The sequence below is a fragment of the Acidiphilium iwatense genome, assembly GCF_021556475.1.
Classification (GTDB): Bacteria; Pseudomonadota; Alphaproteobacteria; order Acetobacterales; family Acetobacteraceae; genus Acidiphilium; species Acidiphilium iwatense.
Window position 1 is genome coordinate 1 of the sequence record NZ_JAKGBZ010000009.1, and the last position, 56,157, is coordinate 56,157.

Genomic DNA, 56,157 nt, shown 5'->3' on the forward strand with positions numbered 1-56,157 from the left:
CGTCTATTCGACCGGCGGCCGTCGCCCCCCGCGCGGGGGCGTGGATCGAAACACTTTGTGGCTTTCAAAGCATCCCATGATCGCCAAGTCGCCCCCCCGCGCGGGGGCGTGGATCGAAACACTTTGTGGCTTTCAAAGCATCCCATGATCGCCAAGTCGCCCCCCCGCGCGGGGGCGTGGATCGAAACTCCGCCGCGAGCGACACCCATGCACCGGAGGCCGCGTCGCCCCCCGCGCGGGGGCGTGGATCGAAACTTGCGGATGATGACGACGGCACGCGGACCATAGGTCGCCCCCCGCGCGGGGGCGTGGATCGAAACCGCGTGGGTAATTGATTCGGCGCGGATAAGCGGTGTCGCCCCCCGCGCGGGGGCGTGGATCGAAACATGACATGGCTCGGCGCCATCATCATCATCGGGTGTCGCCCCCCGCGCGGGGGCGTGGATCGAAACGAGAGCTCGCCGCCGTATTGCGCGGCACCCGCGAGTCGCCCCCCGCGCGGGGGCGTGGATCGAAACAGCGCATCCTGATAGGCGAGTGACTGATACGAACGTCGCCCCCCGCGCGGGGGCGTGGATCGAAACCGATCGACGCGGCGCGTTCGAGGTAGGGCGCGGGTCGCCCCCCGCGCGGGGGCGTGGATCGAAACATCGTGGCATCATTGATATGCGGCGCGAAATCGAGTCGCCCCCCGCGCGGGGGCGTGGATCGAAACAGTCTATCGAGGTCAGAAACGTCCATCACGCCAGTCGCCCCCCGCGCGGGGGCGTGGATCGAAACGCCTATAACATCTATACGCAGCCGGCCGACACGAGTCGCCCCCCGCGCGGGGGCGTGGATCGAAACTTGTGATGATCGGAATCCTGTTCTCCGCTAACAAGTCGCCCCCCGCGCGGGGGCGTGGATCGAAACTGATACATGATAACCTTGAGTTCGGCCAGCTGACGTCGCCCCCCGCGCGGGGGCGTGGATCGAAACCAGAACTAGGAGCGCATGACATGTCCAGCACGAACGTCGCCCCCCGCGCGGGGGCGTGGATCGAAACCAGAGCGCCGACTTGTCGCGATAGCTGCCCAGAGTCGCCCCCCGCGCGGGGGCGTGGATCGAAACCATGGACGCGGCGAGATTCGATGGGACCAGTGACGTCGCCCCCCGCGCGGGGGCGTGGATCGAAACATCGAGTTCGTCATTATCGCGCAATTTCGGCTGGTCGCCCCCCGCGCGGGGGCGTGGATCGAAACCTCCTCATAATGCCAGTCCTTTGGCACGGTCGCGTCGCCCCCCGCGCGGGGGCGTGGATCGAAACAACATAACAAAAGCGGCCGCGCGCGGCCGTAAAAAGAAGAAGAGCGGGCCTTCAGGCCCGAAAAGGCCGCGCCGTCGTCGCGCTTCAGCGCGACTCTGAAGGGACGGCGGCGGCAGGTTCCCACCCCGGCAGCCCCTGAAGAATACGATCGGCATTTTTGACCGGGTTCACATGGCCGTAGTGCTTTTCAATCATCTGTACGGAAGTGCCCATCTGCTTTGCCAAGAAATAAACGTCCACGCCCTCGGTAAGGCGGAACGTCGCATAGGTATGCCGGAAGCAATACGTGCTTCTACGACTGCCCGACGAACTCATGAGCAATCCCGAATCGGTCAGCAAACCCTCCACGAGCGAGTGGTAGAGCGTGGCGGCAGGGCCCCCGGCCTCGTTAGTAAAGACGCAATCGGTAGGCTCTTTGGCCTTGGTGATCGCCCGGATGCGGTCCAGGTATGTCGCGACATTGGACGCCGCGACAAGATGCCGGTGCTTGCCCTTCCCCCGGACGTTCAGCCGCACAAACGGACGACCCTGCTTGTCGGTCTGCACTGAAACATCGCGCCATTGAAGATTCTTTGCCTCGGACGGCCGCATGCCGGTATTCGCCATGATGAGTACAAAATTATAGGCGACCGTGCGATACCAGCTATTCAAGCTGTTTCGCGCCTCCTTGACCCATCCTCGCGCAAACATATGGAGCTTGCGGTACTCGGCCGGCGCGAACTCCTCGCGTCGAGCCTTGCTCATGGGCAGCCTGTCTTGCGGAATTTGGCTCTCGCGGATGTAATGCTTGCGGGCGGCATACCCAAGGATGGAGCGAAAAGTCGCCATCTCATCCCGTATCGTGCCTTCGCTGACCATGCCCCCCGAACGGCCTTTGCCATTTTTCTGCCGCCAGATGGGGTAGGATGTCCAACGGTCCTTGCCGATCTGGCTGATCTGGACGGTGCCGACGTAGCGGTTGAGCTGCGAGCGGATATGGGAGTCCAGCACCCGCCAGCGGTGGCGGCTGATCTGCCTGGCCTCCGCACGTTCCTTCTGAAAGGCGGAAAACTCCTGCGCCACCTGGCTGAACAGCTTATTGAAAACCGGGATGTCATGCTTGACCGAGAATCGCACCTCGGCGTCCTGGTCAAAGGCCTTATCCCGTGCCGCGTTTATATCTGAGGTCTTCAGCGAGAACGTCTTATAGCGGTCCGCGTTCGGCAGCTTGATGCGGCAGTACCAGTTCCGATGCTTCACGTCCGCACGGCGGAAAATGATCAGCCCGGTTTTTAGCGTCTGAGTATCGACCAGAAAGGACATGATGTCTCCTTTTCTGTGCAGATTCTGTGCAGATGGGGCGCGTAACCCCTTGATCTTCGATACCTGTGTAGGCCCTGTGCAGACGTTTTTAAAGTGAAAAAACGTTAAAAATCAATATCTTATTTTAGTATAGTCATCACGTAGACGTATTGATAGCTGGGCATTAAAAAATATCCTGTCGGGCGATTGGGCTGGCCGGACGTATAGGAACACCGCCGCGCCGGAGCAACCGAGCGGGAATCCTCGCATCCATGCTTGGATCGGGGAATCGTCCTGGCTGGTTGGAAGCGAACCATGGACGACGGCAAGCCCGCCGGGGCAAAAACGCCATCCGCGAATGCGGCAGGAACCGGAGGCGCGGGCGCGTCAGGCCGAAATCGGCCGCGCCCTCGAAGCGATCAGGGCGTTGCGCCGCCGCGCCGGAACCATGACGACCGACGAACCGCTCGCCGCCAAACACGAGGGACGTTCAGGCTGATTTCGATCAGCTCCGATCCGTCTCGCGCGAGCACGGCTCTGGCCGATGGCATCTTGGCCTGCCCCGAAGCCGTCATCGCGCGGAGCAAAGCGACAAAGCGATCCATCCATGAACTCCATGGCATGAACTCCATAGATGGCTATCGTTGGCTAAATCACCCCGAGCAGCCACAGAATCAGCAGAATGATGATGATCGTGCCTAAACCGCCACCCCAATACATTGGGTCTCTCCAAATTGTGGGATCACGGATATGGGAGCGGCGCACGGCATAAGCAGGACCGGGTTCATTGAAACCGCGTCACCGGCCGGTAACACCCCGCAACCGGCCGCACACTCACATCACATTCACGTGATAGATCTCGAAACAAAGACATAATAGCTGCCATTTACTTCGGCACCGCACAACGGCTTTGCGCAATTTTATTTCGCGTCGACCCGCTCGCCGCCATCACCATAACACCATGCGCGGCTCTGTCCTGAAGCATTGGAAAATCCAGCCCGGATCGATCCAATCTCCGGCCAGATTGTTGATTTTACTCGCAAATCCTCATCCATCGGCACATACTTGAGTCCAACGGAACACGCCGCCGGGCGTTGGAACAGGACGAACGCGCCGGGGCTCCGGCGCAGGGGAACGTAACTGAATGAAGACCGCCGAACTCGCTCGCGACGCGCGCTATACCGCAACCGGGGGGCGCATGATCCTCACCGGCACCCAGGCGCTGATCCGCCTGCTGCTCACCCAGCGCCGGCGCGACCGCAATTCCGGCTTCAACACCGCCGGCTTTCTCTCGGGCTATCGCGGCTCGCCGCTCGGCGGGCTCGACATCCAGGCGTTCGCCGCCGCCAAAGCTCTCGAAGCCGAAAATATCGTCTTCAAACCCGGCCTCAACGAAGACCTCGCGATGACCGCCATCTGGGGCAGCCAGATGACCCCGCTGTTCCCCGGCGCGAAAAACGACGGCGTCTTCGCCATGTGGTACGGCAAGGGCCCCGGCGTCGATCGCTCGGGCGACGCGATGAAACACGCCAACTACGCCGGCACCACGCGCCTTGGAGGCGTTCTCGTCGTCACCGGCGACGATCATGCGGCGAAATCCTCCTCCATCGCCAACCAGAGCGAGCAGGCGCTGATCGCCGCCGGGGTTCCGGTGTTCGCCCCCAGCTCGATCGCCGACATTCTCGAACTCGGCCTTTACGGCTGGGCCGCCTCGCGCCATTCCGGCCTCTATATCGGCTTCAAGACGGTCGAGGAGATCATCGACTGCACCGCCTCGATCGCCACCGACCCCGAAGCCCTGTCCATCGTCATGCCGGATATCGATTCATCCCTCGTCGCCATGCGGCTGCACGAAAAAATCCTCGACCAGGAAGCCCGCGTGCTGCGCGTCCGTTATCCGGCCCTGCTCGATTTCGTGCGCGCCAATCCGATCAACAGGATCATCGACGCCGCACCCGGTGCGCGGATCGGCATCGTCACCGCCGGCAAATCCTTCCTCGATGTCGAACAGGCGCGCGCCGACCTCGCGCTGGACGGCGCGCGCCTGCTCAAGCTCGGCATGACCTGGCCGCTCGAGCCCGAGATCATCCGCGACTTCGCGAACGGTCTCGATGAAATCGTCGTCGTCGAGGAAAAGCAGCCAATCGTCGAAAACCAGATCAAATCCATCCTCTACGGTACCGCCAACGCGCCGCGCGTTCTCGGCAAAACCGATGAGGCCGGCGCCACCCTGCTGAAACCGGAATCCGACCTCTCGGCCGCCGAAGTCACCCTGGCGCTCGGCGACCGCGTCGAGCGGATCATGCCGAGCGAAGCGCGAAGCAAGCTCCTCGCCAATCTGCGCGCCAACATTGCCGGCGCGAACACGCTCGATTTCGGCGCCCACCGCGTGCCGCATTTCTGCTCCGGCTGCCCGCACAGCACGTCCACCAAAGTGCCGGACGGCTCGCGCGCCATGGCCGGCATCGGCTGCCACTACATGGTCACCTGGATGGACCGCTCGACCGACGTGTTTTCCCACATGGGGGCCGAGGGTGTGGCCTGGATCGGCCAGTCGCCGTTCACCGAGGAAACCCATGTCTTCGCCAATCTCGGTGACGGCACCTACCACCATTCCGGCATCCTCGCGATCCGCGCCGCCGTCGCCGCCGGCGTCAACATCACCTACCGCATCCTGTTCAACGACGCCGTGGCAATGACCGGCGGCCAGCATATCGACGGCCCGCTCACGGTGCCGCAGATCACCCGCCAGCTCGCCGCCGAGGGCGTCGTCCGCATCGACATCGTCACCGACGAGCCGGAAAAATATCACGGCGTGACCGATCTCGCGCCGGGGGTGACGATCCATCACCGCCGCGACCTCGACGCGGTGCAGCGCAGTGTGCGCGAAACCCCAGGCGTCACCGCGCTGGTCTACGACCAGACCTGTGCGACCGAAAAACGCCGCCGCCGCAAACGCGGCACCATGGCCGACCCGGCGAAGCGCGCCTTCATCAACCAGCGCGTCTGCGAAGGCTGCGGCGATTGCTCGAAAACCTCGAACTGCGTCTCCGTCGTGCCGGTCGAAACCGAATTCGGCCGCAAGCGCTCGATCGACCAGTCCTCCTGCAACAAGGATTTCTCCTGCGTCGAGGGCTTCTGCCCCAGCTTCGTCACCGTCCATGGCGGCGGCCTGAAAAAACCCGAGGCCACGCTGCACGCCGCCCCCGCCAACCTGCCTGAACCCACACTCCCCGCGCTCGACCGCCCGTGGAACGTCGTCATCGCCGGCATCGGCGGCACCGGCGTCGTCACCATCGGCGCGCTGCTCGGCATGGCCGCGCATCTCGACGGCGTGGCCGTCTCGGTGCTCGACGTTCTCGGCCTCGCCCAGAAGGGCGGCGCGGTGGTCTCGCATGTCCGCTTCGGCGGCGCCGCCGGCACCGGCCAGGCGCTGCGGGTTCCGCAAGGCCGCGCCGATCTCCTGCTCGGCTGCGACGCGCTGGTCTCCGGCGAGCACGAAACCCTCGACTGCCTGGGCGAGGCCACAACCAGCGTGGTCAATCTGCACGAAACCATCACCGGCGAATTCACCCGCGACCCCGATTTCTCGCTGCCGATGCGCCGCCTGCGCCAGACCATCGCCAAACGGGTCGGCGAGCCCAACCTCGCCAGCATCGACGCCACCGGCCTCGCCACCGCGCTGATGGGCGACGCGATCGCAACCAATCTGTTCGTTCTTGGCTATGCCTGGCAACTCGGCAAAGTGCCGGTCGCCCGCCAATCCATCGAGGAGGGCATTCGCCTCAACAATCAGGCGGTCGCGCTCAACCTCGCCGCCTTCGCCTGGGGCCGCGCCGCCGCGATCGATACCGATCAGGTCATCGCCAAACTCCCCGCCCGCGCCAACACGCGGAAACCGGAAACCCCCGATCTTGACACCATGATCGCCAAATTCCGCGACGAACTGGTGGCCTATCAGAACGCCGCCTATGCCGGGCGCTACATGACCCTGCTCGCCGAGGTCCGCGCCGCCGAACAGAAACTTCGCACCGGCTCGGCCGCACTCACCGAAGCCGCCGCCCGCAATTTCTACAAGCTGATGGCCTATAAGGACGAATACGAGGTCGCCAGGCTCTATTCGGCACCCGAATTCCGCGACGGCCTCGCCGCCCAGTTCGCCGGCGACACCAAACTGCGTCTGCACCTCGCCCCGCCGCTGCTCGCCAAGCGCGATGCCCGCACCGGCCATCTGCAAAAGCGCGAATTCGGCCCCTGGATTCTCACCGCCTTCCGCGCGCTTGAAAAATTCAAGTTCCTGCGCGGCACCGCCCTCGATCCGTTCGGCTATACCGAGGAACGCCGCACCGAACGCGCGCTGATCGCCCGCTACGAGGCGTCGATCCGCGCCGCCCTCGCCGGTCTCGACGCAACCAACCTCGCCAAAGCCGTCGAACTCGCCGGCCTGCCCGCCCAGATCCGCGGCTTCGGCCATGTGAAGGAGGCCAATCTGCGCGCGGTGGCACCGCTCTGGCAGGCGCTCGACGATCTCTTCGCCGCGCCGCCCACCCAGGCGACCTCCGACCCTGACCATTTCGGAATCGCAGCGGAATAGGAGCGAATCCCCGTCATCGCGAACCGCGAAGCGGTGAAGCGATCCATCTCCGGGCGCCTTGTCGCCATCGGAGCCCGGAAACGCCACTTCCCCCTCGCAAAACCCTGGACTACCCTCCCCAAAAAGGGAGCGACACATGCCAGCGAGCTACGTCCAGGGCCTCAGCACTACCCCGCGCCTCGGCCTGACCATCGGCGCCGCCCTCGACCGCGCCGCGCGCGACCACGCCGGTCGCGACGCCCTGATCGTCCGCGCCCAGAACCTCCGCCTCACCTACGCCGAACTCAAAACCCGCGTCGATGCCTGCGCGGCCGGCCTGATCGCGCTCGGCCTCGAACCCGGCGACCGCATCGGCATCTTCTCGCCCAACAACGCCGAATGGGCGATATTGCAATTCGCCTCCGCCAAGGCCGGGCTGATCCTGGTCACCATCAACCCCGCCTACCGCATCTCGGAACTCGAATTCGTCCTGAACGAAGTCCAGTGCAAGGCCCTGGTGCTCGCCCGGCGCTTCAAATCCAGCGACTACATCGCGATGCTCGATCAACTGACACCGGAACAACTCCCGCATCTCGAACTGCGCGTCGCGATCGGCAACGATCCCGCACCCGCCGGCATGATCCGCTTCGCCGACATCGCCGAAGCGGCAACCCCCGACTCCCGCGCCCGGCTCGAAACCCTCAGCAGCACCCTGCAATTCGACGACCCGATCAACATCCAGTTCACCTCCGGCACCACCGGCGCGCCCAAGGGCGCGACGCTCTCGCACAACAACATCCTCAACAACGGCTATTTCGTCGGCGAGGCCTGCAAACTTCGCGTCGGCGACCGCATCGGCATCCCGGTGCCGCTGTATCACTGCTTCGGCATGGTGATGGGCAATCTCGCCGCGATCACCCATGGCGCCGCCATGATCTATCCCGCCGAGGGCTTCGACCCGCGCGCGACCCTCGAAGCCGTCGCCGCGGAGCGCTGCACCCATCTCTACGGTGTGCCCACCATGTTCATCGCCGAACTCGACCACCCCGATTTCGCATCCTTCGACCTCTCATCGCTGCGCGGCGGCATCATGGCCGGCACCACCTGCCCGATCGAGGTGATGCGCAAGGTCATCGAGCGGATGCACATGAATCAACTGACCATCTGTTATGGCATGACCGAAACCTCGCCGGTCAGCTTCCAGTCCGCCACCGACGACACGCCCGAACGCCGGGTCGCCACCGTGGGCCGCATCCATCCGCATCTCGAAGTCAAACTCATCGATACCGACGGTCGAATCGTCGAACGCGGCGAACGCGGCGAGATCTGCACGCGCGGCTATTCGGTCATGCTCGGCTATTGGGGCCAGGAGGCGAAAACCCGCGAGGCGATCGACGAAGCCGGCTGGATGCACACCGGCGATCTCGGCGTGATCGACAATGATGGCTATTGCACCATCGTCGGGCGCAGCAAGGACATCGTGATCCGCGGCGGCGAAAACATCTATCCGCGCGAGGTGGAAGAGTTCCTGTTCCGCCATCCGAAAATCGCCTCCGCCTCGGTCTTCGCCGTCCCCGATGCGAAATACGGCGAAGTCCCCTGCGCCTGGATCAAGCCCGCCGCCGGCGAAACCCTCACCGAAGCCGAAATCCTGCTGTTCTGCGACGGCCAGATCGCCCACTACAAAATCCCCCGCTACATCAAAATCGTCGATGAGTTCCCGATGACGGTGACCGGCAAGATCCAGAAATTCATCATGCGCGACACCATGATCGCGGAATTGGGCTTGAACAAGGGAGAAGTCGGATGAGCGATCTGGCGACCGCGCTGGAAACCGAGGTCATGGCCGCGCGCAAATCGGGCGATATTCCGGCCCTTCTCGCGGTGGCGCGCGCCGGATTTCGCCGCCCTGCGCGCCTATATGCAGCTCAAGCGGAAATCCCGCCCCTGCCCCCTCAGCAATGATCGCCGCGCAGCGCGACCGATCGAACCACCCGATCCCTCACGGCGAAACCGATCCTGCACGTATCGTAATAGGTCCGGCCCGGAACGTTCGGAGTAATCCCGCCGAGAGACGGTCGCTGATCCACGAAAAGCGGCCCGCCGGTATATCCCGGCACATAGGTTCGCCAGATCCGGTCATAAATGAAATAGGTGGTGTCCCCGGCTTCGATCTTTTGCTTCGGCGGACCGAGACCGGCGATCAGGGCCGATTCCGGCCGTCCGACATAGGCAGACATTTGTTTGGACAGATTCGGCCCAATCGCGCACCCCGCCAGCGCGAGAATCACCGGAAGCACCAGAACAGCCCGTTTATCGGCCCACGCCATAGCCGCCATACGTTGCATCGCTCCGCGATTCAACGTCAAGCCATATTGATAGCCATATTGATCTGGCCCCGCCCGGCGGGCAGTCAAGCGCGGAACGCCGATTCCCGCTCCTGGCGCTGCGACCAGTGCAGCCCGCCTTCGTTATAGGAACCGCCGCGAATCTCGAACAGATGGTCCCATACCGATTGATGGTCGAGCATCCGGTACTTGCCGCGATCGGGCACCGCCCCGATCGCCTCCATCAGCACCGGAGACCCGGTGACGTAGAAGATCGAACCCGCCATCCGCCGGCGAACATTGCGGACGGCGCCGTCGAGTGCTGCGCTGATGCAGGGATGATACGGACGCGCGCCGATGAAGCTGTTGATCAGAAATCCGTTCGGCTCCTGCAGGTTGTCCTTCGGAAAATGCTCGGTGACGACGAGATCGTCGAAAATCAGCCGGTCCAGGAACGGCATCAGCGGATGCAGCTTGAGGTCGACCCAGAAGCCGCCATCCATTTCGAGCAGGAACAGGCGGGCGATATCGGCCTGCATCGCCGGAAACCGGCAGGCGGTGATGGCGGCGCACACATCGGCGCGATCCTGCAGGCGAGCCAGCCTCGCGACCTCGCCGAGCCGCCAGAGCTTGTAACCGAAATTCGGATGCAGCAGCCGCCACGCCAGGCAATTCGCCGCGACATCGGCCGGGAGTGCCGCCGGTTCCCGGTCGCCCAAATCCTTCCCGGCACGCGCATTCGGGTCGATCCAGAGCTGATGGATCGACGGTGGGATCATCCAAAAAAATCCCAGAAATCGAGATTTTTCAATCTCATTTTCTGGAATTTAGATTTTACATCTATGTTTTCAACGTAAATGATTCAATTTTAATGCAACTCTAAATTTAGAGCGTGATCGGTTCAAGCCGATCACGCTCTACTCATATTTTGGCGAGCAAATTGGCCGGTTTTGATCGAACCCTATGGTTCAATCAAAACCTACCTTGCTCTAGAGATACGCGCTGCCGCTCAGTGCTGGGTGGTGACCAACTCCGACAGCGTGCTCACATCGCGCCCGGTGGCCGCGCGAATGCGGCGCATCAGCGCGTCGTAACGCGTCGGCGGCGCGATGCCGAGGCGGCGCCGCGCTTCGATCAGATCTTCGGTGAGCAAGGCTTCGAGATCCTCGCCGGGCAGCCAGGCGGCGGATTTGCCATGGCGATAGGCTTCGCGCACCGCCGCGATCGCACCCTCGCGCGGCAGCCCGGCGCGGCGCAGCATCTGCGTCGTGCGCAGCGCGCCGAGTGCCGCGATCACCGCGAAACTCCTGATCTTCTGCTGCGGATAGGAAAAGGCGAGAACGCACACCTCGCCGAGTTCGTCACGCCCATAGCCGGTAATGATGTGGCAAAGATCGTGCATGTCGCGCAGCCTGCGGGCGAACAGCTTGGCGCCGTCCTCGCGGTTGTTCAGACTATCCAGCGCGTCGCCGGAAATCGTTACCAGCCCTTCCGCGCTCAGCCCCTGCTCCTGCATGAAAGCGAGATATTCCCGCCCGACGCTGCCCTCCGGCAGGCGGGACAGTGCCGCATGATCGGACAAGGCGGTGAGCAGATGGCGCTGCTCGGCGATCGCCCGCGCCCCCACCGGGGAGGCGCGGAACCGCTGATAGGGTGCCACGCCGGATTTGCCGCGCAGCGCATCGGTCAGGCGGAACACCTGCCGCGTGTCCTGCGGATCGCGCAGCAGCCGGTACAGCGCGAGCGCCGCGTCGAACGGGCGGATTCGCGGCGATTTCGGTCTGACGGATGCGGTGATGTCGGACATTGCCGGTCCCCTGATTTCCTGATTAATTGTTGACAGAAATGTTCGTTAAAGTCAATCTCAAAACCATGGGCGCGCGGCGCCGCCCCTGACGTCCAGGCACCAAAAACGGAGAAACCATGTCCGAATCCCTGTTTTCCCAAGCCGAAACCGCGCTGCTGAACACCGTGGTCGGCGCCGGAACCGCCCTGTCCGATGCGTTCGCCTTGCCGCCGGGCACGCTGCCCTTCCTGCCGACCGGAACCTTCGCCGCGATCTCCTCCGGCATCGACACGCTGGACAATCTCGCCAATGCGACCGGCCTTACCACCCTCGCCAGCGACCTGCTCGGCGCGCCGGAGAGCCTGATTAATGGCACGGCAATCGGGGGCACCACTCTCGGGATTCCGCAATCGATGGGCTTCGTCGCCGGCGCGGAACCAGCCATCGTGCCCATCGAACCCTCCGCGGCCACGCCGACGGTCGCGCAATTTCTCGATGCCGCCAACGCGGAATACACGCTCGGCGGCACGCCGCCCGGCATGCGCCCGTTCCTGGTCGATGGACGGCAGCTCGGCATCACCAACGAAATCACCGGCCTGTCCGCGAAAGTCTGGGTGACCGACCAGAATCAGATCATCATCGCCTATCAGGGCACCACCGGCGGCGACAATCTCCTGGTCAACCCGCTGATCGCCCTCACCCAGGTCGCTACCGACGTGCAAATCTACGCGAAAACCACGCCGCAGGCCGAAACCGGCGCGCTGGCCTTCGCCAGGGAGGTGATCGGCTATGCCGCGCAGCAGGGGATTTCGCCGGGCAGCGTGTTCGTCACCGGCCATTCGCTGGGCGGAATCGAGGCGGAATACGTCGCCCAGCAGACCGGGCTGGGCGGCATCGGCTTCGAGCCGACCGGAATCCCGAAATCGGCGACCGCGGCAGGCACCGGCGCCAATTTCGTCGATGTGGTGACCTATGGCGACCCGGTGGGCAATTACGCGTCGGACATCAAGGGCGAGCAGCCCTTCGCCCCCGCCTACGCGCCGGGACAATCGGGCAGTTTGCCGCATTACGGCCAGGTGGTGATGATCGGCACGCCGTCCGATCAGACGCAACTGACCCAGGCAGTCGCGAGCTGGAACAATCCGGGACTCAATCAGCTCACGGTGCCGGCAACGCTGGCCGTGCTGATGGCCGAATATCATTTGCCCGGCACCCAGGCGCACGATCTCGGTATCGCCCTGTCGCCGCTCGGCGTCTCCGATACGCTGGGCAGCATGAATGGCACCGTGTTCCCGGCCGGCGGCTACACCATCCCGCAATTCATCAAGGCGTATGATGCGGCGCACGGCATCGCCGCGAGCGCGCTGGCAGCCTGACCGGAGAGCGGCGGCCGTCCGATCAGGCGACCGCCGCCAATACCGAGCGATCGGTGAACGCATCGTAGCGGATATCGGCACGGCCGATCCCGGCTCCGTTCAGCACCGGAATCGCCGCGTCGATCATCGCCGGCGGCCCGCACAGATAGGCGTGGGACGATGCGAGCGCCACCGGCTCCATCGCGCCGAGATGAGCGTGAATGAAGCCCCGCGCCCCGGCCCAGCCGGAACCGTCCGGCTCGGCCGACAGGACCGGGACGAAGCGGAACTGCGCGATCCAGCCGCGCGCGAGCGCCGCGATCGCATCCAGCGCATACAGATCCGCCTCGCTGCGCACGCCGAACATCAAGGTCGCGTCGCGCGACACCCGGTCCCGCCGCGCCTGTTCGAGCAGCGCGAGCACCGGGCCGAGCCCCGAGCCGCCGGCGATGGCGAGGATCGGTGCGGTCGAGGGGCGCAGGAAGAAATCCCCGAACGGCGCGCGCAGCGCAAGCCTATCGCCCGGCCGCGCCGCATCGAACAGCCACGAGGTGAGCTCCCCGCCCGGCACGCGGCGGATGAAGAAGCGCGCGCGGCGCGTCCCGCCCTCGTCGGGCGCGTCGATGAAGGAGAATTGCCGCGCCGGCTCGCTCCCGCGCGCGAGTTCGGCATATTGCCCGGCGGTGTAGGCGACCGGCTCTGCGAGATCGAGGGTGAGCCGCATGATATCGCCGGTCTGCCGGTCGAGTGCGGCGATGCGCGCTTCGGTCGCGACCACGTCGTGGCGCGGCCCGCCGGCGATCAGCCCGAAATTCTCGAGCACCAGATCGCCCTTGGGCACCGACTGGCAGGCGAGAATCACCCCTGCAGCCATTTCCTCATCGCTCAGCAGGTAGGATTTGTCGGTCAGTTCGCGCACCTGGCCGGAGACCAGCCTGGTTTTGCAGGTCCCGCAGGAGCCGACCCGGCAATTATGCGGATAGGCGTAACCCTGGTCGAGTGCGGCCTGCAGCACGGTCTGCTTCGGGCCGACCGCGAACCCGATATCGGCGGGCAGCACGCGGACCTGGGAAGGCGCTTGTGCTCCGCCGCCGAACAGCCGGGAGAACAGCGCCATTATTCCGCCGCAACCAGCGGCGCGCCGCCGAGATGCGCGCGCGAGCCGATGAAATTGGCATCCCGACTCGCCGCGTTCGCCGCCTCGATCAGGGGATATTCGGCGGGTGCGGCATAGCGGCGGTCCCAGTCGAGCACGGCGGGATCGACCACGCGGCGAAACCAGGACGGGATCAGCGCGATATAGATCATGGTGAGGTAGCCATAGGGCATCATCGGCGCGTCTGGGTAGGAGCGGAGTTCCCAATAGGGCTTGTCGCCCATCGCGTGGTGGTGGGAATGGCGCGTCAGGTTGAACAGCATCCAGGACGAGATCCGGTGGTTGCAGTTCCAGGAATGGCGCGGCTCGACCGCCGCCCCCGGCACCCGGACGATCCCGTAATGCTCGATGAAGTTCACCGCTTCGAGATAGCATTTGCCGAACAGCGAGGTGACGAAGAACACCGCGACCCCGGCCCAGCCGGCGAAGGCGTAGAAAATCGCCGCATAGACGAGCGACATCGCCCAGCCGGTGAACATCCGGTTGCGCAGGGACAGCACGCCGTGCCCGGTCCGCGCGAGCCGGCGCGCCTCGATATGCCACGCCCCTCTGATCTGGCCGAGCGTGGAGCGGACGATGAAATGATAGACGGTCTCGCCGCGATACGCGGTCGCCGGGTCGGACGGCGTGCCGAGATTGAGGTGGTGACCGTAGACATGCTCGATCGCGAAGCTCGCGTCGCAGGTCAGCGCGAGCAGCCAGCGCCCGACGATCATCGCTGTCTTGCTCCAGGTCCGGTGGGTCAGCTCATGGCCGACCACGGTGCCGAACCCGGCCCAGATCGTGCCGAGGCAATAGGCGCCGACGATCAGTTCCGGCAGGTTGGTATGCGTCCGCACCGCCAGAAGATCGATGCCGGTGACATGCTGGAACGCCGCGCCGAGGCCGAGCGGATCGCCCGCCACCCCGAGATAGCCGCCGAGGAACCACGCATAGAACACCAGATAGACCACCATCAGCGGCAGAACCAGGTAGAGCTGAAGGTTCATCTGCCCCGGATGGCGATATTCCGGGTCTTCGGTCTCCATCCCGCTGACCAGATCGAGCCCGACGAAAACGCCGGTGATGATGATCGCGGCAAGATAATAGCGCCAGCCGCCCAGCGTCATCAGGACGGTGAAGGTGACGGCGATCGCGGTGATCGAAAGACTGCGTGCTGTAGCCTGCATGGTACGGACGTCCCTTATTGCCTCGGGTGATTTCCGCCACACTAATGACAAAATAGTCAATAGCGCAAGCGAAAAATGCAGCCGCCGGCTTTTCGTCGCCCGTCCCGATGTTATCCGGGGGTGATGGCCGGCGAGAAACCCGCGGCGCGGATGACGGACCTGCACACCTGCCCGGAGAGCGACGGGCCGGTGCCGCATGTCGGCGGGCCGATCGTCACGGGGTCTCCGACCGTGCTGATCGGCGGTCTGCCGGCGGCAAGGGTGAGCGATCTGGTCACCTGCGTCGGACCGCCCGATACGATCGTGATGGGCTCGCCCACCGTGCTGATCAACGGGATGCCGGCGGCGCGGATGGGCGATCAGACCGCCCATGGCGGGGTGATCGTCGGCGGCCTGCCCACCGTGCTGATCGGGATGGGCGGAGCGCCGGCGCCAGCGGTCGTTCTGGCGGCGAATACGACCACGCCCCAGCATGCCCTCTTGACCCGTGAGCAGGTTTTCCGGCGCCTCCAGGATCACACGGCCAATTCAGCGCGAAAAATCGATGAAATGGGCGATCAAGCTTATACATAACGACAATTGGACGCCATCAAAAACGACGAACGGGCAAGACCCCGGTTTCGCGGCTCCCAGATCGACAAGGAGGCACGAAAGCAAGTTCAAAAAGATGATGATTTGAAGGAACGGGTCACCGGCAAGCCGAACAAGAGGCCGGACTTCATCGATAAGGAGACCGGCGACCAGTACGACATGACCACCGAGGGCCAGTTGCCGGCACATCGGCTGAAATACGGCGATGACCTCATGCACCTGGACACCAGCGGCAAGACGATCGATCCGCAGCCGCCGATGCCGCCGCCCAGGATCGCTCCCGTGTCCCCGCAAGGGCCACCGCCGGACACCGCCATCTTGCCGGAACAGCCGGACCTGCCGATCATCGACGATATTCTGCCATTGCCGTGAGTCTCATGACCGATCTTTCACCCTCCCGCCCTCCCAAGCGCTATTCCCCGAAGCAGTTCACCGCGTGGCGCGAGCGCTGGACCGGGATCGAGCCGGACGAGGCGCTGCGAACCCAGCCCTTCGGCAAGACCGAGGACGGGCTGTTCGATCTACGCGGGCTTACGATATGCCCCCCACAGCCCGGCGAAAAATGCGATTGGACCATGCCGTGTTCAGGTCATGCGATTTCACCGCCGCTTCGCTCGCCGAGACGAACGCCGAACATTCCGTTTTTCAGGATTGCGTCTTCGACTATGTCGACATGAACAATTTTGGAGACTACGGCTCCACCTTCACCAATTGCCGGTTCTACCGAGGCGAATGGCAGGTCGGAGCGATCGGGTTCGATACCAGCGGCAGCGCCAGGGGCGAATATCAGTCCCGCTACGTCAACTGCCATTTCGAGAACGTGAAGCTGACGAAGACGGTCTTTGGCGATCCGCATTTCATCAACTGTTCTTTCGTGTTCAAGAAGCTGAGCGGGGTGGATTTCGCGTGCAGCGGGTTCGTGAGCTGCCGGTTCGAGGGCGCGTTCCAGGACCTGACGTTCCGGGGTGCCTACGATCCTGAAGACTGTGTGCGCAAGGGAAAGCCGGAATTTGCCGGGTTCACCGATGTCAGCTTCGAGAAGGCGGCATTGCAATGGATCGACGTGCGGGGTGGCTTGCCGTTCCGATCCGTCAAGATGCCGGCGGATGGCAGCGCCTTCACCGCCGATCTGCCGAAGATGTGCAAGGAGCGCGCTTCCATTCTCGACCAAACGGCGGATGGGCGGCCCCGAGAACTTATCGCCCGTTACCTTGAGATCACCTGTCGCTTCGCGCACGAACAGCCGGTGGATATCATTTCACGCTACGACCTCATCGAGTCCGCCGGAAAGGGCGAGGAAGCGACCGCTGCCGCCATCTACGATACGCTCAGGCGCGGCTACGAAATCGCCGCGTGATTTCGCAAACGCATCGTCCCCGCCGAAACCGCAAGATCAAGCCCGAATACGACGCAACCCTCCATCGCCGGCGGCACAAGATCGAAACCATGTCCGGCCGTCTCAACAACTGGCGCCGCATCGCAATGCGTCGAGGGTGTGCTACCCTCCCGGCATGACCAGCCAGAACACGAAGGCATTCCTCTCGCTATGGATCGTCATCGTCGTCATGGCGGCGCTGGTGTTCGTCCCGGCCTGGACATTCGATTACTGGCAGGCCTGGGTGTTCCTCGCGGTCTATTTCGCCTCGTCCTTCGCGATCACCCTCTACGTGATGAAAACCGACCCGGCGCTTCTGGCGCGCCGGATACGCGGCGGCCCGTTCGCCGAAAGGGAGCCGGCGCAGAAAATCATCATGTCCCTCACCTCACTGGGATTTATCGGCCTCGTCGTCGTCCCCGCGCTCGATCATCGGTTCGGATGGTCCCGCGTGCCGCCCGCTCTCGCGCTCGCGGGAGACTTGCTCGTCGTGCTCGGCTTTCTCGCCGTCCTGGCCGTGTTCCGGGAAAACAGCTTCACGTCCGCGACCATCGAGCTCGCCCCCGACCAGACAGTGATATCGACCGGCCCCTACGCACTGGTCCGCCACCCGATGTACGCCGGAGCCCTCGTCATGCTTCTCGGCATCCCGATCGCACTCGGCTCGTGGTGGGGGCTGCTCGTCATCAGCGCGATGCTGCCCGCTCTGGTCTGGCGCCTGCTCGACGAGGAAAATTTCCTGGCCAAAAACCTGCCCGGCTATGCGGAGTATCGGAAGCAGGTCCGGTATCGCCTGTTGCCCCCGGTCTGGTAGCACCGGAACCCGCCCAACCGGCCTGTCATTGCGAACCGAAGGCGAAGCAATCCAGCGAAGGCGGCGCGGCGAGCCATTCCAGCATCTCGGCATCCCTCAGCGGCGGGCAAACCTTGAACCCCTGGGCATTGTCGAAGCCGAGCGCGCGCAGCAGGGCCATATGCTCCTCGGTCTCGGCCCCTTCGCCGGTCACCGCGAGGCCGATATCCTTCGCCAGCCGGACGATATTGCCCAGGATTTTCCGGCGGCGCGGATCGTTCGCGGCGTCGAGGAGCAAGGATCGGTCGATCTTGAGCGTGTCGAACTGGAAATAATACAGCGTCGCGACCGAGGAATAGCCCGAGCCGAAATCGTCGAGCCCGAGCCGGCAGCCGAGCGCCTTGATCTCGCGCAATATGGCGACGATGTGCGCACTCATGTCGAGCAGGGTGGTCTCGGTCAGCTCGAATTCGATCCGCTCCGGCCGCACGCGGTTGCGCGCGAGCGCCGCCGCGATTTTCGCGATCAGCGCCGGATCGTGCAGCTGAACCGGGGACAGATTGACCGAAACCGCGACCGGCTCGGGCAGGGTCGCGGCAAAGGCGCAGGCCATGTCGATCGCCCGCGCACCGATCGGGATGATCGCGCCGCTCTGTTCGGCGATGGCGACGAACCGGTCCGGGCCGAGCACGCCGTAGCGCGGATGATTCCAGCGGATCAGCGCCTCGACCGAGGTGATCCGCCCGGTATCGAGTGCTGCGATCGGCTGATAGTCGAGCAGGAACGCCCGGTCGTCGAGCGCGTTGTTCATCTCGAAATTGAGTTCCTGCGCCAGTTCGGCGTGCTTGTCCCGCTCGGGGTCGAACAGGCGGTAGGTGGCGCGGCCTTCGGTCTTGGCCCGGTAGAGCGCGAGATCGGCTTCGTGGTGCACCTCGTCCGCCACGGCACCGGCGATACCGATCTCGGCGATGCCGACGCAGGCGCCGATCCTGACGCTGATGCCGTTGCACTGGAACGGACTCGCGAGCCGCGCCACGATCCGTTCGGCGACCGCCATCGCCTCGCCGCGCTCGCTCGCCGGCAGGATCACCGCGAATTCGTCGCCGCCGAGCCGGAACGCCAGATCGGCTGTCCTGATGCTGCCGGCGACGCGTTTCGCCACCGCGACCAGCAGGATATCCCCCATCTTATGGCCGAAGGAATCGTTCACCGTCTTGAAATGGTCGAGATCGAGGCAGAGCAGCGCTGCCCCCTTCGGCCCCGGATCGGCGCAGACCGTTTTCAGCGCATCGTCGAAGCTCAGCCGGTTGGCGAACCCGGTCAGGCTGTCGTGGTTCGCGATGAAGGCGATCTTCTGCTCCGCCCGCCGATATTCGGTGACGTCGGAACCCACGCCGCGATAGCCGGCGAACCGCCCGTCCGCGCCGAACACCGGCTTGCCGGTCAGCGACCACCAGCGCAGCTCGCCGCCGAGGCGGAGCGCCACCCTGCGGTCGCGAAACGGCTCGAACCGGCCGATCTGGCCGATCAGCGCATCGGCGGCCCCGTCATCGGGCGCGCTCCCGTGCTCGCGGAGAAAACCGGTCAGCGACATCGACGTCATCTGTTCGAGCGTCTTGCCCGCGACCTCGGCGAACCGGGCGGAGGGCCGCGCCACGCCGAGCGAGGCGTCGGTTTCCCACAGCCAATCGCTGGAGCCTTCCTCGAAATCGCGCAGCAGCAGCCCGATCACCTCGCTCTGAAGCTGCGCCTCGATCCGCTTGAGTTCACGGTCGATCGTGTCGCGGTTTACCGACAGGATCGAGGTGAAGGTGAGAAAAGCGTAGCTGAACAATCCGACCAGGCTCGGCACCGGCGGCGTCGGGCTGTCGACCAGCAAAGCGATCAGCGAACCGACGGTGATCGGAATCCACAGCGCCAGCGCATAGACCGCCGGGCCGGTGAACGCCGGCGCCGACATCAGCCCGACCGCCAGCGCGTAGAGGGTGCTGGTCTGCACCAGATCGGCGTGACCCAGCCCCTCGATCAGGACCAGCGACCAGGAAATCCCGATCAAGGCGGGAATGCAGCAGAATACAAGCTGAAACAGCCCGAACCGCTGAATCCTGTTTTGCTCCAGCCACCAGAGCCTCGTGGTCAGGATCAAGGTAAAATAGCTCGCGAAAACGCCACCGAAGGCGATGCGCATCAGCGGCGAATCTCCGTGATTCCAGAAACTCCAGGACAATGCCAGGGCGACGACAGCGCCGGTAACCGCCATGCGGGGCGCAAGCCGGGCCCGCAAATCCATTTGCGCCATGGCAATTTGCCGCCGGATATCCGCAGGCATTTCCTTGCGTTTTATGGACGGTATCCCAAGATTTGCGATGAAATCGAAAAGTTGCATCGGTTGTTAGTCCAACCACTCTTCCTGTTTTGGAACAATACAAATTAAGATACGCTATATTTCTGTTCTTCTATACAATTCAGATTATCATACCGCCATCGTGCAACCGGCGGTGGAGCGAGTCAATGGATGGTTACAATTTCGTGGCACATCCCCAGCGGGGAATCAGCGTCAAGAATTTCAGGCCTGACGCCGATGTTCTCGAAGCGCAACTCGCTCTTGGCCAACGTCTCTCCAACATCGCCTATCAGCTCCGCTACGAGGGCTATCGGTCCTATGACTATATTGGCGATCGTCCGGGCGGATCATATTCCGATTCCTATGACGCCCAGGCCAATAACCGAACCGCGATCGTCTTTAAACAGGGCATTCCCGCCGCCACGGTCAGGATCACGGTGCACGATCCGGCCAGCGCCGATTCCGGTGACCGCAAACTGCCGGCGATGGAAATTTTCAGCGACGAGATTAAGGCGACGATGGCCGCCCTGCGGCCGAACGGCAGAAGGCCGCGCGCCGCAGAAATCGGCAGGCTGGTCCGTTCGCCGGCCTACGCCAAGGATTTCGCCATCGTCTTCGCCCTGTTCAGAATAGCGGGCTACCTGATCCTCCACGCCGACGCCGATGTCGTATTCAACGCGGTGCGAACCCATCATATGCCGATGTATCGACGGTTCGGCTTTCAGCAATTGGAAGCACCGCGCCAATATCCCGGCCTCGCGTTCGAGACAGGCCTGATGGCATGTTTCCGGCCGAATTTCGCCGATGCCCGCGACAATCTGCCGTTCCTCCAGGGGATTTCGACCGAGGATGCCTGTTATGCCGGCCTGATCGCCGGCGAGCGGGTCAGGCTGTTCGGCGACGCCCCGAACCGCGCCGCGCGGCGCGAACCGGCCGGCATGAAGACCACGCCATAACAGACAAACCGTTGCAAATAATAATAAAATTCGTCATTGCGCGCCGAAGGCGAAGCAACCAATCGGCCGGAAGGTCCCGATCGCTCCTACGGCTTCACCACCACCATGATCACGATGATAACCATGAGAACGGTCGGAATCTCGTTGGCGATCCGGTAGAAGCGTTCCGATCTCACGTTCCGGTCGGACGCGAAATCCCGCCGCCATTTCGACAGCGCGCCATGAAACCCGCTCATCAGGATGACCGCGCCGAATTTCACCAGCCACCACGGCGCCGACCAGGAAATCGCCCCCGGCGTCAGGATCAGCAGAATGCCGAACCCCCAGGCGCCGATCATCGCCGGCAGGGCGATCTGCTTGAGCAGGCGCCGCTCCATCACCTTGAACCGCGCCGACTCCACCGATCCGGGTGCCACCTGGCAGTGATACACATACAGGCGCGGCAGATAGAACAACGCCGCCATCCAGGCGATCACCGAGATCACGTGGAACGCCAGCTCCCAGCGATAGAACGGCGCGAGGGCGGCAATGGTCATGCCCCGACCCGCTCCGGCGCCACCAGTGCCGCAAGATCATCGAGCCTGCGCAGAATCCGCGCGGCCCCCGCCGCGAGCAGCGCGGCGCCATCGCCATGGGGCAAAAACCCGTAGCAGGTCATGCCGGCCGCTACCGCCCCGGTCACTCCGGTCACGCTGTCCTCGATCACCAGGCAGCGTCCGGGGGCCACGCCCTCGGCCCGCGCCGCGTCGAGAAACACGTCCGGCGCCGGCTTCGGTCTGCCGCCCGTGGCGAACAGGCGCGGCGCGCTGTGAGTTCGGCCGCGCACCAGCACGGTAAAGCCGGTGCGGGCGAATTTCGCGTCCATCTCGGCATCGGCCGAATTGGACGCGATGCGCCAGGGAATCCCCAGCGCATCCAGCCGCTCCAGAATCGCCCGCGCGCCGGGAATTTCGGTCACCTCGCGCGCCATCGCCGTGGCGATCTTCGCCACCATCCGCTCGCCCCAGCCCGAAGGCAGTTCAGCCCCGCGCTCGGCTTCGATGATCGGCTTCATGGTCCGCAGCGAGACGCCGGCGAACCGCGCCATCGCCTGCTCCGGCGTGGTGGGAATGCCGTGCTCGGTCATGTCCTCGGCCACCACGCGGGCGGAGACGATCTCGCTGTCCATCAGCACGCCGTCGCAGTCGAAAACGATCAGGTCGAACGGTCGTATCATGCGGCGTTAACTGCCCGATAGCGGGTCCAGGGGCAATCGCCGTGGCGCGCATCGCAGGCCCGCCCGCCGCGATGCGAACACAGCCCGTCGCCCTGCGCCAGCGCCCGCCGCGCGATTCCGGCGAGCGCCGCGATGAACGAAGCGTCGTCGTTCGGCGCGGGCACCCGGTAATAGCCTTGCAGATGCAGCGTCTCCGCGACCTCGCGATAATCGACATCGAGCTCGACCAGGGTTTCGATATGCTCGGAGACGAAGGCGATCGGCACCACCACGGCCACCACCCCGTCCGCGGCGGCCCGCGCGAGCGCCTGCTCGGTCGAGGGCTCGATCCAGCGCTGTGGCGTCGCGCGCGACTGGTAGCAGACCTGATGATCGATCGCCTCACCCAGCGACCGGCCCAGCGCCGCCATCACCGCGGCGACGCTCCGCTCCACATGGTCCTGATACGGATCGCCCGCGCGAACGATGTTCTCCGGCAGCCCATGCGCCGAAAACAGCAGCCGGATTTTTGCTCCTGGCCGTTCGGCACGCGCCGTTGCCAAGGTTCCGGCAACCAGCGCCGCGATCGAAGCCGCATAACCGGCATCGTCATGCCAGCAGCACAGCGTGGTGGTCGGCGCCACCAGGCCGGCGCGCGCAGCCGCCTCGTGCCAGTCGGCGAGCGAACTCCCGGTCGTGGTGGTGGAAAATTGCGGATAGAGCGGCAGCAGCAGAATCCGCTGCGGTTCCCAGGCCTTGACCTGTTCGGCCGCCTCGCGCGCGAACGGATGCCAGTAGCGCATCGCGACGAAGCATTTTGCCCCCGGCAGCCCTGCCTCCAGCGCATCCGCCTGACGCCGGGTCAGCTCCAGCAGCGGCGATTTGCCGCCCATCAGCGCATAACCCTGCTCGGCCTTCTGCTGCGCCGCGGCGGCGATCCGCCGCGCCAGCCAGAACCGGATGAACCAAGGCGCCCGGATGATCGCCGGATCAGAGAACAGGTTGACCCGGAACGGCTTGATCGCCTCCGGGCCATCCGGCCCGCCCAGGTTGAACAGAACGATCGCGATGCGCCGGTCCGAAGCCGGCCCGGCACCGCTCATGACACCGAACTGGCGGCGAGCCGCGATTCCTCCAGCGCGGATGCCCCGCCTTGCGGTCTCTCGAGGGTCCGGATGCGCTCGACCAGCGCCGCGACATGCTCCGGCGGGGTATCGGGCAGGATGCCATGGCCCAGATTGAAAATATGCGGCATTCCGGCAAGCTCGCCGGCGATCCGCGCGGCGGCGTGGTCGAGCGAAACCCCGCCGGCGCGCAGCAGCAGCGGGTCGAGATTGCCCTGAAGGGCGACCTTGCGCGGCAGCAATCGAACAAGGCCCGGCGCGTCGGTCGCGGTATCCATCCCGAACCCGGAAACCATGGTCTCCTCGATATAGGGCAGCGCCATCAGCCCGGCGAGGCGGGGAAACCCGATGATCCGTGCCCCCGGATGCCGGTAGCGCACCGCCTCGACGATCCGCGCGGTCGGATGGATCACATGGGCGCGGAACAGGTCGGGCGGCAGCATCCCGGCCCAAGAATCGAACAGCATGACGCAATCCGCCCCGGCCTCGATCTGCCAGCACAGATAATCGACCGTGGCGGTGGTGACGATTTCGATCACCGAGGCGAGCAGCGCCGGATCGGTATAGGCGAGCGAGCGGGTGCGCGAAAAATCCCCGCCGCGCCCGTCCAGCATATAACAGGCAACGGTGAACGGTGCCCCCGCAAACCCGATCAGCGCGGTTTCGCCGGGCAGTTCGGCGCGCACCCGCGCCACCGTCTCCGTCACCGGCTCGGTACCCGGCTTGAGCCGGTCGAGCTTGAGCACCTCGACATCGGCGAGACTCTCGATCCGCCCGAGCACCGGCCCCTCGCCCTCGGCGAAGCGCAGCTTCTGGCCGAGCGCCCAGGGCAGGATCAGGATATCGCTGAACAGGATCGCCGCATCGAGCCCGAACCGCCGCACCGGCTGCAGCGTCGCCTCGGTGGCCAGACCGGGCGTGGTACACAAGGCGATGAAATTTCCCGCCGAGGCCCGCAGCTTGCGATATTCCGGCAGATAGCGCCCGGCCTGGCGCATCAGCCATACCGGCGGCGGCCACACTGCTTCGCCATCGAGCACCCGAAGCACCGCGCGGTCCGTCGTTTTCCCCGTCATGCCCCATGCCTAGCTTTAAATCGTTCTAGAGAAAAGAATGGTGAAGCTGTCTGGCCCTGTGGATTATGGGGATCCATGCCGCTCCACCATCAATTCACAAACTTATCCACACGAAATTCCCTGGAACAATCTACTGATTCTACGTCAAACCGGGAGTTTTTCCACAATTGGCGACGCACCCCGGCAATTCCATCCACAGCGATCGGGCATGTTCGGGTTATCCCCGCGATTCACACCGGCGGCTTCCGGCGGCGCGGTTATCCCCGCTATAGAGACGGCGATGACCGGCAAGCGGCTCAATCTCCACCTGATCTCCGATGCCACCGGCGATACGCTGAACGCGGTCGCGCGCGCCGCCATCGCGCAGTTCGAGGGGGCGGAGATTCACCTGCACCGCTGGAGCCTGATCCGCTCGCGGCTGCAATTGCACCGGGTGCTGGAAGGGATCGAGGCGGAACGCGGCCCGGTGCTCTCGACCCTGGTTGACCGGGCGCTGCGTGGCGAACTGGAACAGGCGTGCCAGCGCCTGGGGCTGCAGGTGCTGCACATGCTCGACCCGGTGTTCGACCTGCTGCAGCAGGAATTCGGCGCGCCCACCCGCCCGACGCCGGGCCGGCAATACGTGCTCGACGCCGATTATTTCCGCCGGATCGACGCGATGCACTACGTCATCTCGCATGATGACGGTCAGGCGATCCGAGGCCTCGCCGAGGCGGATGTAATCCTGGTCGGCGTGTCCCGCTCCTCGAAAACCCCGACCTCGTTCTACCTCGCCAATCGCGGGATCAAGGCGGCGAACGTGCCCCTGGTGCCCGGCCTCGCCCTGCCGCCCGAGTTGAACGACCCGCCCTGTCCGGTGGTCGGGCTGTTCATCGAAGCCGCCCCGCTGATCGAAATCCGCCGCCACCGGCTCAGCCTGCTCGGCGCGGCATCCGGGCCGGCGGCGGCGTTCCAGCGCGACGATGCCGCCTATATCGACGAGGAGGCGGTCGGCCAGGAACTGCTCTGGGCGCGCCGGCTCTGCTCCTCGCGCTTCTGGCCGACGGTCAACGTCACCCGCCGCTCGATCGAGGAAACCGCGGCGGCGGTCCTGAAAATGATGGAAACCTGGCACGAGCGCCGGGCGCGCCGGGGTTGACTTCAGTGACTCAGCTTCTAGCCTCAATCGAGGACCGCTCCGTGCCCCATATCTCGATCCATCATCCGGCGTTCGGCGATATTCTGCTCCGCGAGGCTGGCGGCGCGATCGTGTCGCTCGACTGGGAAAGCGGCGCGGACGATGCGCCGACCCCCCTGCTCCGCCGCGCCGCCGAGGCGCTGCAAGCCTATTTCAGGAGCGGTGTCCTGCCGGCCGATTTGCCGCTCGCCCCGGCGGGCACCGCGTATCAGCGCCGTGTCTGGGCCTGTCTCCGCCGGATTCCGCGCGGCGAGATCCGAACCTATGGCGCGGTCGCGTCCGAAGCCGGCGGCAGCGCCCGCGCGGTAGGCGGGGCGAACCGCGCCAACCCGATTCCCATCCTGATCCCGTGTCACCGCGTCTGTGCGGCGAACGGGCTCGGCGGCTACGCCGGCAGCGACCGGGACGGCTGGGGCCTGGACATGAAACGCCGGCTCCTCGAACTCGAAGGCGCGGTGTAAGCGTCGCATAGTGGAGACAAACATGAGCACCAAGGCGATTCGCATTCACGCCCATGGCGGGCCCGAGGTTTTGCGCTGGGAGGACATGCCGACGCCCGAGCCCGGACCGGGCGAGGCGCTGGTCCACCATGAGGCGGTTGGGCTGAACTATATCGACATTTATTTTCGTGCCGGCCTCTACAAAATCCCGCATCTGCCGGCGATCCTCGGGCTCGAGGGCGCCGGCGTGGTGCGCGCGGTGGGCGAAGGCGTTACCGAAGTCGCGGTGGGCGATCGCGTCGCCTATGCCGGCGGCCCGATCGGCGCCTATGCGACCGAGCGGGTGATCGCCGCCGACCGGCTGGTCAAGCTGCCGGATTCGATCGACTTCGCGACCGGTGCGGCGATGATGCTTCAGGGCATGACCGCGCAATATCTGATCCGCCGGACCTACCGGGTGCAAAGCGGCGAAACCGTGCTGGTCCACGCCGCCGCCGGCGGCGTCGGGCTCATTCTCTGCCAATGGGCGAAGCATCTCGGCGTCCGGGTGATCGGCGTGGTCTCCACCGAGGCGAAGGCGGAACTCGCCCGCGCGCATGGGGCGGATCACGTGGTGGTCGGCCATCAGAATCTCGCCGCCGAGGTCAGGCGCATCACCGACGGCGCGATGGTGCCGGTGGTCTATGACGGCGTCGGCAAGGATACGTTCCTGCCGAGCCTCGACTGCCTCGCGCCACTCGGCCTGATGGTGAGCTACGGCAATGCCTCGGGCCCGGTGCCGCCGGTCGAGGTCGGGATGCTGGCCGCCAAGGGCAGCCTGTTCCTCACCCGCCCCACCCTCGCGACCTATACCGCCCGCCGCGAGGATCTGGTCGCGGTGGCCAACGATTTGTTCGCCGTGGTGGCGAGCGGGGCGGTGAATATCAGGGTGAACCAGACTTTTCCGCTCGCCGAGGCCGCCGCCGCGCAGGAAGCGCTGGAAGCGCGCCGCACCACCGGCAGCACGGTGCTGATTCCGTAAATCACAACTTCGTGACGATCACGACAGCGCCATGTTTCGGTGCTTAAACTCCCCATCACCAGCAACAACAGGAGCAACACAATGACCGAGGACCGGAAATTCGATGGCCGCCGCGCGCTGCTGAAAAAAGCCGCCGGCATCTCCGCCGCCCTCGCCGCCGCCGGCATGGTGGCCGCCCGCACCGCCGAGGCCGCCGGGATGACGAAAGCCTCGGTGAAATATCAGGACAAGCCGAAGGGCGGCCATCAATGCGACGGCTGCGCACTGTTCGTCCCCGGTTCGTCGGCGACCGCGAACGGCACCTGCAAGGCGGTGGCCGGCTCGATCAGCCCGAAAGGCTGGTGCACGCTCTGGACCCCGAAAGCCGCCTGAACCCGGCCGATTCAAGTTCGAGAGATCGTCATTGCGAAGCCGCGCCCCGCGCAAGCGGGACGCGGCTGAAGCAACCCAGGACTCAAAAAGACCGAATCACTTCCCTTCCATCACCTGGCCGCGGATCTCGCCGGCCGGAACCTTCACGGTATGGACGTTCACATAGGACATGCCGCCGAGAATGGTCTTCGCCTCGGCTGACGTGATTTTCGCCTTGCCGTTGATCGGGCTGGCGTGCGGGCCGCTGATCGGCACCAGCACCGGACCATTGGCGCCCGGTTTCGCCGGGCCGTGGAAATGCGCCGCCGTCACCTTGCTGGACAGATGGCTGTAGGTGACGTGCCAGTAGAGCATATGCGTCTTCGAGTTGTAGCGGCCGGTCATCGTGCCGGTGCCCTTGGATGTCACGCCCGCGGCCGGTTTCAGCTTGGCATGAAGCGGGGTCACCTTGGCCATGGCGACGCCGGTGAAGGCCAAGAACGCGAGCGCGGTCATCGGCAGCAGCTTGTGCGTGGAAAGGCGCATGGAGAAATTCCCCCTATGATGATGGCGGCGGATCGCCGCCGTTCGCATATAGGGCGTCCCGTGTGGCGGCAAAGTGGCAAATCCGCGTCGGAATACTTGCGCCGGAACCGATTGCGGCGCAGAGGCGGCCCATGATGGAAACCGCCCGTCTCGCCGATGCGGCATTGTCGCGCCGCCGTATGTTCGTCCGCGACCTGGTCATGGAGGCGCGGATCGGCGTTCACGCGCACGAGCACGGCCGCACCCAGCGCATCCGGGTCAATCTCGACCTCGCGGTCGACGATGACGGCGCGCGCCCGCTCTCGCGCCAGGCGGTCGGGCGCGACGTTCTGACCAGGGTGGTCGATTACGAACATCTGGTGAACGCGGCGCGCGAGCTGATCGTCGCCGGCCATGTGCAGCTGGTGGAAACCCTGGCCGAGCGGCTCGCCGAACTCTGCCTCGCCGATCGCCGCGTCGCCCTCGTCCGCGTGCGGGTCGAAAAACTCGACGTCTTCCCCGACGCCGAAGCGGTCGGCGTGGAAATCGAACGGCGCCGTTAGAGCAATATGGCCTTAAGTGGAATCGCGCGGCGATCCACAAAGCCATGAAATTGCTCGCCCAAACAAAGAGTAGAGCGTGATCGACTGAAAGTCATCACGCTCTAGATTACGCCACGCCTCGGTCACAACCCGCCTTCCGAACGTCATTACGACGCCGAACGCAGTGAGGCGGAAGCAATCCAGCATGGTCGGAGACCGCAATGACTGGCACACCGGAGCGGCCGGTTTCAAGGAAATCCAGCATTACTTGGCGTTGAACCTGATCCCGAACGACACGATCGGCGGCGGCCCGGCGAATACCGGCGGCGGTCCGGCAAAAAGCGGCGGCGGCGCCAGTTCCGCTTGGGGTCCGCCGTTGTCGGATGACGCGCTGTAATAGCTCGGCACCGGCCCGGTCACATGATTGAGCGACAAGGCCGGGCCGAGATACCACCAGCCATGGCGCTGCAGATAGAAGCGGCTCGGGTTCGCGCTTTTCCTTGCATGGACTTGCCCGGTCACGGCGGGCTGGCCGGCGGCCGGCGGCGCGGCCGGCGCCGGTTGCGCAAAGCTGGCCGGCATCGTGGCGAACGTCGCGACGGCGAAGCAAAGGGCGATCATCGAAAAACGGGCGCGTTGCATGATTCATATCCTTTCCGGTGAATCAGCGGCCGCTTTACATATATGCGGTATTTCCGGCAGTTAAACCCTGCCCGGCGGGCTGCCCCGTCAATCGCCGAGAACGGTGAGACCGATCCGGCCGAGCCGTTCGGGATCGGCGATCGCTTCGATCCTGGCGATCCGGTCGCCCCGGATCGTCATGCGGAGCAGGACGCGCAGCCACCCGCCGGGAGCGACGAGGAGCCCGACGGCGCCGTCCACCAGAATCGGCCGGGCGCCCTGCGCGCGCCTCTTGAACGTCTTGGCGACGGCCTCGGCGCCGTGAATTTCCGGCGCCCCGCCCATCCGCACCGCCACAGGGTCGGCCCGGAACGCGACATCGGGATCGAGCACGGCAAGCAGCGCCGCGAAATCGCCGGCGCGCGCGGCGGCCAGGAAGGCATCGACGATCGCGCGCTGCCGGGCGCGGTCGACATCTTCGGCCGCTTGCGCCCCACGCACGCGCCGGCGCGCCCGGCTGGCGAGCTGCCGCGCCGCCTCGGGTGACCGTCCGACGATGGCGGCGATCTGGTCGAACGGCAGGTCGAACATGTCGTGCAGCACGAAGGCGACCCGCTCGGCGGGAGCGAGCCTGCCGAGCACCACCAGCAGGGCGACGCCGACCGAGTCGGCCAGAAGCAGATCGTGGTCGGGGTCGTCCCGCCTTTCGGTCACCGGTTCGGGCACGCGCGCATCCATCGGCTCCTCGCGCCGCGACTTGCGCGCGCGCAGCATGTCGAGGCAGACGCGGGCGATCACCGTGGTCAGCCAGCCCCCCGGATTTTCCACGCCGCCCGGACCGGCGCGGTTCAGGCGCAACCAGGTCTCCTGGACCGCATCCTCGGCGTCGCCCGCCGAACCGAGCATCCGGTAGGCGACCGCGAGCAGGCGGCTTCCATGGGTCTCGAACAGTTCGGCCGGCCAATTCTTCTCACCCACCGGTCACATTCCCCCTTCATGGTCCGTCATGGCGATGACGGACGAAACCCAGCCGATGTGACAGGCCGGCCGGGAAAGATGTCGTCGATTTTGCGGTTTTGAAAGGACACAGACCATGCAGGAACGAATGAAAAACCCGGCGATCGTCATTCCCGAGGCGATGGAGGGCATCAAGGTGCTGCTCGCCGCCGTGGGCAAGACCGGCGTGCCGGGGACGACGCTCCATCTCGTCCATCTTCGGGCCAGCCAGATCAACGGCTGCAGCTACTGCGTCGCCGGCGGCGCCGGCCACGCGAAGCAGGCCGGCGAATCCGACGAGCGGCTGTTCGCGGTCGCCGCCTGGCGGGATACGCCCTATTTCACCGAGGCCGAGCGCGCCGCGCTGGCGCTCGCCGAGGCGGTCACCAGGCTCGCCGACCGGGCCGACCCGGTGCCCGACGAGATCTGGAACGAGGCCGCGACCCACTATGACGAGCGGCAGCTCGCGGGCCTGCTCCTCTGGATCGCGACCACCAACGTCTTCAATCGCCTCAATGTTTCCACCAGGCTGGTGGCCGGCACCAAAATGCCCTGGGGCTGACCTTCGCGCGGTCGTCGCAAGCCGCGTGCGGCGACCGCGCGGCTCGCCTCAAATCGCCGCGGTGTTGCCCTTCGCGCGCGGCTTAACCCCGAAATACTCCATATACGGCGCGAATTTCGGCCGCAGCCGCTCGGGATTGATCCCGAAATCGGCTAGCCGGTAGCGGTTGCGGCCATAGCCGCCGCGCGGCCTTGCGGCGAGGAAACCGCGCATCGCCGCCTCGGCCTCCGGCGACAGCACCGCGCCGAAACGGCGGTACAGTGTGGCGATCGCCGCCATCGGGTCGGCGGTCAGTTCGTCGTAATGGATATGCAGCTTGCGCGCGGGCGCGATATCGGCGCGCCGGTCGAATCCGACCAGCCGCCGCGCGCCGTCGATCCAGCGCGCCGTCACCTGCGCGCCGATCTCCGCCGGGTCGGTCTCGCGCAGGAACGGCCGGCGCAGCACCTCGGTCAGATGCGCGACCGAGGCGAACACATGCACCGGATCGCGATGCACGATCACGAACCGCGCATCGGGATAGACCCGCAGGATCGCATCCATCGAGAAGGTATGGTCCGGGCATTTCAGCGCCCAGAATTTCGCGCCGACCCCATATTGCATCGCCTGCAGGAACCGCTTGTGGAAGGCGAATGCATCGTCATGGCCGAACTCGTCCAGCCAGGCGAGGTAGGACGGCACCCGGAACGTCGTGTCGAACCGCAGCGACTGGAACACATGCGCGGTGATCTCGCTGCATTCCTGCGGGCTGTCGGCATGGATCGGATGCACCAGCGGAAACTCGGGCGCCAGCCCCGCGAAGGTGGCGAGCTGCCGGTCCGTCCGCCGTGCCGCCGCGCTCCGCCTCGGGTCGAAATCGCGCGGTCGCGGCGCGGGATACAAAGTCTGCCAGTTGCGCGGCACCATCACGTCCGGGTCATGGGCGAGCAGCGTGTGCAGAAACGTGGTGCCCGAACGCGGCAGGCCGAGAATGAACAAGGGTGATGCCACGGCCGCCGCGCCGATCGCGGCGTTTTCCGCGTGCATAAGCTCGATCGTTGCCCGGTTGCGCGCCAGCCGCGTCAGATCGTAGCGCACCGAAATCCGCCCGAACAAGGAAAGCCGCGTCTCGCGCGCCAGCGCCTCGATCAGCCGCGCCAGCCCCTCGCGCGCCGCCCCCTCGACCGCGACGCCCGCTTTCGCCTCCACTGCCCGCACCGACAAACCCGGCCAGTCGCGCGGAAGCACCGCCTCCGCCGCGCCGAATCCGGCCGACAGCGCGCGATACCGCAGCGCCATGCGCGGCTTGCGCTCGGGGATCGGCGGAACCGGGTCGGGGCGAGTCATTGTCAATGCCGCTCGATCAGTTCGATTTTGTAACCGTTCGGGTCCTCGATGAAGGCGATCACCGTGGTGCCGAACTTCACCGGGCCGGGCTCGCGGGCGATTTTCACGCCGCCCGCCCGCAACTTTTCCACCGTCGTCTTGATATCCGGCACGCCGAGCGCGAGATGGCCGAACGCATTGCCCTGGTCGTAGCGATCGGTGCCGTAATTATAGGTCAGCTCCAGAACGGTGTTCGATTTCTCGTCGCCGTAGCCGACGAACGCCAGGGTATATTTGCCGTCCGGCACGTCGTTCCGGCGCAATTCCTTCATCCCCAGCATCCTGGTGTAGAAATCCACGCTCTCCTCCAGGTCGTTCACCCGGATCATGGTGTGAAGATACTGAAACTCGCTGCTCATTCCGGTCTCCCTCATTCCCAATCCGGCGCCGCGGGGTCGATCCCCAGCAGAAACACCCCGGCCGCCTCCGCCGCCTCGATCATCGGCACACGTTCGAGCAATATGGTCCCTTGCGCCTCGAATGCCACGCCGCGCAATCCTGCATCCCGCGCCCCCGCGATCGTCGCCGGCCCCAGCGTCGGCAGATCGGCCCGGCGGTCCTGCCCCGGCTTGACCAGCTTGACCAGAACTCCGCCCGGACCCGGCCGCGCCAACCCGCGTGCCCGCGCCAGCATCGCATCGGTGCCCTCGACCGCCTCGACCGCCAGCACGATCCCCTGCTGCACCACGCAAGCCTGGCCGACATCCGCAACCCCCAGGGCCCGCACCACCGCAACCCCTCGCGCGATATCCGCCATCGCCGTCGCGTCCGGCGCCGCGCGCGTCAGCAACCCCTCCGGCGCCAGCGCCTCGCGCAACACCTCGTGCGCGCCCAGAACCCGAAACCCCTCCTCGCCCAGAACCCGCACGATCGCCGCGAGAAACCCGTCATCCCCGGAAAACGCCGCCCGCCCGATCCGCGCCAGCAGCTTCGCCCCGACCGCGTCCGGCCGCAAATCCAGCAGCGAGGGCCGCTTCACCGGCCCGGCCAGCACGATCTCCGCGCACCCGGCACGCCGCAACGCGGCGATCGCCGCCCCCACCGCCCCCAGCCGCACCACCTCATGCGGAAACCCGCCGATCACCTGAGGCTCGGCATACCCCTCCAGCGCCACCACGAACACCTCCCGCCCCGCCGCAAGCGCCGCCAACCCCACCCGCCCCGGCAACGGACCACCCCCCGCGACAATGCCGAGCGGCCCCGATCCGGTCATGGGGCGCTGCCCCATACCCCGCCAGGAGGCTCCGCCTCCTGGACCTCCGCTAAGGGCTTAGCCCTTAGAACCAGGAATTTGGGATTTCCGCGCATGGGGGCTCGTGCTCTCGTCGCAGTCTCGTGCCCCCATGCGCGGAAATCCCACTCTAGGATTCCAAAGGCTCTGCCTTTGGTGGGGTTCCAAGGGACAAAGCCCCTTGGTCGGGTGCGGGACAAAGCCCCGCGATCTGACACGGTGGTCACGTCTCGGGGTCGTCGGCGTGGCGGGTGGTGTGGCGGATGAGGCCGCGTTTGCTGGGTGCGTCGATGAAGGCGAGGATGGTGGCGATGTAGGGGTCGTCGCCGGCGGCGCTGCGGACCTGTTCGACCCGGTCGGCGAAATTTCCGTCGGACTGGAACAGGATGCGGTAGGCGGTGCGCAGCCGGTGCTGGGCGGTTTTGTCGAGGCCGCGCCGCCGCAGGCCGATGATGTTGAGGCCGTGCAGCCGCGCGCGATTGCCGATGACCGAGCCGTAGGGGATGACGTCGGCTTCGACGCCGGAGGCGCCGCCGACCATGGCGCCGGTGCCGATGCGCGCGAACTGGTGGATCGCGGTCGAGCCGCCGATGATCGCCTGATCGGCGATCTCGACATGGCCGCCCATGACGACGTTGTTGGCGATGACCACGTTGTCGCCGATCGCGCAGTCATGGGCGACGTGGACCACCGCCATGAGCAGGCAGCCGGCGCCGAGCCGGGTGATCCCGCTGCCGGTGACGGTGCCGCGATGGATGGTGCAATGTTCGCGGATCGTGCAGCGCGGGCCGATTTCGGTCGCGGTGTCCTCGCCCTGGTATTTGAGGTCCTGCGGCGCCAGCCCGATGGTGGCGAAGGGGTAGATTTTCGTTCCCGCGCCGATCCGGGTGCGCCCGTCGACGACCACGTGCGAGACGAGATCGACGCCGTCTTCCAGCACGGCGTCGGGCCCGATCGTGCAGAACGGCCCGACGCGAACCCCGGCGCCGAGCCTGGCACCGGGGGCGATCACCGAGGATGGGTGGATCATGGGGCTTCGGCTCGCCGGTCCATGATCATCGCGGCATAGGTCGCCTCGGCGACGGCGCTGCCGTCGACCCGCGCGATCGCGTGGAATTTCCAGACATTGCCGCGATTGCGCTCCTTGACGACATGGATGCGCAGACTGTCGCCCGGCACCACCGGGCGGCGGAATTTCGCCCCTTCGACCGACATGAAATAGACGACCTTGCCGGCTTCTTTCGGCCCCAATGTTTCCACCACCAGCACGGCTGCGGTCTGCGCCATGCTTTCGATGATCAGCACGCCCGGCATCACCGGGTGGCCGGGAAAATGGCCCTGAAAGAAATGTTCGTTGACCGAGAGATGCTTGACCCCGACCGCCGAGACGTTGGGGATCAGCTCGACCACCCGGTCGATCAGCAGGAACGGGTAGCGGTGCGGAATCGCGTGCATGATGCCGGCGATATCGACCGTCCGTCCCGTTTCGGTGTCTTGCGCCACGCTGTCGGTGCTGCTGCCGTCCATCGCCGAGGTCCGCCGTTTATTGATCGTCCGGGTCGCGTTCCGCCGCTTGATCGGCGGCGGCGCCAGAATGGCGCATTCCGCCGCGCCGTGCAAAGCGCCGGAGTGCGGCGATCTCGCGAAAAAACGCCTTGGCCGGCTGGGCCGGGCTGCCGAGCATTTCCGCCCCGGCGGGAATGTTGCTCATCACCCCGGCCTGCGGGCCGATGCGGGCACCCTTGCCGATGGTGAGATGGCCGGAAAACCCGGCCTGCCCGGCGATCACCACGAAATCCTCCAGCACCGTCGAGCCGGAAATCCCGACCTGCGCGACGATCACGCAGTTGCGGCCGGTCCGCACGTTGTGGGCGATCTGCACCTGATTATCGATCCGCGTACCGGCGCCGATCACGGTATCCTGCGCCGAGCCGCGATCGATCGTGGTATTGGCGCCGATATCGACATCGTCGCCCAGGATCACCCGGCCGAGCTGCGCGACGGAAACGAACCCGTCCGGCGAGGGCGCGAAGCCGAACCCGTCCTGGCCGATCCGCACGCCGGGATGGATCGTCACCCGGTCGCCGATCAGCGCGAAACCGATGGTCACCTGTGCCGCGATCCGGCAATCCGCGCCGATCACCACGCTCGGGCCGATCACGCTATGCGCCCCGATCGCGCTGCGCGGCCCGATTTCGGCGCGCGGGCCGATCACCGCATAGGGGCCGATTTCGGCGGAGGGATCGACGCGCGCCGAAGAATCGACGATCGCGGTGGAATGCCGGCCCGGCAGCGCCGCTTGCGGCGGATGGAACAGCCCGCCCGCCCGTGCCCAGGCGAGATAGGGCTGAGCGACCGGCAGGGCAATGCACTCCGCGGGCAGCCTGTCCGCGAATTCGGCGAGCAGGATCACCGCCCCCGCGCGCGTCGCGGCAAGCAGCGGCGCGTAGCGCTTGTTGTCGAGAAAGCTGATCTCGTCCGGCCCGGCGCTCTGCAGCGGCGCGATGCCGCGAAACCGCCGCGCGGCACCGGACTCGGGCACCGGCGCGCCGATCGCCCGCGCGATCTCGGCCAGGGCGAACGGGCCGAGCCGGGGAAAGAAGCGCGGATCGCCTGGTCGTCCCGCGCCGTCCGCGTCAGTCACGACGCCCAGCCTTACGGCTTTTTGGGCGCCGGCGCATTCGCCAGTTTCGGCACGACCGAGGGCGGCACCGCGACCGAGGGCAGGATCTTGTTGAGGTGGCTCGCGACTTCCTTGGAAATGTCGAAGCCCTTGACGTTGAGCGCGACCTGCGAGCGGTGCAGCACGAGGTTCATGCCATGCGCCTGCGCGACCTGCCGGATCACCGCGATCAGCGTCGCCTCGATCTTGCCGAGCGCCTTACGGGCGGAAAGCTCGATCGCGATGTTGCGGTTATGGAAATCGACCTGGGCTTTCTCGATCTCCTTCTGCAGCACCTTTTCCTTGGTGGCGAGCGCGGGTTTCGAGAGTTTGGTCTTCTCGGCGTTGATCGCCTTCTGCTCGGCTTCCCATTTCTTCTGGTCGGCCTGCGCGGCTTTGCCGAGCGCCTGGCGCCGCGCCAGGATGATCTTCTCGACCCCCTGCGCCGCACTCGATTCCTGCATGATCTGGGGCACCGAGAGCACGCCCATCACCGCCGCCGGCGGGGCGGCTTCCTTCGGCAGCGCGGGCAGTTGCGGAATCGGCGGCAGTTTCTGCTGCGGCACGGCGGGGCCGGCCTGTACGCCTTGCGGCGCCGGCGCTGGCGCCGGCGCCGCGGCGCGCTCGGGTGCCGGGTGCGGCACCGCGGCGGGCTTCGGATGCGGGATGAAATAGCCGGGGCCGCCGCTATTCTGCGCCTGGGCAACACTCAGTCCGAGCGCCAGCGCGGGAAGGGCCAGAAGGAGCCGTGTGGAAGCGAAGCGTGTCACTGTTAGAACCTCGTACCGAAGGAAACGCGGAATTGCTCGACCTGATCGTATTTATATTTCTTGATCGGCTGGGCAAAGGAAAGATCGATCAGGCCGAACGGCGTGTTCCACGCGACCCCGACGCCCACCGAAATGCGCGGCGCCGGATTGTCGTAGATGCCGAGGGTCTGGCCGTTGACGGTGATCGGGCGGACGCCGGACAGGCTGCCGATATCGGTGAAGGCGAAGCCGGACACGCCGAGATCGGGGCTGACAGGCAGCGGGAAGTGCAGCACCGTGTCCTGGGTCCAGATGAACTTGCCGCCGAGGCTGTCGCCGAACGTGGTGTCGTGCGGGCCGGCGCCGCCGGTCTGGAAGCCGAGCAGGCTGTCGCCGCCGAGGAAGAACCGGTCGGCGATCAGCGAATGATAGCCGAACAGGTCGATCAGGTCGCCGACATGGCCGTCGAATTCGAGCACCCACGCCTTGCTGCCGAGATAGCGGCGCAGCGGAATGTAATAGGCGCCGCGCGCCTGCAGGCGGAGGAACTTCGCGGTGCCGCCGAGCCCCGCATAATCGCCGGACAGTGCGAGCAGCCCGCCGCTCGACGGATCGAGCCGGTTGTTGCGATAGTCGAAGGTGAGGGTGGTGCCGAGCTGCGACAGGCTGGACGAGCCCTGCTCGTTCAGGATGTAGAGGCTGGCGCCGGAAATGACGTTGTAGATGCTGCGGGTCGAGACGGTATAGGTGAAGGCCTGGCTGATATGGTGGTTGTAGCGGAAGCCGAGCCGCACGTCGCCGCCGATCGACCGTTCGCTGAACACGTAGGCCGTGGTGTTGTAGGTGTCGGTGCGGAACAGATCGACGCCGGCGATCAGATTGCGCCCGAGGAAATACGGGTTGGTCACGCCGAGGTTGAACTGGGTGCCCCTCTGCGCGAGCAGCGCGCTGATCGAGGCGTTGATTCCGGTGCCGAGGAAGTTGTTCTGCGACAGGCCGATATTGGCGAGCGCGCCGAGATCGGTCGAATAGCCGCCGCCGAGCGAGAATTCGCCGGTCGCCTCCTCATGCACGCCGACATCGAGATTGACCTCGTCGGGCGAGCCGGTCGGGGTCGGCTTGATCGTGATGTCCTTCTTCTTGAAGAAGCCCAGGTTTTCAAGATTCTGCCTGGATTCCTTGACCGCCTGCTCGTTGAACGCATCGCCCGGCGCCAGCTCGACCTCGCGGCGGATCACCTGGTCCTCGGTGCGGGTATTGCCGGTGATCGACACGTCGCGGACATAGACGCGCGGCCCCTCGATCACCCGGAAGGTGAGCGCGATCGTATGAGTCTTGTGGTTCTCCTTCACGTCCGGCTCGACCTGGGCGAAAGCGAAGCCCCGGTTCTGCACGTCGTCGGAGATCTGCTTGACCGCGGTGCGCAGCGCGTCACCGTCGAAAATATCGCCCTTCTCGATCGGCACCAGCGGCAGCAGCGATTTGCCGGGCAGGTTGCGCAGCGCGGAGACGACCTTGACCGCGGAAACCCGGTAGCGCGGCCCCTCGTCGATCACGAAGGTCAGGTAGAAGGATTTGCGGTCCGGCGCCAGTTGCGCGGTCGCGCTGACGATGCGGAAATCGGCATAGCCGTGATGGTAGTAGAACCGGCGGAGCAGTTCCTCGTCGTATTTGACCCGCTCGGGATTGTATTCGTCGGAGCTGGACAGGAAGCGGAACCAGGCATTCTGCCGGCTGGAAATCACCTCGCGCAGCTTGCCGGGGCCGTAGCGGTGGTTGCCGATGAAGTTGATCCGGCTGATCAGCGTCTGCGCGCCGTCATGGCACTTGAACACCACGTTGACCCGGTTTTCCGGCAACTTGACGATTTCCGGCGAAACCGTCGCGCTGTAATGGCCACGCTTGGCGTAGAGGGCGAGAATCGCCTTGGTATCCGCCGCCGCCGCCGCCGGGGTGAACACCGCACCCGGCTTGAGCGACACCGCGCCCCGCATCGCCTTGTCCTTGACGACCGAATTGCCCTGGAAAAAGACCTGGTTGACGACCGGATTTTCCTTCACCTGCACCATCAGGGTATCGCCCTGGCGGGTGATCGAGACCGTCTTGAACAGGCCGGTGGCATAGAGCGTCTTGAGGCTGAGATTGATCCGGCGCTGGCTGAACGGGTCGCCCGGCCGGAGCAGGATGTAGGAGCGGATGGTGCTGGGATCGATCCGCTGGTTGCCGCTCACCTGGATCGCAGCGATCCGCCCGCCGGCTTGCGCTTCGGCCGCCGCGGGCGCCGCCGCGCGCGCCTGGAGCGCGGCTGGCGCGATCAGCGCCGCGCCGAGGCATGCCGTGGTCATCAGAGCCAACCGCAGTTGCCGCAAGGATAATCTCCCAAACGCCTCAAGGTCACGATGCCGGCCGCATGAACCTTGCCCACGCACCGCACCGAGATGCGCCTAGCGGCAACCGCCGCCGCCCGCAAGGGCATCGCCGCCCGGCCCGGTCACAAAGTTTTTCAGCAATCCCGCAACGATCGGCGCCGCGCCGCCATCTTGCCCCGCCCCGCCCGGCGCGCGATGCATAGGGTGTGCACCCAGTGGCGACAAGGAGAAACCGATGCCGAACGCCATCAGCCGCTTTCCGGTGCCCGAACTCGCCGGCCTGCCGGACGACATCCGCGAAAAAATCCTCGCGGTGCAGGAAAAAGCCGGCTTCGTTCCGAATGTTTTTCTTGTGCTGGCCCACCGGCCGGACGAATTCCGCGCCTTTTTCGCCTATCACGACGCGCTGATGCTGCGCGATAGCGGCCTCACCAAGGCAGAGCGCGAAATGATCGTGGTCGCGACGTCGGGGGCGAATCACTGCCTCTATTGCGTCATCGCCCATGGCGCGATCCTGCGCCTCTACGCGAAAGACCCGGAACTCGCCGACCGGCTCGCGGTCAACCCGGACCGCGCCGGTCTCGCGCCCCGTCAGGCCGCGATGCTCGGCTATGCGATGAAGGTGGCGACCGCCTCGCACGCGGTCGCCGAGGCCGATTTCGCCGCGCTGCGCGTCCATGGCTTCGACGCCGACGCCATCTGGGATATCGGCGCCATCGCCGCCTTTTTCGCGATGTCCAACCGCCTCGCCAACATGACCGCGATGCGCCCCAACCCGGAATTCTTCACCCTGGGCCGCATACCATGAGCAAGGGTGGCGATCGCCCTATTTCTGCTTGAGCTTGGCCATATAGGCATAGAGCGCCATCAGGTTCTGCCGCGCCGCCGCGTTGCCCTGCTCGCCCGAGAGCCGGTACCAATAAATCGCCTTCGCATAATCCTGCGGCACGCCGTGCCCGAGTTCGTACAACTGGCCGAGATTGTTCTGCGCATTGGCATTGCCCTGATGCGCCGCCTGCCGGTACCAATAGGCCGCCAGAACGTCGTTCCGGGGCACGCCCCGTCCCGCCTGATACAGCAGCCCGAGATCGGTCTGCGCCACGGCGTCGCCCTGGCGCGCCGCCTGGCCGTACCAATAGGCTGCCGTCGCGGCGTTCTGCGGCACGCCTTGCCCCTCCAGATAGAGCGAGCCGAGATAGGTTTCCGCGCCGACATTGCCCTGCCGCGCCGCACTGATGACCGGCCCGACCGATGCCGCCTCCGCCGGCTGGCAAACTCCGGCGGCGACCAGAACGGCAAGGCCGAAGCCCAGAAGCCGATGGTTCGAACGGACACCCTGCATGACGATCCCCTCCATGCTCCCAAATCCGAGACAATATGGAGCGCCCGTCCGCTCATGTCACGCCGGCTGGGTCAAAGATCACGCTTCCCGGCCCGCGAAACCGGATTTTTGGGCCCGGCCGGCGATGCCGCGAACACCGGCGAACCCGGTTCGGCCCGGACGCTTGGCTCATACCCCCAGAGTACCATGGAGAGCTGAAAGGCGTTGCCCGCTTGATCCGCCGCATCGCTCCGGGCAGTCTCCGCCGATGACCGCCACTGCCCACACCCAGGCCCTGGTGCTGTTCTCCGGCGGGCAGGACAGCGCCACCTGCCTCGCCTATGCGCTCGACCGCTACGACCGGGTCGAAACCATCGGCTTCTTCTACGGCCAGCGCCACGCGGTGGAACTCGACTGCCGCGCCCCGCTGCGCGACGCGATCGTCGCACTCCGCCCCTGGCGCGCGACGCTCGGGCCCGATCACATGCTCGATATCGAAGCCGGCCTCGCCGCACTCGGCGCCACCGCGATGACCGCCGATATCGCGATCGAAACGACCGAGGCAGGCCTGCCCAACACCTTCGTCCCCGGCCGCAACCTGCTGTTCCTGACTTACGCCGCCGCATTGGCCTACCGGCGCGGCCTCGGCGTCCTGGTCGGCGGCATGTGCGAGACCGACTATTCCGGCTACCCGGATTGCCGGAGCGCCACCATGGCGGCGATGCAAGCCGCCCTCCGCCTCGGGCTCGACCGCGACATCGCCATCGACACCCCGTTGATGCGGCGCGACAAGGCGGATACTTGGCGCCTCGCCGCCAGCCTCGGCGGCGAACCTCTCATCGAAATCCTGCGGGTGCAAAGCCATAGCTGCTACCGGGGCGAGCGCGGAGCGCTGCACGACTGGGGCTATGGCTGCGGCGACTGCCCGGCCTGCGATCTGCGCGCCGGCGGCTGGCGGCGCTTCCGCGCCACCACCCCGGCCGGCTGATCCGCGAACCCGGCCCCGATCACCGCCTTCGGCACGTTTCGATTCGCTTGCGGATCGCTCGGCCCTGGAGAATACTCGGTCGCACGCAACAGGGGTTTCCACGCGAGGAAACGATGGCCGGACTCTGCGTCTTGTTGACCAACTCGCTCCTCAGCGAGCGCACCGGCTCCGAGGTCACGACGGAACAGCTCGCCGATGGCCTGCGCCGGGCCGGCCATCTGCCGATCGTCTATGTATCGCGGATCGGGCCGCAGGGCGAAGCGATGCGCGCGCGCGGCCATGCCGTCGTCGATCGCCTCTCGGCGCTGCCGGACCGCCCGGAGGTGATCCACGGAACCCATAACATGATGACGATGATGGCGCTCGCCGCCCTGCAAGGCGTGCCGGCGCTGTTCGTCTGCCACGATGCAACGGCGATGCACGACGCCGCACCGCTGCACCCGCGAATTCGCCGCTATTACGGGGTCAGCGAGGTCGCTCGGCGCCGGCTTGTCATCGACGGCGCGTCGCCGGAGCTGTGCGGGGTGCTGCCGAACCCGGTCGATCCGCTCCTGTTCCGGCCGCGGCCGCCCTTGCCGCCCCGCCCAGGTCGCGCGCTCGCCATCTGCAAGCCCGCGCCTCCTCGGGCGGCGATCCGCGCCGCCTGCGCCGCCGCCGGGCTCGCGCTCGACGAAGTCGGGACCGGGGCAGGCCGGGTGAGCGAGCGGATTCACGAGGAATTGACGCGCTACGATCTGGTTTTCGCGTCCGGGCGCGGCGCCCTCGAAGCCGGGTTTACCGGCTGCGCGGTCGTCATCTGCGAATCGCGCGGCTTCGGCGGCCTGCTGACCAGCGCGGCGCCGGAGCTGTGGCGGCGCGGCAATTGCGGCGCCGGAACCCTGACCCGGCCGGTCGACGCCGCTGCGATCGCTGAAGCGATCGCAGCGTATGACGCGGACGACGCCCTGGCGGTCAGCCTCGCGATGCGCGAAGCCCTCTCGCTCGATGCCCATGTCGAACGTCTCGTGCCGGTCTATCATGACATGATCCGCGAAACCGGGGATGTGTCCGCAGAAGCCGAGGCGTCCGCGATGGCGCGATTTCTCGAGGATTTCCTGCCATCGCATGCACCCGCCCGGCCCTGGCGCGCGCTGGTCCGCGACATAACCGGGATCGCGCCCGACGATTTGCCGCCGCCCGTCGCCGGCACCATCCCGAGCGTCGAGCACCGGGACGGCGCCGCCACCGAAACCGTTGTGCCGGAGCCGAGGCCCGAGTCGGCGTTTCGCCGCCTGTGGCGTAACCTGCCGGTGCTGCGCCCCCGCCGCACCGGCATCGGCGATTTGCAATAAAATCGCGGATTCCCCTGCCGCCCCGGTATCTCGCGCCTTTATTCCATGCTATGGATGCGCTTTGAAGCATGGGAGTCGGCTTCGTGCAGGCTTTCCCAACCGCATCACGCTGGTGATCGCGCCGCGACGAGAGCGCGACGCCGGGCTCCGGGCGTGACCAGAGATGTGCGCCCCATGCGACGAGTTGATGCGCTTGAAACGATGCTGAACCCCCCGCGAACGTCGCGCCACGCGATGAACAGGTTGCCAGGACGATGAAGACGATCAATGCGATCCGCATGGGCGGATCAGACATCCTCCCGCTGGTTGAGGGCGGCAAGGGCGTGGCCGTATCGAACGGGCGCACCGCCGGGCAATGGGCGGCATCGGGCGGCATCGGCACGTTCAGCGCCGTCAATGCAGACAGCTACGACGAGCAGGGCCGGCTGATTCCGCAACTCTATCACGGCCGTACCCGCCGCGAGCGCCACGAGGAGCTGGTCGCCTACGCGATCGAAGGCGGTCTCGCCCAGGCGCGCCGCGCGCACGAGGAATCCAATGGCCAGGGCCGCATCCACGCCAACATATTGTGGGAAATGGGCGCCGCCGAGCGGGTGATCACCGGCATTCTCGAAGGCGCCAAGGGGCTGATCAACGGCATCACCTGCGGCGCCGGAATGCCCTACAAACTCTCGGAAATCGCCGCGAAATTCAACGTCCACTACTACCCGATCGTCTCCTCGGCACGCGCCTTCAACGCGCTGTGGCGCCGCGCCTATCACAAGGTCGCCGATCTGATGGGCGGCGTAGTCTATGAAGACCCCTGGCTCGCCGGCGGCCATAACGGACTGTCGAATTCCGAGGACCCGACCAAACCGGAAAGCCCGCTGCCGCGCGTCATCGCACTGCGCCGCCAGATGCGCGAATTCGGCCTGGACGCGACGCCGATCATCATGGCCGGCGGCGTCTGGTGGCTGGAGGAGTGGGAGGACTGGATCGACAACCCCGATATCGGCCCGATCGCCTTTCAGTTCGGCACCCGCCCCCTGCTGACCCGCGAAAGCCCGATCAGCGAAGCGTGGAAGCAGAAGCTGCTCACGCTGAAGGACGGTGACGTGTTCCTCAACCGCTTCTCGCCGACCGGGTTCTATTCCAGCGCGGTGAACAACGACTTCATCAAGGGGCTGCGCGCGCGCAACGAGCGGCAGGTGGCCTACACCACCGAGCCGGTCGGCGCCCATTCCGCCGAATACGGCGTCGGCCCGCGCAAGCGCGTGGTCTGGCTCACCCCGGCCGATCTCAAGCGGGTGCTCGGCTGGGAGCGGGAGGGTTACACCGAGGCCCTGCGCACCCCGGATTCCACCCTGGTGTTCGAAACCCCGGAGGCCGCGACGGAAATCCGGCTCGATCAGGTCAACTGCATGGGCTGCCTGTCGCATTGCCGGTTTTCCAACTGGGCGCAGGAGGAACCGGACTACAGCACCGGCAAGAAGGCCGATCCGCGCAGCTTCTGCATCCAGAAAACCCTGCAGGATATCGCCCATGACGGCGAGCACCCGGATTCGGTCGACCGCAACCTGATGTTCAGCGGCCATAACGGCTATCGCTTCGCGTCCGACCCTTTCTATTCCAACGGCTTCATCCCGACGGTGAAGCAGCTCGTCGACCGCATCCTCACCGGACGATGAGAGCGGCGCGCCGTTCGCGGCGGTCATCGCGACGCGTCGAGGCGATCCATCCGCGCCAAGCCCAGTAGAGCGTGACGACTTTAAGTCGATCACGCTCTACTCTTGGTTTGGGCGAGCAATTTCATGGCTATGCGGATCGCTTCGCGATTCCGCGTAAAGCCATATTGCTCTGGCAGGCGAATGACAAAAATATTGTCTTAACGAAAACCTCTTGCCCATTAGGTTAAGCGTCGCTACAAGCGAACCCAATCGGGACGTCCAAAATAGCGTGCGTCGTCGCAAGGAAATGCGTTCCCGATCATATTGTGGAATTTCGACAAATCCCGGAATTCCATAGGGCGGTCGCATCGAATAGAGGGAGGATAACCATGGGTTTTCGAATTAAACGGACGGCAATCGCATTCGCCGCCGGCACCGCGCTCGCCACGTCCATGGGCGCCGCCCACGCCGCCGGCCTCGGCCTGATCGCGCAGAGCACAGGCGCGCTCGCCCATGCGTTCGGCGGCGTCACCGTCAACGCGACCCCCTCCACCGCCTATTACAACCCGGCCGGCATGGTGCTGATCAGCGGCAACCAGTTCGAGGGCGATCTCAACTATTACGACATCAACTCCAGCTTCACCGGCAGCAGCACCGTGCTCGGCTCCGGCACCGGCAAGAATTTCGTCGAATCCACCCTGGTTCCCGGCAATTTCGGCGTCATCAGCCTGCCGCACGGGGTCAAGCTCGGTTTCTCGATCACCACGCCGATCGGCGGGCGGATTAAATACGCCCCCGATTTCGTCGGCCAGTTTCAGGGCAACGAGGCGCTGATCACCTCGGTCCAGATCGGGCTCGACGTCGCGATCCCGATCACCCGGAAACTCTCGATCGGCTTCGGTCCGGAAATTAACTATTTCCAGAACATCCTCGGCCTCAACCAGAATTTGGCGCCCTTCCCGGCAGCGGAAGGCCAGTTCAAGGGCCAGAGCTACGCCTTCGGCTACAATATCGGCGCGATGTACCAGTTCAGCCCGTCCACCCGGATCGGCATCGACTACCGCTCCAAGATCGGCCAGACCGTGAAAGGGCCGGAATCGGTCCATCTCGACCCGTCGCTCTACAACCTTCTGTCGGCTTTCAATGCCGCGCCACCAATCGCCTCCAACGCGTTCGACCGCTGGACCTTCCCGCAGCAGATCTCCTTCGGCATCTACCAGCAGGTCACGCCGCGGCTCTCGCTGATGGCAAGTGCGCAATGGACCAACTGGGCGCAGCAGCAGGCCCTGGTCATCACCGATCCGTCCACCATCGGCTTCACCCTCGGCTCGATCTACACCCCGTTCAAATACCGCAATACCTGGACGGTCGGACTCGGCGCGAACTATGTCGCCGCCCCCGGCCTCACCCTGATGGGCGGGGTGGGCTACGACGAAAGCCCGGTCACCGCCGCCACCCGCCAGGATCTGCTGCCGGATGCCAACCGCGTGCTGCTCGGCGCCGGCCTGACCTATCAGATCATGCCGATGGCGACGCTGCAGCTCGGCTATCAGCATATTTTCGTCGCCAGCGCGCCGATCAACCAGACCCGCTCCGGCCTCAACGCCGACAATTCGCTGAATACAGCCGGCGCGGCCGGCACGCTCACCGGCACCTACAATCTCAGCGCCAACGTGTTCTCCACCGGCGTCATTCTGAAATTCTGATCCACACCCGGCTGACGAACGCCGCGGAGCCTCGCTCCGCGGCGTTTACTTTTGCGCCTACCGCCGTGCCGTCACCCGCCGGCGCTCCCTGACCACCGGATAGAGCGGCGCGCTCGCGAGGCGGATGGTCAGGCTCCGCGCGCCCTTGAGCAGCGCGGCCGGAATCACCGCGTCGCCGCGTGTCCACCGATGCCCGTCCTCGGCCCGATGCCACCCCGCCGTCAGGCGCGCATCGCCGAGATCGATCCGCCCGGCTTCGGTTTCCAGCGCCGCCACATCGAGCCCGAGCACCCGCCGGTCCTCCGACCCGGCATCCAGATGCGCCGGCACCAAAGTCCGGCTCGTCAGCCGCACATCGCCGGATGTCGGCACAGCCACCCGCCAGCACGCCGCACCCACCCGAGTCACCGCGACCGTCCGCGCCCCGATCGTCGCGACGATGCCGGGATCGCCGGTCGTCTCGACCGCTCCCGCCCGCGCGACAATCTTCCGGCGCAGCGCCGTCACCGCCGCGCCCGCCTCGGCGAACGGCGCATAGCCCTCCCGCTCGCGCAGGGTCTGCGCGAAATCCGGGTGCAGCACCCGCGCCTGCCCGGCCTCGCCAGAGAAAAACCCCCGGTTGCCGGTCTCCAGATAGGTCTCCGCCGGCAATCCCTCGGCGAACACCACGTCGTGCCGGTCCAATTCCAGATGGAAATAATCGACATGCCGCCGCTCGACCTGCGCGATCGTCGTGCCATTCACCAGCGCCTTCGCCGGCACCAGCAACCCGTCCAGATACAGCGCATGGTCCGGCGAGACATAAAGGTCGCGCGCCGGCACCCCGTCGGCGATCGCCCCGGCCTCGATGCGGACCGGCCAGATCAGTTCCGGGCGCGGATGCCGCCGCGCATCCAGCTTCCGCCGCCCGATCCATTGGATCGGCGCGCACCGCCCGCCATGGGCGATCACCCGATCCCCCACCGCCAAATCCTCGACCGCGACCGGGCCCGTTTCGGTCAGAATCCGCGTGCCGGCCGCGAAACACACGGCCTGCGCCGTCACCAGCCCGGCCGAAACGACGAATGTATCGCCCGCGAAACTCTGCGCGGGGTCGAGCTGCACCTGATAGCTCACCGAGCCGTCGGTGACGCTCAGCACGTTGTTCGTCCCCAGCGTCGCCGTCCCCGCGCCCGCCCCGGCCGCCCCGGCGAGCAGGATCGCGTCGTCCTCGCCCACGCCGGCCGCATCGAACCCGCTGATCACGTTGCTCAGCGTGGTCACACCCTGCAGCACCAGGGTCGCGCCCGCGCCGGTGAAATCGATCGGCCCGGTGATCGTCGCCCCGGCCTCGATCACCATGCCGCCATTCACCCCCAGGGTCGTCCCGGTCGCGGTCCCGCCCGACGAGACATACTCGATCCCGCCATTCTCCGCCGTGGTGGCGGAGGCCACGCCGCCATGGAACACGGTCTGGCTGCCACCATCGAGCAGCGTGGTGATCGCCGTGCCGCCCGCCGAATTGACCGACCCGCCGACATACCCGACAAGCTGCGTTCCCCCGGCATTGATCGTGTTGCCGGTCGCGGTGCCGCCGCTCAGCACGAGCTGAACGCCACCGGAATTGACCACATTGCCGCTGGCCGAACCACCGCTCGTTATGGACTGCGCGCCGCCATTGTTGACGGTGGTGCCGCTCGCCGCGCCGCCGCTCAGCACGTTCTCATGCCCGCTGACATTCAGCGTCACGCCCACCGCCCTGCCGCCGCCGGTGAGTTCGAGCTGGCCGGTATCCACGATGCTCGCCGAGGCGACGCCGCCGGACGTTACCGTCAGCGCGCCGCCCGAGGTCACATTGTTGCTGGTCACGACCCCGCCACTGGAAACCAGCAACGTGCCGCCGTCGATATTGGTGACCGACATCGCCCCGCCGGTATAAGTAGTCAGACCGATCTTGTAGCCGTCGGCGATCTCGCCACCCGAGGCGATCGTCGTGCCGGTCATCTGCACGCCACTGGCCACGATGCCGATACCTGAAACCGTCAGCCCGCTCACCGTGCCTTCGAACAGTCCGATCCCGCCGGAGAGCACCACCCCGCCATCGGCGACGCCGCCGGGCAGCACGCCCTCGATACCGCCGCTGCTCACCGTGATCGCCGACACCGTCCCGCCCGACGCCACCTCCAGCTTGCCGCCGCTGGTCACCGTCGCGCCGCTGACCGTCTGGCCCGAGGAAACAACCGTTGTGCCGCTGATCGTGGTTCCACTCATCGCGTCGATCCCTTTTTCTCTTGCCTGGATGTTGTCGTGTCATGGCGTGCGAAGCCCGGAATCCGGGCAATCGCGCCGGTCACCTGTCCGGCGGTGATCAGCCTGGTGCATTCGAACTGCCGCTCGGTGCCGGCCTGGCGCGGGCACCACAGGAAATCCTTGTGGTCGAACCGCGCGCGCGGGTCGTTCCAGCAGGAATTGCAGGCGTGGTAGTTGATCACCCGGTGCGGGGTAAAAAATTCGTTGGTCGGATGGGTGAATCCCGAAATCATCACCACCGGCGTCCCGACCGCCCAGGCCAGCCAGGCGAGCCCGCTGGACAGGCCGACGAAAAACGCCGCGTGGCGCAGCAGATGCGCCCGTTCGAGCAGCGGAACGTCGCCGGTCCTGTCCTCCGCGCCATGCGGAATATGGGTCCAGACCAGCCCCGACCCGCCCACCCGCTTCTGGTCGATGCAGACCACCCGGTATCCCGCATCTTGCAGGAAGCGCACCACCGCGTGCCAGCCCTCGGGATTGCTCCAGATCTTGGCCTGCGCCGAGCTTTGCACCGCGATGCACACGTAAGGCTCGGCGATCGGCCGCTTTTCATCGGTCGCCGCGATGCGCGGCGGCGCTTCGGTGGGATCGACACCGAGAATATAGCCGGCGGTGCGGTGCAGCCCGACCAGCCGGAAATCGCAAGGCTGCCAGTGCCGGTTCTCGTCGTCGAAAAACAGCCCGAGATGATAGGTCGCATAGAACCGCCCGGTCTCGACCGCGTCCTGGGTGACGAAGGCGATATGCGGATAGGCATCGGCGAACAGCGGAATCAGATTCGCCGCCATCGAACAGGTCAGCCGGCAGCCCCGCTCGGCCTGAAACCGCGCGGCATAGGGCAGCCAGCCGATCACGTCGCCCAGGGTGCCGACCGGAAACGCGATATGCACCTCCCGGTCCCGGCAATCGAGGTCATGGGCGAAAACCTGCGCGCCGTTCTGCGCCACCTCGATGCGGAACGGCACGAAATACCGCTTCGAGCTGACCACGAAACCCTGCTCCAGCCTTGTCTCGAACAGGATATTGCCGGTCGCGGTGTCGCGCAGCACGACATGCCATTCGCCCTCGCCGCGCGGCAGCGCGATCCGGCAGCCCTCGTTGAAATCGAATCGCAGCCCGAACGGCCCTTGCTGCGTCGGCACCGGCGCGGGCGCCGGATAGGCGCGCGGCGGCGCCTGGATCGTCGGTGTTCGGGGGAGAGCGGGCAGGCTATCCATAAATTTACGCGGTCACCACAATAGGAGGACAGAGCTAAAACGGAACCGTAATTTGAGACGATAGCTGGATGGAGAGATTAAGAATAGATTAATGCGACATGTAACGCAAAAAATATAAATCACTCCGAACATTCCGCGCGCCGAACCCTGGCCGCGCCCGCCAAGCTGGGCTATCGCGTGTTCCCATGAACGGCCCGGCACCGGACCAGTTGCGCGATCCCCGCTCCCAGACAGCTCCGCGCCGCGCGGTGGTCGATCTGGGGTCCAATTCGGTCCGCCTCGTGGTGTTCGAGGGCCAGTCCCGCAATCCGGTGCAGATTTTCAACGAAAAAGCGGTCCTCCGCCTCGCGCGCGGCCTGATCCGCACCGGCAGGCTGGACGAGGCGGCGATGGACGAGGCCGCCACGGTGATCCGCCGCTACGGCGCGATCGCCCGCGCCATGGGCGCGCATCCGTTCGAGGCACTGGCCACCTCGGCGGTGCGCGACGCCGAAAACGGCCCGGATTTCGTCGCCCGGCTCGAAGCCGCGACACCCGGCCTCAAGGTCGTGGTGCTGTCCGGCGAGCAGGAGGCGCATCTCTCGGCCGAGGGCGTGCTCTGCGGCATTCCTGGCGCCGACGGCATTCTCGCCGATCTCGGCGGCGGCTCGCTCGAAGCCGTGCGCCTCTCGGCGGGCACAATCGGCGATGCCGCGACCATGCCGATCGGCGTGATCCGCCTCGCCGAACGCGCGGCCGGAGACCCCATCCGCGCGAAAGCCATCGTCGCCGGGGAATTGGCCGAGCTGCCCTTTCTGTCCGACGGCGCGGGCGGCGACCTCTATGTCTCCGGCGGCGCGTTCCGCGCGCTCGCGCGCATCCATATCGCCCAGACCGGCTATCCGCTCGCCATGGTCCACCACTACACGATCGGGCGCGAGGAGGCGCGCGACCTCTCGGCGGTGATCGGCGAGGCCAGCCGGAAACTGATCGAGCGGATGCCGGGGGCCGCGCGCAAGCGCATCGAGGATCTGCCCTTCGCCGCGATCATTCTCCGCCGCCTGCTGCGCGCGACCGGCGCCGCCCGCGTGGTGTTCAGCGCCAACGGGCTGCGCGAGGGCTGGTTCCTGCGCCAGCTCCCGCCCGCGATGCGCGAGCAGGACCCGCTGGTCGCCGCCGGGCGCGACCTCACCATCGGCCTGCTGCGCGACCCCAATTTGCCGGACGCGCTGATCGGCTGGACCGCGCCGCTGTTTCCCGCCGAAACCCACGCCCAGCACCGGCTGCGCGAGGCCGCCTGCTGGTTTTCCGATATCGGCAATCACGAACACCCGGAATACCGCGCCGAACAGGCGTTTTTGCGCGTCCTGCGCCAGACCGGAGTCGGGCTCGACCACCATGCCCGCGCCTTTCTCGCCCTCACCCTGGCGCTGCGCTACGAAGCCCCGATCGAAAGCCCGTTTCTCGCCCCTGCGCGCGCTTTGCTCGACATGGCCGCCGCCCGCCGCGCCGAAACCCTCGGCGTCGCACTGCGCCTCGCCTATACGCTCTCCGCCGGCACGCCCGCTCTGCTCGCCGCCACCAGCCTGATCCCGCGGGATGGCCGCCTCGTCCTCACCCTCGATGCGGCGAGCGGCGTGTTCGCCGGCGACCCGATCGAGCGCCGCCTTGCCCGCCTCGCCTCGATGGTCGGGCTCGATCCCGAAACCCGCCTGATCTGAGCGCCCCGAGTGTGGTCTTTCAGGAGGTTGTCCATCCGGTCCTGAGCGAGGAAGCTGAACTTGTCGCCGCCGCGTCCCGTCACCCCGCCGCCTTCACCCAGCCGTGCTCGCCCTGCTGCCAATAGGTCAAGGTGTGACCTGCTTCCTTCGCGACGCGCCACCGCTCCCGCGCCGCCGCGACCGCATCCGCGTCATTGCCGTCGAACATATCGAAAACCCGGTCGAACCGGGAAAAATCCGCCGCCGCGTCATCCACCAGGAACAAAAATCGCGCGCCATTCGGCACGTCGCCGCCCTCGGTCAGCCAGATCGGCTGATCCGCGCCGAACCCCATCGAAGCCGTGCCGTGCGGCAGCCAGTCGGGGTTCGCGCTCAGCCATAGCGACGCATCCAGCGCCGCGATCCGCGCCGCATCGCCCCGCACCACCGCGCGCTGTCCCGCCGCCAGTGTCCGCCCCAGCAGCGGCGCCAGCGCCTCCGCGACGCTCATCCGGGTCAGATGATAGAACCCGATCTCCGTCACGGCGCTATTCAATGACGATGCGCGGCCCGGTCCGGCGCTCGCCGCCCAACTGCCCGGACACCGCTTCCGCCAGCGCCATGAACGCGCGCGCCGCTTCGCCGTCCGGTGCGCTCGCCGCGATCGGCGCGCCCGCATCCGATGTCTCGCGAATCGCCGGCAGGAGAGGAATTTCGCCGAGAAACGGCACGCCGATCCGCGCCGCTTCCGCCCGCGCCCCGCCATGGCCGAAAATATCGGTCCGCGTGCCGCAATTCGGGCAGCAGAAAAAGCTCATATTTTCGACGATCCCGAGCACCGGCACCCGCACCTGCCGGAACATCGAGACGCCGCGCCGCGCGTCCAGCAGCGCGATATCCTGCGGCGTCGACACCACCACCGCCCCGCTCAGCCGCACCCGCTGCGACAGCGTGAGCTGAATATCTCCGGTACCCGGCGGCAGGTCGATCACCATCACATCCAGCGCCGGCCACTCCACCTGGGTCATCAACTGGGTCAGCGCATTGAGCACCATCGGCCCGCGCCAGACCATCGCGGTCTCCTCGTCCACCACGTGGCCGATGGAAATCGCCTTCAGCCCCCAGGCATCGACCGGGATCAGCTTGTTGCCCGCCATCTCGGGCTTGCCTTTGGTGCCCAGCATGCGAGGCAGGGAGGGTCCGTATATATCGGCATCCAGCAAACCCACGCTCATGCCCAGCGCCGCCAGCGACACCGCGAGATTGACCGCGACCGTCGATTTCCCGACCCCGCCCTTGCCCGACGCCACCGCGACGATCGACCGCGCATTGGCGAGCAATGACGGTGCCTGGGCCGGCGTTTCGGCCGCCGCCGCGCGCGGCCCGGTGAACATCACGGTCGCGTTGCGCACGCCCTCCATCGCCGCCAGGTCGGCCTCGACCGCCCGGCGCAGCGGCTCCAGCTTCGCCGCGTCGGCCTTCGCCACGGTCAGCGCCACCTGGACCATGCCGTCGCGCACCGCGACGCTGTCGATCATGGCGGGCGGCACAGTTCTCTTGTCGGCGGGCGCCCGAAACGCCGCGATCCGCGCCCGAATACTGGTCTCGTCGATCATGGTCAGAGTATCTCTCAATTTCGTTAAGATATGGTTTACATCGCGTCGCGGCGGGACGAAACCTGGGCCCTGAGCGCATCCGCCGTGTGCACCGGCAGCGAACACACATTGCCCCCGCAGACGAAGGCCGCGGGCGTACCGCTCGCCTTGCCATGAGCCGGATGCGACACCGGCAGGCCGCTCGCATCGCCCACCGGCAGCACCACGACCGTCGGATCGAACCCCGCCAGCGCGGCCCGATGCAGCGACGCGAACCGCGCATCGCCCCGATCGCCGACGATCACCACGCTGGTCGCCGCATCCAGCAGCGCCGCCGCGGCGAGCAGGGTCGGATAGGCGGCCAAAGCCCGCCGCTCGCCGGCATGGGCAGCGATCAGCGCTTCCGCGCGCGAGCGATAGTCCGCTCCGCCCGTCAGATGATACAGACATGCATAGCCTTCCGCCATCAGCCCGGCTCCGGCGGGTGTCGGCCCGTCGAACCCGCCGCGCGGCCGCATCCCGCAAGGCAGATCGCCCGAATCGTCGGCGGTGAGGAAAAACCCGCCGGCGCCGTCGCCGAATTTTTGCTCCGTTGCCGCCGCCAACGCCTCGGCCCGCGCCAGATACGCCGCTTCGCCGGTCGCCTGATACAGCGCCAAGGCCGCGCGCAGCATCGCCGCCTGATCGTCCAGCAGTCCAGCCGCCGAAATCCTGCCCCGCCGATACGCATGATCGACCCGGCCATCCGCCCGCCCCAGCAACGCCATCACCGCCCGGAACGCCGAAACCGCCGTTTCCAGCCAATCCGTCCGCCCGAACACCGCACTCGCCCGCACCAGCGCGGCGATCGCCAGCCCGTTCCAGTCGGCCAGTATCTTGTCGTCCCGGCCCGGCCGCACCCGCCGGTCCCGCACCACGCGCAACCGCGCGCGCAATTCCGCCAGCTTGCGCTCCGTCGCCGCATCCTCGGGATGCGTCGCGCGGGTCAGAATGATCTTCCCCTCCCAGTTGCCCTGTGCCGGACACGGATAATGCGCCTCGAAGGTTGAAAAATCGTTACCGAGAGCGTCGATCAGCTCCTGCCGGGTCCAGACATAGAATTTCCCTTCCTCGCCCTCGGAATCGGCATCCTCGGAGGCGGCGAACGCCACCGCCCCGCTCGGCGCCGGATCTTCCGAAGCCGGCATGTCGCGCAACAGCCATTCGACCGTCTCGGCGGCGCGCGCATGGAGCAAAAAATCCGGCTCGGCGGCATAGGCCAGCGCCAGCAGATCGAGCAGCAGCGCATTGTCGTAGAGCATTTTCTCGAAATGCGGCACAAGCCATTCCGCGTCGGTCGAATACCGCGAAAACCCGCCGCCGAGGTGGTCATAAATCCCGCCCTGGCCCATCCGCGCCAGCATCAGCGCGACCGCCGCTCCGGCCTCGTGCCGGCCGGTGCGGGCGTATTCGCCCCAGAGAAACCGGAAAATTGGCGGATTCGGGAATTTCGGCGCGCCTTTCAGCCCGCCATCCGTCCAATCGACCATGCCGATGAACCGCTCCGCCACCGCATCCAGATCGCCCGGCGTCAGCGGTCCGGCCGGTGCCGGCGCCGCCTGCGCCACGATCCGCCGCATCAGCGACTCCCCGCTCTGCTCCAGCCTGGCCCGGTCCTTCGCCCACGCATCGGCGACGCCCCTCAGCACCTGGCGGAACGACGGCCGGCCCCAGCGCGGCTCGGGCGGAAAATACGTCCCGCCATAGATCGGCGCGCCCTCCGGCGTCAGCACCATGGTCAGCGGCCAGCCGCCCTGCTCGCCCATCGCCTGCAGCGCCGCCATATAGATATGGTCGATATCCGGCCGTTCCTCGCGATCCACCTTGATGCTCACGTAATGCGCATTCATCAGCGCCGCTGTCTCGGCATCCTCGAAACTCTCATGCGCCATCACGTGGCACCAATGGCAGGCGGCGTAGCCGATCGAGAGCAAAATCGGCTTCTGCTCCGCCGCCGCGCGCGCCAGGGTTTCGGGTGTCCACATCCGCCAATCCACCGGATTGTCGGCGTGCTGCAGCAGATAGGGCGAGGTTGCGGCGGCGAGGGCGTTTCCGGTCATCGGGTCTGTGCGCTTCCAGGATCATGGTTCCATCGGTAGATAGCAGCCGACAGCAAAAGCGCGAGACCCCCGGATGACCGATCAGCCACCCTATTTCACCAACCACGTCTTCGTCTGCGGCAATCGCCGCCCGGACGACCACCCGCGCGGCTCCTGTGCTGCGAAAGGCTCGGAAAAACTGCGCGATTACATGAAAGCCCGCGCCAAGGAACTCGGCCTTGCCGGGGTTCGGATCAACGCCGCCGGCTGCCTCGACCGCTGCGAGCACGGCCCAACCATGGTCATCTATCCGCGCGGCACCTGGTATCGCATCCCCGATCGTGATGCGGTCGATCGCGTGCTGATCGAGGATATCCGCGACGGCAACCCCATCGCGGAGCTGATGCTGCCCGCCGAAATAGCCCAAGCCAAATGATCGGCATCATTTTTGCTCCCGCCAGCGGGATCGGTGGGGCGATTTCGCTCATCCGCATCAGCGGCGCGGGCACCGACGCGCTGATCGCGGCCCTCGCCGGCACTTTGCCGAAGCCGCGCCGCGCCGCGCTGCGCGATTTTCGCGCTCCCGACGGCACGGTACTCGATCGCGGGATTCTGCTCCGGTTTCCGGCGCCGAATTCCTATACCGGCGAGGATTACGCGGAACTCCATGTCCATGGCGGACGTGCCGTGCGGTCCGCCATCGCCAATGCGCTGGTCGCTCTCGGCGCGCGCCCCGCCGAAGCCGGCGAATTTTCCCGCCGCGCCTTCGGCAACGGCAAACTCGACCTGCTGGAAGCCGAGGGCATCGCCGATCTGATTGACGCCGAAACCGAGGCCCAGCGCCGTCTGGCGCTCGATCAGGCGGGCGGGGCGATGAGCCGCGCGATCGGCGCATGGCGCGAGGCGCTGGTCGGGCTGATGGCGCGCCAGGCTGCCCTGATCGACTTTTCCGACGAAGACCTGCCGTCCGAGGTCGAAGCCGCGATGCTCGCTGCCATCGCGACGCTGCGCGACGAGATCGTCGCTGCTCTGGGTGCCGGCACTGCCGCCGAACGGCTGCGCGAAGGCATCGACATCGTGGTGCTCGGCGCGCCCAACGTCGGCAAATCCACTCTGGTCAACGCGATCGCGGGCGAAGAGGTCGCCATCGTCTCGGAAACCCCCGGCACCACGCGCGATGCGATCGGCGTGCGCATCGATCTCGGCGGCGTGCCCGTGCGCCTTATCGATACCGCCGGGCTGCGCGAGTCCACCGACGCCATCGAGGCCGAAGGCGTGCGCCGCGCGCG

The 56,157-nt window shown here is 66.1% G+C and carries 54 protein-coding genes and 1 CRISPR repeat array (1 of these 55 only partly in view); of the genes, 25 read left to right on the forward strand and 29 right to left on the reverse strand.

What is annotated here, in order from left to right; translation table 11 throughout:
- Positions 1-20 precede the first annotated feature (20 nt).
- Positions 21-1,306: direct repeats of the CRISPR family, unit length 32 nt; unit sequence GTCGCCCCCCGCGCGGGGGCGTGGATCGAAAC.
- An 84-nt stretch (positions 1,307-1,390) separates the two neighbouring features.
- Positions 1,391-2,608, reverse strand: a complete 1,218-nt coding sequence (locus L2A60_RS06325) for a tyrosine-type recombinase/integrase (RefSeq protein WP_235703530.1) — start codon at positions 2,606-2,608, stop codon at positions 1,391-1,393.
- 337 nt (positions 2,609-2,945) lie between these two features.
- Here L2A60_RS06325 and L2A60_RS06330 point away from each other — a divergent pair, with 337 nt between their 5' ends.
- The 4 genes from L2A60_RS06330 (at position 2,946) to L2A60_RS06345 (ending at position 9,125) form a co-directional block, all read left to right on the forward strand.
- Positions 2,946-3,086 carry a hypothetical protein gene (locus L2A60_RS06330; RefSeq protein ID WP_235703531.1) on the forward strand — a complete coding sequence of 47 codons (141 nt, stop codon included), beginning with the start codon at positions 2,946-2,948 and terminating at the stop codon, positions 3,084-3,086.
- A 645-nt stretch (positions 3,087-3,731) separates the two neighbouring features.
- Positions 3,732-7,181, forward strand: coding sequence for an indolepyruvate ferredoxin oxidoreductase family protein (locus L2A60_RS06335; protein WP_235703532.1), 3,450 nt, complete (start codon positions 3,732-3,734; stop codon positions 7,179-7,181).
- 136 nt (positions 7,182-7,317) lie between these two features.
- On the forward strand, positions 7,318-8,970 hold the full coding sequence (locus L2A60_RS06340; RefSeq protein ID WP_235703533.1) for an AMP-binding protein: 1,653 nt from the start codon (positions 7,318-7,320) through the stop codon (positions 8,968-8,970).
- Positions 8,967-9,125, forward strand: a complete 159-nt coding sequence (locus tag L2A60_RS06345; protein ID WP_235703534.1) for a hypothetical protein — start codon at positions 8,967-8,969, stop codon at positions 9,123-9,125. Before L2A60_RS06340 ends, L2A60_RS06345 begins: the two co-directional genes overlap by 4 nt.
- On the opposite strand, the gene L2A60_RS06350 is transcribed toward L2A60_RS06345, so the two are convergent.
- From L2A60_RS06350 to L2A60_RS06360, 3 genes are all read right to left on the reverse strand, one after another.
- On the reverse strand, positions 9,116-9,499 hold the full coding sequence (locus tag L2A60_RS06350; RefSeq protein WP_235703535.1) for a flagellar basal body L-ring protein FlgH: 384 nt from the start codon (positions 9,497-9,499) through the stop codon (positions 9,116-9,118). The two genes, L2A60_RS06345 and L2A60_RS06350, sit on opposite strands and share 10 nt — an antisense overlap.
- 74 nt (positions 9,500-9,573) lie before the next feature.
- Positions 9,574-10,266, reverse strand: coding sequence for a glycosyltransferase family 32 protein (locus L2A60_RS06355; RefSeq protein WP_235703536.1), 693 nt, complete (start codon positions 10,264-10,266; stop codon positions 9,574-9,576).
- Positions 10,267-10,496: 230 nt separating this feature from the next.
- Positions 10,497-11,294: a ubiquinone biosynthesis protein COQ4 gene (locus L2A60_RS06360; protein WP_235703537.1), complete on the reverse strand. Its 798-nt coding sequence runs from the start codon at positions 11,292-11,294 to the stop codon at positions 10,497-10,499.
- 116 nt (positions 11,295-11,410) lie between these two features.
- On the opposite strand from L2A60_RS06360, the gene L2A60_RS06365 reads away from it, so the two are divergent.
- On the forward strand, positions 11,411-12,649 hold the full coding sequence (locus L2A60_RS06365; RefSeq protein WP_235703538.1) for a lipase: 1,239 nt from the start codon (positions 11,411-11,413) through the stop codon (positions 12,647-12,649).
- Positions 12,650-12,671: 22 nt separating this feature from the next.
- Here the strand turns inward: L2A60_RS06365 and L2A60_RS06370 are convergent, their stop codons facing one another.
- Positions 12,672-13,745, reverse strand: coding sequence for a 2Fe-2S iron-sulfur cluster-binding protein (locus tag L2A60_RS06370; protein ID WP_235703539.1), 1,074 nt, complete (start codon positions 13,743-13,745; stop codon positions 12,672-12,674).
- Positions 13,745-14,953, reverse strand: a complete 1,209-nt coding sequence (locus L2A60_RS06375) for an alkane 1-monooxygenase (RefSeq protein ID WP_235703540.1) — start codon at positions 14,951-14,953, stop codon at positions 13,745-13,747. Before L2A60_RS06375 ends, L2A60_RS06370 begins: the two co-directional genes overlap by 1 nt.
- 123 nt (positions 14,954-15,076) lie before the next feature.
- On the opposite strand from L2A60_RS06375, the gene L2A60_RS06380 reads away from it, so the two are divergent.
- The 5 genes from L2A60_RS06380 to L2A60_RS06400 all read left to right on the forward strand — a co-directional run bounded on the left by L2A60_RS06380 (position 15,077) and on the right by L2A60_RS06400 (position 17,733).
- The gene (locus L2A60_RS06380; RefSeq protein ID WP_235703541.1) at positions 15,077-15,526 is read left to right on the forward strand and encodes a PAAR domain-containing protein; all 450 of its coding nucleotides are present in this window, start codon (positions 15,077-15,079) and stop codon (positions 15,524-15,526) included.
- A 6-nt stretch (positions 15,527-15,532) separates the two neighbouring features.
- Entirely contained in the window at positions 15,533-15,916 is a 384-nt protein-coding gene (locus tag L2A60_RS06385) for a hypothetical protein (RefSeq protein ID WP_235703542.1), read from the forward strand.
- Positions 15,913-16,221, forward strand: a complete 309-nt coding sequence (locus L2A60_RS06390) for a hypothetical protein (protein WP_235703543.1) — start codon at positions 15,913-15,915, stop codon at positions 16,219-16,221. The genes L2A60_RS06385 and L2A60_RS06390 overlap by 4 nt, the downstream gene beginning before the upstream one ends.
- Entirely contained in the window at positions 16,107-16,901 is a 795-nt protein-coding gene (locus L2A60_RS06395) for a pentapeptide repeat-containing protein (protein WP_407932526.1), read from the forward strand. Before L2A60_RS06390 ends, L2A60_RS06395 begins: the two co-directional genes overlap by 115 nt.
- 154 nt (positions 16,902-17,055) lie before the next feature.
- Complete coding sequence (locus L2A60_RS06400) at positions 17,056-17,733, forward strand: methyltransferase family protein (protein ID WP_235703545.1); 678 nt, start codon at positions 17,056-17,058, stop codon at positions 17,731-17,733.
- A 25-nt stretch (positions 17,734-17,758) separates the two neighbouring features.
- Here the strand turns inward: L2A60_RS06400 and L2A60_RS06405 are convergent, their stop codons facing one another.
- Positions 17,759-20,002: a putative bifunctional diguanylate cyclase/phosphodiesterase gene (locus L2A60_RS06405; protein ID WP_235703546.1), complete on the reverse strand. Its 2,244-nt coding sequence runs from the start codon at positions 20,000-20,002 to the stop codon at positions 17,759-17,761.
- Between the two features lie 221 nt (positions 20,003-20,223).
- Here L2A60_RS06405 and L2A60_RS06410 point away from each other — a divergent pair, with 221 nt between their 5' ends.
- A complete protein-coding gene (locus tag L2A60_RS06410) occupies positions 20,224-21,012 on the forward strand; it encodes an N-acyl amino acid synthase FeeM domain-containing protein (RefSeq protein WP_235703547.1) in 789 nt (262 codons plus the stop codon).
- 86 nt (positions 21,013-21,098) lie between these two features.
- Here L2A60_RS06410 and hemJ read toward each other — a convergent pair whose 3' ends face one another.
- Genes hemJ through hemE form a run of 4 tightly spaced genes read right to left on the reverse strand, consistent with a single transcriptional unit; the run spans position 21,099 to position 24,407 of the window.
- Entirely contained in the window at positions 21,099-21,548 is a 450-nt protein-coding gene (hemJ, locus tag L2A60_RS06415; protein ID WP_235703548.1) for a protoporphyrinogen oxidase HemJ, read from the reverse strand.
- Positions 21,545-22,228, reverse strand: a complete 684-nt coding sequence (locus L2A60_RS06420; RefSeq protein ID WP_235703549.1) for an HAD family hydrolase — start codon at positions 22,226-22,228, stop codon at positions 21,545-21,547. The genes hemJ and L2A60_RS06420 overlap by 4 nt, the downstream gene beginning before the upstream one ends.
- The gene (hemH, locus tag L2A60_RS06425) at positions 22,225-23,310 is read right to left on the reverse strand and encodes a ferrochelatase (RefSeq protein ID WP_235703550.1); all 1,086 of its coding nucleotides are present in this window, start codon (positions 23,308-23,310) and stop codon (positions 22,225-22,227) included. The genes L2A60_RS06420 and hemH overlap by 4 nt, the downstream gene beginning before the upstream one ends.
- Positions 23,307-24,407 carry a uroporphyrinogen decarboxylase gene (gene hemE / locus L2A60_RS06430; protein ID WP_235703551.1) on the reverse strand — a complete coding sequence of 367 codons (1,101 nt, stop codon included), beginning with the start codon at positions 24,405-24,407 and terminating at the stop codon, positions 23,307-23,309. The genes hemH and hemE overlap by 4 nt, the downstream gene beginning before the upstream one ends.
- A 280-nt stretch (positions 24,408-24,687) precedes the next feature.
- Between hemE and L2A60_RS06435 the strand changes: the two genes are divergently transcribed.
- From L2A60_RS06435 to L2A60_RS06450, 4 genes are all read left to right on the forward strand, one after another.
- Positions 24,688-25,545 carry a pyruvate, water dikinase regulatory protein gene (locus L2A60_RS06435; protein WP_235703638.1) on the forward strand — a complete coding sequence of 286 codons (858 nt, stop codon included), beginning with the start codon at positions 24,688-24,690 and terminating at the stop codon, positions 25,543-25,545.
- A 41-nt stretch (positions 25,546-25,586) separates the two neighbouring features.
- The gene (locus L2A60_RS06440) at positions 25,587-26,045 is read left to right on the forward strand and encodes a methylated-DNA--[protein]-cysteine S-methyltransferase (RefSeq protein ID WP_235703552.1); all 459 of its coding nucleotides are present in this window, start codon (positions 25,587-25,589) and stop codon (positions 26,043-26,045) included.
- A 22-nt stretch (positions 26,046-26,067) separates the two neighbouring features.
- Positions 26,068-27,045, forward strand: coding sequence for a quinone oxidoreductase family protein (locus L2A60_RS06445; RefSeq protein ID WP_235703553.1), 978 nt, complete (start codon positions 26,068-26,070; stop codon positions 27,043-27,045).
- 81 nt (positions 27,046-27,126) lie between these two features.
- Complete coding sequence (locus L2A60_RS06450) at positions 27,127-27,417, forward strand: high-potential iron-sulfur protein (protein WP_235703554.1); 291 nt, start codon at positions 27,127-27,129, stop codon at positions 27,415-27,417.
- A gap of 96 nt (positions 27,418-27,513) precedes the next feature.
- Here the strand turns inward: L2A60_RS06450 and L2A60_RS06455 are convergent, their stop codons facing one another.
- Positions 27,514-27,942, reverse strand: coding sequence for a CHRD domain-containing protein (locus tag L2A60_RS06455; RefSeq protein ID WP_235703555.1), 429 nt, complete (start codon positions 27,940-27,942; stop codon positions 27,514-27,516).
- Between the two features lie 134 nt (positions 27,943-28,076).
- Here L2A60_RS06455 and folB point away from each other — a divergent pair, with 134 nt between their 5' ends.
- Entirely contained in the window at positions 28,077-28,484 is a 408-nt protein-coding gene (gene folB / locus L2A60_RS06460) for a dihydroneopterin aldolase (RefSeq protein WP_407932527.1), read from the forward strand.
- Positions 28,485-28,727: 243 nt separating this feature from the next.
- On the opposite strand, the gene L2A60_RS06465 is transcribed toward folB, so the two are convergent.
- Complete coding sequence (locus L2A60_RS06465; protein ID WP_235703557.1) at positions 28,728-29,105, reverse strand: hypothetical protein; 378 nt, start codon at positions 29,103-29,105, stop codon at positions 28,728-28,730.
- A gap of 87 nt (positions 29,106-29,192) precedes the next feature.
- Complete coding sequence (locus L2A60_RS06470; protein WP_235703558.1) at positions 29,193-30,062, reverse strand: sigma-70 family RNA polymerase sigma factor; 870 nt, start codon at positions 30,060-30,062, stop codon at positions 29,193-29,195.
- Positions 30,063-30,177: 115 nt separating this feature from the next.
- Between L2A60_RS06470 and L2A60_RS06475 the strand changes: the two genes are divergently transcribed.
- On the forward strand, positions 30,178-30,642 hold the full coding sequence (locus tag L2A60_RS06475) for a carboxymuconolactone decarboxylase family protein (protein WP_235703559.1): 465 nt from the start codon (positions 30,178-30,180) through the stop codon (positions 30,640-30,642).
- Positions 30,643-30,690: 48 nt separating this feature from the next.
- Here L2A60_RS06475 and L2A60_RS06480 read toward each other — a convergent pair whose 3' ends face one another.
- From L2A60_RS06480 to L2A60_RS06520, 9 genes are all read right to left on the reverse strand, one after another.
- Positions 30,691-31,968 carry a sulfotransferase family protein gene (locus L2A60_RS06480; protein ID WP_235703560.1) on the reverse strand — a complete coding sequence of 426 codons (1,278 nt, stop codon included), beginning with the start codon at positions 31,966-31,968 and terminating at the stop codon, positions 30,691-30,693.
- 2 nt (positions 31,969-31,970) lie between these two features.
- Positions 31,971-32,366, reverse strand: coding sequence for a lactoylglutathione lyase (gene gloA, locus L2A60_RS06485; RefSeq protein ID WP_235703561.1), 396 nt, complete (start codon positions 32,364-32,366; stop codon positions 31,971-31,973).
- Between the two features lie 11 nt (positions 32,367-32,377).
- On the reverse strand, positions 32,378-33,220 hold the full coding sequence (locus L2A60_RS06490) for an LpxI family protein (RefSeq protein WP_235703562.1): 843 nt from the start codon (positions 33,218-33,220) through the stop codon (positions 32,378-32,380).
- Positions 33,221-33,461: 241 nt separating this feature from the next.
- Positions 33,462-34,268 (reverse strand): acyl-ACP--UDP-N-acetylglucosamine O-acyltransferase, encoded by an 807-nt coding sequence (gene lpxA / locus L2A60_RS06495; RefSeq protein WP_235703563.1) that lies wholly within the window; start codon positions 34,266-34,268, stop codon positions 33,462-33,464.
- Positions 34,265-34,765, reverse strand: coding sequence for a 3-hydroxyacyl-ACP dehydratase FabZ (gene fabZ, locus L2A60_RS06500; RefSeq protein ID WP_235703564.1), 501 nt, complete (start codon positions 34,763-34,765; stop codon positions 34,265-34,267). Before fabZ ends, lpxA begins: the two co-directional genes overlap by 4 nt.
- Before the next feature lie 16 nt (positions 34,766-34,781).
- Positions 34,782-35,882, reverse strand: a complete 1,101-nt coding sequence (gene lpxD / locus L2A60_RS06505) for a UDP-3-O-(3-hydroxymyristoyl)glucosamine N-acyltransferase (protein ID WP_235703565.1) — start codon at positions 35,880-35,882, stop codon at positions 34,782-34,784.
- Between the two features lie 11 nt (positions 35,883-35,893).
- Entirely contained in the window at positions 35,894-36,670 is a 777-nt protein-coding gene (locus L2A60_RS06510) for an OmpH family outer membrane protein (RefSeq protein ID WP_235703566.1), read from the reverse strand.
- 2 nt (positions 36,671-36,672) lie between these two features.
- Positions 36,673-38,994 (reverse strand): outer membrane protein assembly factor BamA, encoded by a 2,322-nt coding sequence (bamA, locus tag L2A60_RS06515; protein ID WP_235703567.1) that lies wholly within the window; start codon positions 38,992-38,994, stop codon positions 36,673-36,675.
- A gap of 99 nt (positions 38,995-39,093) precedes the next feature.
- On the reverse strand, positions 39,094-39,267 hold the full coding sequence (locus tag L2A60_RS06520; RefSeq protein ID WP_235703568.1) for a hypothetical protein: 174 nt from the start codon (positions 39,265-39,267) through the stop codon (positions 39,094-39,096).
- Here L2A60_RS06520 and L2A60_RS06525 point away from each other — a divergent pair.
- On the forward strand, positions 39,254-39,826 hold the full coding sequence (locus L2A60_RS06525; protein ID WP_235703569.1) for a peroxidase-related enzyme: 573 nt from the start codon (positions 39,254-39,256) through the stop codon (positions 39,824-39,826). The genes L2A60_RS06520 and L2A60_RS06525 overlap by 14 nt on opposite strands.
- Positions 39,827-39,844: 18 nt before the next feature.
- Here the strand turns inward: L2A60_RS06525 and L2A60_RS06530 are convergent, their stop codons facing one another.
- Positions 39,845-40,375 (reverse strand): tetratricopeptide repeat protein, encoded by a 531-nt coding sequence (locus tag L2A60_RS06530; protein WP_235703570.1) that lies wholly within the window; start codon positions 40,373-40,375, stop codon positions 39,845-39,847.
- 232 nt (positions 40,376-40,607) lie between these two features.
- On the opposite strand from L2A60_RS06530, the gene queC reads away from it, so the two are divergent.
- From queC to L2A60_RS06550, 4 genes are all read left to right on the forward strand, one after another.
- The gene (gene queC, locus L2A60_RS06535; protein WP_235703571.1) at positions 40,608-41,327 is read left to right on the forward strand and encodes a 7-cyano-7-deazaguanine synthase QueC; all 720 of its coding nucleotides are present in this window, start codon (positions 40,608-40,610) and stop codon (positions 41,325-41,327) included.
- Between the two features lie 113 nt (positions 41,328-41,440).
- On the forward strand, positions 41,441-42,658 hold the full coding sequence (locus L2A60_RS06540) for a glycosyltransferase family protein (RefSeq protein ID WP_235703572.1): 1,218 nt from the start codon (positions 41,441-41,443) through the stop codon (positions 42,656-42,658).
- A 254-nt stretch (positions 42,659-42,912) separates the two neighbouring features.
- Entirely contained in the window at positions 42,913-44,325 is a 1,413-nt protein-coding gene (locus L2A60_RS06545; protein ID WP_235703573.1) for an NAD(P)H-dependent flavin oxidoreductase, read from the forward strand.
- 368 nt (positions 44,326-44,693) lie between these two features.
- Positions 44,694-46,010 carry an OmpP1/FadL family transporter gene (locus L2A60_RS06550; RefSeq protein ID WP_235703574.1) on the forward strand — a complete coding sequence of 439 codons (1,317 nt, stop codon included), beginning with the start codon at positions 44,694-44,696 and terminating at the stop codon, positions 46,008-46,010.
- A gap of 57 nt (positions 46,011-46,067) precedes the next feature.
- On the opposite strand, the gene L2A60_RS06555 is transcribed toward L2A60_RS06550, so the two are convergent.
- Both L2A60_RS06555 and L2A60_RS06560 read right to left on the reverse strand, forming a co-directional pair.
- Complete coding sequence (locus L2A60_RS06555) at positions 46,068-48,260, reverse strand: Hint domain-containing protein (protein ID WP_235703575.1); 2,193 nt, start codon at positions 48,258-48,260, stop codon at positions 46,068-46,070.
- A complete protein-coding gene (locus L2A60_RS06560; protein ID WP_235703576.1) occupies positions 48,257-49,516 on the reverse strand; it encodes an autotransporter strand-loop-strand O-heptosyltransferase in 1,260 nt (419 codons plus the stop codon). Before L2A60_RS06560 ends, L2A60_RS06555 begins: the two co-directional genes overlap by 4 nt.
- Positions 49,517-49,701: 185 nt before the next feature.
- Here L2A60_RS06560 and L2A60_RS06565 point away from each other — a divergent pair, with 185 nt between their 5' ends.
- Positions 49,702-51,216 carry a Ppx/GppA family phosphatase gene (locus tag L2A60_RS06565; protein WP_235703577.1) on the forward strand — a complete coding sequence of 505 codons (1,515 nt, stop codon included), beginning with the start codon at positions 49,702-49,704 and terminating at the stop codon, positions 51,214-51,216.
- Between the two features lie 79 nt (positions 51,217-51,295).
- Here the strand turns inward: L2A60_RS06565 and L2A60_RS06570 are convergent, their stop codons facing one another.
- The 3 genes from L2A60_RS06570 to L2A60_RS06580 are packed head-to-tail and all read right to left on the reverse strand — an operon-like array spanning position 51,296 to position 54,889.
- A complete protein-coding gene (locus L2A60_RS06570; protein WP_235703578.1) occupies positions 51,296-51,739 on the reverse strand; it encodes a DNA polymerase III subunit chi in 444 nt (147 codons plus the stop codon).
- Between the two features lie 4 nt (positions 51,740-51,743).
- On the reverse strand, positions 51,744-52,817 hold the full coding sequence (locus L2A60_RS06575; protein WP_235703639.1) for an Mrp/NBP35 family ATP-binding protein: 1,074 nt from the start codon (positions 52,815-52,817) through the stop codon (positions 51,744-51,746).
- A gap of 29 nt (positions 52,818-52,846) precedes the next feature.
- The gene (locus L2A60_RS06580) at positions 52,847-54,889 is read right to left on the reverse strand and encodes a thioredoxin domain-containing protein (RefSeq protein WP_235703579.1); all 2,043 of its coding nucleotides are present in this window, start codon (positions 54,887-54,889) and stop codon (positions 52,847-52,849) included.
- Positions 54,890-54,962: 73 nt separating this feature from the next.
- Here L2A60_RS06580 and L2A60_RS06585 point away from each other — a divergent pair, with 73 nt between their 5' ends.
- Positions 54,963-55,304, forward strand: coding sequence for a (2Fe-2S) ferredoxin domain-containing protein (locus L2A60_RS06585; RefSeq protein ID WP_235703580.1), 342 nt, complete (start codon positions 54,963-54,965; stop codon positions 55,302-55,304).
- Positions 55,301-56,157: the 5' portion of a tRNA uridine-5-carboxymethylaminomethyl(34) synthesis GTPase MnmE gene (mnmE, locus tag L2A60_RS06590; protein WP_235703581.1), read on the forward strand. The gene runs 433 nt beyond the window's last position; the window shows 857 of its 1,290 coding nt (coding positions 1-857); it begins with the start codon at positions 55,301-55,303; the stop codon falls past the right edge of the window. Before L2A60_RS06585 ends, mnmE begins: the two co-directional genes overlap by 4 nt.

What these genes read in the sequence shown, in the direction of transcription:
- folB (WP_407932527.1), top strand. Translation starts at nt 28,077, where the DNA reads ATGGAAACCGCCCGTCTCGCCGATGCGGCATTGTCGCGCCGCCGTATG.
- L2A60_RS06435 (WP_235703638.1), top strand. Translation starts at nt 24,688, where the DNA reads ATGACCGGCAAGCGGCTCAATCTCCACCTGATCTCCGATGCCACCGGC.
- L2A60_RS06530 (WP_235703570.1), bottom strand. Translation starts at nt 40,375, where the DNA reads ATGGAGGGGATCGTCATGCAGGGTGTCCGTTCGAACCATCGGCTTCTG.
- L2A60_RS06545 (WP_235703573.1), top strand. Translation starts at nt 42,913, where the DNA reads ATGAAGACGATCAATGCGATCCGCATGGGCGGATCAGACATCCTCCCG.
- L2A60_RS06410 (WP_235703547.1), top strand. Translation starts at nt 20,224, where the DNA reads ATGGATGGTTACAATTTCGTGGCACATCCCCAGCGGGGAATCAGCGTC.
- L2A60_RS06540 (WP_235703572.1), top strand. Translation starts at nt 41,441, where the DNA reads ATGGCCGGACTCTGCGTCTTGTTGACCAACTCGCTCCTCAGCGAGCGC.
- hemE (WP_235703551.1), bottom strand. Translation starts at nt 24,407, where the DNA reads ATGACGGGGAAAACGACGGACCGCGCGGTGCTTCGGGTGCTCGATGGC.
- bamA (WP_235703567.1), bottom strand. Translation starts at nt 38,994, where the DNA reads ATGACCACGGCATGCCTCGGCGCGGCGCTGATCGCGCCAGCCGCGCTC.
- L2A60_RS06330 (WP_235703531.1), top strand. Translation starts at nt 2,946, where the DNA reads ATGCGGCAGGAACCGGAGGCGCGGGCGCGTCAGGCCGAAATCGGCCGC.
- L2A60_RS06450 (WP_235703554.1), top strand. Translation starts at nt 27,127, where the DNA reads ATGACCGAGGACCGGAAATTCGATGGCCGCCGCGCGCTGCTGAAAAAA.
- L2A60_RS06560 (WP_235703576.1), bottom strand. Translation starts at nt 49,516, where the DNA reads ATGGATAGCCTGCCCGCTCTCCCCCGAACACCGACGATCCAGGCGCCG.
- L2A60_RS06405 (WP_235703546.1), bottom strand. Translation starts at nt 20,002, where the DNA reads ATGGATTTGCGGGCCCGGCTTGCGCCCCGCATGGCGGTTACCGGCGCT.
- L2A60_RS06565 (WP_235703577.1), top strand. Translation starts at nt 49,702, where the DNA reads ATGAACGGCCCGGCACCGGACCAGTTGCGCGATCCCCGCTCCCAGACA.
- L2A60_RS06475 (WP_235703559.1), top strand. Translation starts at nt 30,178, where the DNA reads ATGCAGGAACGAATGAAAAACCCGGCGATCGTCATTCCCGAGGCGATG.
- L2A60_RS06525 (WP_235703569.1), top strand. Translation starts at nt 39,254, where the DNA reads ATGCCGAACGCCATCAGCCGCTTTCCGGTGCCCGAACTCGCCGGCCTG.
- L2A60_RS06340 (WP_235703533.1), top strand. Translation starts at nt 7,318, where the DNA reads ATGCCAGCGAGCTACGTCCAGGGCCTCAGCACTACCCCGCGCCTCGGC.
- L2A60_RS06370 (WP_235703539.1), bottom strand. Translation starts at nt 13,745, where the DNA reads ATGGCGCTGTTCTCCCGGCTGTTCGGCGGCGGAGCACAAGCGCCTTCC.
- L2A60_RS06395 (WP_407932526.1), top strand. Translation starts at nt 16,107, where the DNA reads ATGCGATTGGACCATGCCGTGTTCAGGTCATGCGATTTCACCGCCGCT.
- L2A60_RS06520 (WP_235703568.1), bottom strand. Translation starts at nt 39,267, where the DNA reads ATGGCGTTCGGCATCGGTTTCTCCTTGTCGCCACTGGGTGCACACCCT.
- L2A60_RS06445 (WP_235703553.1), top strand. Translation starts at nt 26,068, where the DNA reads ATGAGCACCAAGGCGATTCGCATTCACGCCCATGGCGGGCCCGAGGTT.
- L2A60_RS06400 (WP_235703545.1), top strand. Translation starts at nt 17,056, where the DNA reads ATGACCAGCCAGAACACGAAGGCATTCCTCTCGCTATGGATCGTCATC.
- L2A60_RS06420 (WP_235703549.1), bottom strand. Translation starts at nt 22,228, where the DNA reads ATGATACGACCGTTCGACCTGATCGTTTTCGACTGCGACGGCGTGCTG.
- fabZ (WP_235703564.1), bottom strand. Translation starts at nt 34,765, where the DNA reads ATGGACGGCAGCAGCACCGACAGCGTGGCGCAAGACACCGAAACGGGA.
- queC (WP_235703571.1), top strand. Translation starts at nt 40,608, where the DNA reads ATGACCGCCACTGCCCACACCCAGGCCCTGGTGCTGTTCTCCGGCGGG.
- L2A60_RS06350 (WP_235703535.1), bottom strand. Translation starts at nt 9,499, where the DNA reads ATGGCGGCTATGGCGTGGGCCGATAAACGGGCTGTTCTGGTGCTTCCG.
- L2A60_RS06455 (WP_235703555.1), bottom strand. Translation starts at nt 27,942, where the DNA reads ATGCGCCTTTCCACGCACAAGCTGCTGCCGATGACCGCGCTCGCGTTC.
- L2A60_RS06585 (WP_235703580.1), top strand. Translation starts at nt 54,963, where the DNA reads ATGACCGATCAGCCACCCTATTTCACCAACCACGTCTTCGTCTGCGGC.
- L2A60_RS06345 (WP_235703534.1), top strand. Translation starts at nt 8,967, where the DNA reads ATGAGCGATCTGGCGACCGCGCTGGAAACCGAGGTCATGGCCGCGCGC.
- hemJ (WP_235703548.1), bottom strand. Translation starts at nt 21,548, where the DNA reads ATGACCATTGCCGCCCTCGCGCCGTTCTATCGCTGGGAGCTGGCGTTC.
- L2A60_RS06335 (WP_235703532.1), top strand. Translation starts at nt 3,732, where the DNA reads ATGAAGACCGCCGAACTCGCTCGCGACGCGCGCTATACCGCAACCGGG.
- L2A60_RS06380 (WP_235703541.1), top strand. Translation starts at nt 15,077, where the DNA reads ATGGCCGGCGAGAAACCCGCGGCGCGGATGACGGACCTGCACACCTGC.
- L2A60_RS06580 (WP_235703579.1), bottom strand. Translation starts at nt 54,889, where the DNA reads ATGACCGGAAACGCCCTCGCCGCCGCAACCTCGCCCTATCTGCTGCAG.
- L2A60_RS06355 (WP_235703536.1), bottom strand. Translation starts at nt 10,266, where the DNA reads ATGATCCCACCGTCGATCCATCAGCTCTGGATCGACCCGAATGCGCGT.
- L2A60_RS06555 (WP_235703575.1), bottom strand. Translation starts at nt 48,260, where the DNA reads ATGAGTGGAACCACGATCAGCGGCACAACGGTTGTTTCCTCGGGCCAG.
- L2A60_RS06490 (WP_235703562.1), bottom strand. Translation starts at nt 33,220, where the DNA reads ATGACCGGATCGGGGCCGCTCGGCATTGTCGCGGGGGGTGGTCCGTTG.
- L2A60_RS06360 (WP_235703537.1), bottom strand. Translation starts at nt 11,294, where the DNA reads ATGTCCGACATCACCGCATCCGTCAGACCGAAATCGCCGCGAATCCGC.
- lpxA (WP_235703563.1), bottom strand. Translation starts at nt 34,268, where the DNA reads ATGATCCACCCATCCTCGGTGATCGCCCCCGGTGCCAGGCTCGGCGCC.
- L2A60_RS06375 (WP_235703540.1), bottom strand. Translation starts at nt 14,953, where the DNA reads ATGCAGGCTACAGCACGCAGTCTTTCGATCACCGCGATCGCCGTCACC.
- hemH (WP_235703550.1), bottom strand. Translation starts at nt 23,310, where the DNA reads ATGAGCGGTGCCGGGCCGGCTTCGGACCGGCGCATCGCGATCGTTCTG.
- L2A60_RS06365 (WP_235703538.1), top strand. Translation starts at nt 11,411, where the DNA reads ATGTCCGAATCCCTGTTTTCCCAAGCCGAAACCGCGCTGCTGAACACC.
- gloA (WP_235703561.1), bottom strand. Translation starts at nt 32,366, where the DNA reads ATGAGCAGCGAGTTTCAGTATCTTCACACCATGATCCGGGTGAACGAC.
- L2A60_RS06325 (WP_235703530.1), bottom strand. Translation starts at nt 2,608, where the DNA reads ATGTCCTTTCTGGTCGATACTCAGACGCTAAAAACCGGGCTGATCATT.
- L2A60_RS06465 (WP_235703557.1), bottom strand. Translation starts at nt 29,105, where the DNA reads ATGCAACGCGCCCGTTTTTCGATGATCGCCCTTTGCTTCGCCGTCGCG.
- L2A60_RS06550 (WP_235703574.1), top strand. Translation starts at nt 44,694, where the DNA reads ATGGGTTTTCGAATTAAACGGACGGCAATCGCATTCGCCGCCGGCACC.
- L2A60_RS06480 (WP_235703560.1), bottom strand. Translation starts at nt 31,968, where the DNA reads ATGACTCGCCCCGACCCGGTTCCGCCGATCCCCGAGCGCAAGCCGCGC.